The organism is Flavobacterium tibetense (assembly GCF_003293845.1).
Taxonomy (GTDB): domain Bacteria; phylum Bacteroidota; class Bacteroidia; order Flavobacteriales; family Flavobacteriaceae; genus Flavobacterium; species Flavobacterium tibetense.
Genome location: NZ_QLST01000005.1, coordinates 1 through 57,671, shown reverse-complemented (window position 1 = coordinate 57,671; position 57,671 = coordinate 1). Strand labels below are relative to the sequence as shown.

The window sequence follows — 57,671 nt, the reverse complement described above, 5'->3', positions numbered from 1 at the left end:
ATGGAGATGTAACTTCCGAAACGCGAAACCTTTCGGAAGATTTCACTTCAATTGAAGCCAAAACAGGAATCGAAGTAATAGTGACTCAAGAAAATTCACACGGAATTAAAGTTGAAGCAGATTCTAATTTACACGAACACATTATTACAGAAGTAAAAGATGGTAAATTAAAAATCTATTGTGATGCCAACTTAAAAAATGTAGCCGCTAAAAAAGTTTTTGTTCAAATGCCAATAATTGAAAGATTACAAACTTCTAGTGGCGCTTCAATTACTAATAAAAATACCATTAAAGCAACTTCACTCGATGTAGAATCAAGTAGCGGAAGCCAAATAAAAATTGAAGTAATGACTAACGAATTAGCATGCGAAAGCTCAAGCGGAAGTGAAATTATTTTAATAGGCGAAACCAATAAATTAAAAGCGGAAAGCTCTAGTGGAAGTACAATTGCAGCAGCAAAACTCACCACTAATGAAGCGGAAGCAGAAGCTTCAAGCGGAAGTGAAATAAAAATTAATCCAATAGAAAAACTAGTAGCCAAAGCTTCAAGTGGCGCTACTATTTCCTACTCCAGCCAACCAAAAACCATCGAAATAAAAAAGAATTCGGGTGGCGAAGTACGATTGAGATAAGAACTAGCAAAAACATCAGCTCAAACTGATGTTTTTTTTTATATTTGTGTTTTAAGAAATTTTGGAATAAAAATTGCACTAGCCTATAAAAACAAAACACAAATGAAAAAAGCATTACTACTTGTTGCCTTATTATTTACATCTTCAGTTATTTTGGCTCAAGGAAAAGAAAAAATAAAAGGTTCAAAAATTATCACACATGCGATTCATGAATTGGAAAGTTTTGAAAATATCGAAATTGAAGATAATTTAGAAGTCTATTTGGTAAAAGGCGATAAACCATCAATCGAAATTGAAGCTGATGACAATTTACACGATGCTATTAGCTATAATGTAATGGGAAATACATTAAGAATTACTTCTCAAAAAGATGTAGTTAGCGCTAAGAAATTTTCCGTACGAATTAATTATGCCGACAATTTAAAATTAGTAGTAGGAAAACATGAAACCAAAATTTTTGCACTAAATGATTTGCAATTGGAAAACATTACTATTAAAAACTATGACAAATCTAGTTCATTCTTAAATGTAAAAGCGACCGATTTTACTTTAATTTTAAACGACAAAAGTAAAGCCGAACTAAACATAAAAGCACAAAATACAGTATTAGAAATAAGTAAAAGCGCAAAATTGAAATCACTTTTGGTAACTACCGAATTGAAACTGGATATGTATGAAAAAAGTGAAGCGCAAATTGAAGGTGATGTAGCAAATGGAAAATTCCGTTTAGACAACAACGCTAATTTGACAGGAAAAAAATTAACTTGTAAAACGTTAGATATTACCTGTGAACATTACGCAAAAAGCAATGTAAATGTAGTTAATGAAATTACAATTTCCGCATCTGGAAAATCAGAAATCGAATTGTATGGAGAACCTGCAATTATTATGAAAAAATTTAGCAACAACGCTATTTTGTACAAAAAATAAAAAAATCCAGCTTTTGCTGGATTTTTTGTATCATATAAATTTCAAAACTTATTCTTTCGAAGCTAAATAACGCTCGGCATCTAACGCAGCCATACAACCTGTTCCAGCAGCAGTAATTGCTTGACGATATACATGATCAGCGGCATCACCACCAACAAAAACACCTGGAACATTGGTTTTAGCTGTACCAGGAACATTTATAATATAACCCGTTTCGTCCAAATCTAAATAATCTGCGAAAATATCCGTATTCGGTTTATGACCAATAGCTACGAAGAATCCAGTTGCAGGAATTTCAATAGTTTCGCCAGTAGTTCTGTTTTTTGCACGAACACCCGTTACTACTTGTCCGTCTCCTAAAACCTCATCCGTTTCTGTGTGTAATAAAATTTCAATGTTTTCTGTTTTTCTCACACGCTCTTCCATAATTCTGGAAGCTCTAAATTTGTCGCTACGCACTAACATCGTAACTTTTTTACATAATTTAGAAAGGTAATGCGCCTCTTCACAAGCACTATCTCCTGCTCCAACGATTACAACTTCTTGATTTCTGTAGAAAAATCCGTCGCAAACTGCACAAGCCGAAACACCACCACCTAATTTCAAATAATGTTGTTCCGATTCTAATCCTAAATATTTAGCAGAAGCTCCCGTTGAAATAATTACGGTATCTGCATGAATTTCTTTGGTATCATTTATCCAAACTTTGTGAGGCTCGGCAGAAAAATCTACTTTAGTTGCCCAACCGTCACGAACATCAGTTCCAAAACGTTGTGCTTGTGCTTGTAATTGCACCATCATTTCAGGACCAGTAACACCATCTGCATAACCTGGGAAATTTTCAACTTCATTTGTTGTGGTTAATTGACCACCAGGCTGTGTTCCTTGGTATAATACGGGATTCATATTTGCTCTAGCCGCATAAATTGCTGCAGTATAACCTGCTGGACCTGAACCTATAATCAAACATTTTACTTTTTCTATTGTATCAGACATAATCATATTTTTTTAACGAAGAGCAAATGTAAGTTTTTATATAAAAATATACACGTAAAAAGGATTAGTTTTAACTATTTAATCATAATTAATTAAAATGAAAAAACCTTCTCAATTTCTCAAGAAGGTTTTTTGTCGGGGTGGCAGGATTCGAACCTGCGACCTCCTGCTCCCAAAGCAGGCGCGATAACCGGGCTACGCTACACCCCGAAAAGCGTGTGCAAATATACAATTAATTTCATTCTACACAAATTGTAATGATTTTTATTTGATAAAATATTTTTTCTATTTTTCTTAAATCAATCAACTAAAGATTTCAAAATTTAGTTTTCAATCTGTGACACTAGCATCCTTTTCTTACTCGTGTCAACCATCTATATTTTTTTAGCACACATTCTCAAAACTTTCTATCCAAAAACAAAAACAACAAAAAATATTATTCCTATTTTTGCTCCATCAAATTAGACAACACAAATTATGCTTATTATCGGAATAGCTGGAGGAACAGGAAGTGGTAAAACTACTGTAGTACATCAAATTATGAATGAATTACCGGCAACAGAAGTTGGGATAATTTCTCAAGATTCGTACTACAAGGAAACCCATCATTTGTCTTACGAAGAACGCACAAAAATTAACTTTGATCACCCAAGAGCAATTGATTTTGAATTACTTGTAGCACATTTGAAAGATTTAAAAGCTGGAAAAACCATTGAACAACCTGTGTATTCATTCGTAACACACGATAGAACCGACGATAAAATTTTAACGCATCCAAGAAAAGTAATGATTGTAGAAGGAATTTTAATCCTTACCAATCCAGAACTTCGTGAAATGTTTGATATTAAAGTCTACGTACATGCTGACTCTGACGAGCGATTAATCCGAAGACTAAAACGAGATATTGCAGAACGTGGTCGTGATATGGAAGAAGTTTTAAACCGTTACCAAAACACCTTAAAACCAATGCACGAGCAATTTATCGAACCAACAAAAGCTTTTGCCGACATCATTATTCCAAATGACAAATACAATACAGTTGCAATTGATGTCGTTCGTGCGGTAATTAACCAAAGAATTAGTTAAATTTACCAAATGAAAAAAATTAAAGCATTTCTCAATCAGTTTTGGTTCCTAAAAGCATTAGTGAATCGATACGTTTTGGTGCTTTTGTTTTTCGTTATTTGGATGGCATTCCTAGACAATTATTCCTATCTTGAACATCGCGTTTTAGATAAAGAAATTGATCTATTGGAAGAAAACATCAACTATTATAAAAAAGAAATCAAAGAAGACAGCATTCGAATAAAAAAACTCAAAAACGAAGATCACGTAGAGAAATACGCTCGCGAAAAGTACTATATGAAACGCGAAAACGAAGACATCTACATTATTGAGTTTGAAGACCAAAAGAAAGCTGAAACTGAGAAAAAAACTAGTAACAATTAAATAGATAATTCGTGGCTAACAACAATTTATTTTCTGATTTTGAAGCCGTTTCTTCTAAACAATGGAAGCAACAAATTCAATACGAACTAAAAGGGGCTGATTATAACGAAACTTTAGTTTGGGAAAGTCCAGAAGGCATTAAAGTGAAACCTTTTTATCATAATGATGAAACTGAGGCGAATTTGAATGCAATTATTCCAACAAAACCTTTTGCAATCGTTCAAAATATTTTTGTTCACGATGTAAAGAAATCGAATATTCGTGCACTAGAAACTTTACAAAGAGGAGCTGAAAGTATTCGTTTTACATTAGAAAGTGATTCAGTTTCCATTAATGAATTAATGCAAAACCTTCCAACAGAAAATGTGAATTATTATTTCCATTTACCATTTCTATCTGTTGAATTTTCGAATAAAATCAATGATTTTGCTTCAAAAAACAATGCCAATATCTTTATTCAAAATGATCCAATCGGACAATTAGTAAAAGATGGTAATTGGTTTGAAAACCTTGAAAAAGATTTTGAAAAGCTAAATACAATTGCTTCAAAAACAACTGTTCCATTTTTAACTATTTCAAGCGGAATTTATCAAAATGCTGGCGCGAATATCGTGCAACAATTGGCATACACTTTAGCGCAAGCAAATGAATATTTCAATAGAATTCCAGCCATCAACCAACCGATAACGATTGAAATTGCTGTTGGAACGAATTACTTTTTTGAAATCGCAAAACTAAGAGCGTTACGCCTTTTATTCAACACATTAGCAACAGAATACAATCATAATTTCGATTGCCATATCATCGCAACTCCAACCAAACGCAACAAAACTTTATACGATTACAACGTAAACATGTTGCGTACGACTACTGAATGTATGTCGGCCATTTTAGGTGGAGCCGATGCAGTTGCGAATTTAGCTTACGATGCCATTTACCACAAAGACAACGAGTTTGGCGACAGAATTTCGAGAAACCAATTGTTAGTTTTAAAACACGAAAGTTATTTCGACAAAGTGAACAATCCTGCTGATGGTGCGTATTACATTGAAGCTTTAACGGAAGAATTAGCTGAAAAAGCCTTAGAATTATTCAAAGATATCGAGAAAAATGGCGGTTTGATTTCGCAATTAATCGATGGAACAATTCAAAGAAAAATCAACGAAAGTGCTCAAAAAGAACAAGAACTTTTCGATTCAGGGAAAGAAGTTTTATTGGGAACTAACAAGTACCCAAACAAAAACGACCAAATGAAAAACGATTTGGAATTGTATCCTTTCGTAAAACAAAACGCCAGGAAAACGCTAATCACACCGATTATCGAAAAACGTTTGGCTGAAAAATTAGAACAAGAACGATTAGCATCAGAACAATAATAGCATGAAGAAAATACTTTTTTTAATTATTATAAGCGCATTATTTTCTTGTGAAAAATTAACAAAATCTGCTTCTGATCTTATAACTAAGAATGATGAAAGCAAAACTTTTGGCAGATATCATACAATAAAGCAAGAAAACATTAAAGTGTATTTACCCGAAGAATTTGAATTTATTACATTGAAAGATTATAAAAATTTAGTAAATAATTCAAATGACACCTTATTTAAAAAAAGAGAAATTGAAAGATTAGATATTTTAGAGAAAAGCAATCAAAATATTTATTTTTTTGAGCATATTGAATCTGGAAGCATTTTAAATATTTTACCGACGAAATATGTTTTATTCAACAAACAGGATGCAACTTACATGCTTTCAATTGTTAACAGTATCACAAAACAAAATTCACCAGAAGGAACAAATCTAGAAAATATCGCAGCAGAATTTAAAAAAAGTAATAATAAACAAATTTTTAAAGCTATTTATAAATTCAGGATTCCTGGTCATGAAATAGATTATTACAAATATGTATATTTTATTAGTCATAATAGGAAAAGTGCATTATTAAATCTAGAAACTCCGATATTGACTAATTTTGATGAATATATATTCAAAATGAAATTGTAAAATAGTTTTAGAACTATGAGAAAAGATATACAACATTTAACTTTGGAGAAATCCAAAAACTTGAAACCTGAAACGTTAAACTTGGAACAAAAGTTTACAACTGCAGAAGGAATTGAAGTAAAACCAACTTACACTAAAGAAGACATTTCCAATTTAGAACATCTTGGTTTTGGAGCTGGTTTTGCACCAAATTTACGCGGACCTTACGCTACCATGTACGTTCGTCGACCTTGGACTATCCGTCAGTATGCGGGATTTTCAACTGCGGAAGAAAGTAACGCTTTTTACAGAAGAAACTTAGCGGCTGGACAAAAAGGATTATCAGTTGCTTTCGATTTAGCAACACACAGAGGCTACGATTCTGACCACGAACGAGTGGTGGGTGATGTTGGAAAAGCCGGAGTTGCGATTGACTCCGTGGAAGATATGAAAGTACTTTTCGACCAAATTCCGTTAGGTGAAATGTCGGTTTCAATGACTATGAATGGTGCGGTTTTACCTATTATGGCATTTTACATCGTAGCTGCGGAAGAACAAGGCGTTGCTCCTAACCTATTATCAGGAACGATTCAGAATGACATTTTGAAGGAATTCATGGTGCGAAATACCTACATTTATCCACCAACACCTTCGATGAAAATTATTGCGGATATTTTCGAATATACGAGTAAAAACATGCCAAAATTCAACTCGATTTCGATTTCGGGTTACCACATGCAAGAAGCGGGAGCTACTGCTGATATTGAATTAGCATACACTTTAGCAGATGGTTTGGAATACATTCGCACTGGTTTAGCGGCTGGAATGGATATTGATACCTTTGCTCCTCGCCTTTCGTTTTTCTGGGCGATTGGAATGAATCATTTTATGGAAATTGCCAAAATGCGTGCCGGTCGTATGCTTTGGGCAAAATTATTGAAACAATTCAACCCAAAAGACGAAAAATCATTGGCTTTAAGAACGCATTGCCAAACTTCGGGTTGGAGTTTAACCGAGCAAGATCCTTTTAATAACGTGGCTCGAACTGCTATTGAAGCAGCCGCAGCAGCCTTTGGAGGAACGCAATCGTTACACACGAATGCATTAGATGAAGCCATTGCTTTACCAACTGATTTCTCAGCACGAATTGCTCGTAATACCCAAATCTTTTTACAAGAAGAAACCAAAATTTGTAAAACGGTGGATCCTTGGGCAGGAAGTTATTATGTAGAAAGTTTAACGGCTGAAATTGCTGAAAAAGCTTGGGCATTAATTGAAGAAGTAGAAGAATTAGGTGGCATGACCAAAGCCATTGAAGCTGGAATTCCAAAACTAAGAATTGAAGAAGCTGCTGCGCGTAAACAAGCGCGTATCGATAGCAGTCAAGATATTATTGTTGGGGTGAATAAATACCGTTTGGAAAAAGAAGATCCGTTACATATTTTGGATGTAGACAACCAAATGGTGCGCAAACAACAAATTGAACGTTTAGAACAAATTAAAGCGACTCGTGACAACACTAAAGTTGCCGAATGTTTAGCAAAATTAACAGAAAGCGCTAAAAATGGTGGTGAAAATTTACTATCTTTAGCAGTAGAAGCAGCACGAAACAGAGCTACATTAGGCGAAATTAGTGATGCTTTAGAAGTAGTTTTTGGAAGATATAAAGCACAAATTAGAAGTTTTAGCGGCGTGTATAGTAAAGAAATTAAAAACGACGAAAGTTTTGAAAAAGCAAAACAATTAGCCGACGCTTTCGCGAAGAAAGAAGGTCGTCGTCCTCGTATTATGATTGCGAAAATGGGACAAGACGGTCACGATCGTGGAGCAAAAGTAGTAGCTACAGGTTATGCCGATGTAGGTTTTGACGTAGACATTGGTCCGTTATTCCAAACGCCACAAGAAGCAGCCAAACAAGCGGTTGAAAACGACGTACACATTTTAGGCGTTTCTTCTTTAGCGGCGGGACACAAAACCTTAGTACCACAAGTCATTGAAGAACTAAAAAAATACGGAAGAGAAGACATTATGGTAATTGTTGGCGGTGTAATTCCTGCACAAGACTACCAATTCTTATTCGACGCTGGAGCTGTAGCGGTTTTTGGTCCTGGAACTAAAATTAGTGATGCAGCGATTACGATTTTAGAGGTTTTATTGGAGGAGTAAAGTTGTTCATCTAGTATAATTTAAACCTGACAGGTTTTTGAAACCTGTCAGGTTTTCTTTTGGCAAAATAATATTTTTACATACATTTGTAATTATATAAACGCCAAACAATCATGATACAAGCCTTACAACATGGTAACTATTACCACATTTACAATCGTGGAATAAATAGTACAACGTTATTTAAAGAAAAAGACAACTACGAACATTTCCTTAAACTTTTCGAATTACACATTGAACCAATTGCAGAAACTTTTGCATGGTGTTTAATGAAAAATCATTTCCATTTTATAGTACGAATAAAAGAAACTTCTGAAACTAATTTAGAAAAGAAAATTACTCCTTCACAATCTTTTTCAAATCTTTTCAATGCCTATACAAAAGCTTTCAATAAGAAATATAACCGACATGGTGCCTTGTTTGAAAGGCCATTTAGGAGGAAACAAGTTAACTTTGACAACTATTTACAAAACGTAATTGCTTACATACACAATAATCCTGTTCATCACAAAATTTGTTCACACCCAATAGAATATCCTTGGAGTTCTTACATTTCTTGTTTATCTGATAAACCAACGAAAATTAAGAGAACAGAAGTTATTGCATGTTTTGGAGATTTAGAAAATTTCAAATATGTACATCAAGAAAAAGGAAACTATTTCGCAATTGAAAATTTATTGGGAATTTAATTTATGTTAACGATTTAAACCTGACAGGTTTTTGAAACCTGTCAGGTTTAATACCGTATAAAACACCAGCAGAAATGTTGGTGTTTTTTATCTAAATTTCTTTAATTCCGATTTTAATAAAAAAATCAAATGTACCATCATACATAAAGTCCGGCCTTGTTGAATCTTCATTATTCCCGTTCGGAATATAAATAATCATGCCTTGCCTTGCTCTTGTTAATAAAACCCTATAAGAATTAATCAAATATTTTATTCTTTCAGTATTACTACAATTCTTCCAAGTTGTTCCTGTAAATTTTTTATAATTCCATTGATTATTATTATAAAACAAATCACCATCCCAAGCAACACAAGTCCAATCTAATTCTAATCCTTGAATATCAAATTCTGTCGCAACTTCTTCCAAGAAGTATGATGAACGAATATCTTCCTTCTCATTTAAAAACCAAATTGGCGCATCAATTTTAGCTTTTACATTTAATCCAAAAGGTCTTAATCGAATAGCTCCTGACGACGCAATAATTCCTGTTCTTTCTGTCCCTTTTGCTTGTTTTTTGAGCCAGTTTTTTGCTTTTTCTAAATCTCGAGTTATTCTAATTGGATACTCTTTTTTAATAAACTCTTGATAAATATTATTTGCCTTTATAATATCATTATTTATAATTTCTTGAATAAAACTTGATAATTGAGCGCTTCTAAATGAACGCAAGGAAACAGATAAATGAAGTTCATCTTTTCTTACCGCACATTTACTTTTTAAAATTTCCAAGGCATTATTGTCCTTTATATAATTATCATCTTCTATTATTTTTGATGAATAATAAATATCCCAATCTTTGAATTTATCTTCAAAAGGTCTTATCCATTCTTCTAAACCAGCTTCACCAGTATTTATTTCTTGTCCTCCTCCAATCAAACAGACAATTGTACACCAATCTTTATGCCTGTCCATAACTTCAATTAAAAACTCAGGTTCAGATTTATTAAACTCTGAATTCCCTTTATTTCTTTTCATAAAACTCGATGCTTGTTCCTTTGTCCAAGCTCTTTGAGCTTCATCGAATATTGTTACTTTTTCAATTGGCGCTTTGTCGTCTCTTAAAGATGCATCTCTAAAATGATGGATATTTTGTATAAATGATTTAACTTGAGATTTAGCATTATCTTTTGATAAATATTCTCCATTTTCCTTCGAAGTTTTCACTTTGTCTCTTGCCAAAGCTTCTCTTAGAACATCAACCAATGGTCCATTTCCTGATAGAAAAACAGCATGTTCTTCCTCTATATAATTTGAACGAATATTCGCGATATTTAAACCTGCTAATGTTTTTCCTGCTCCTGGAACTCCTGTAATGAAACAAATCGATTTTTTATTATTCCTTTTTGAAAAATCAATTATTTCTGAAATACAATTTGAAGTTACTGATAAATTTTCAGCACCAGAATCACTTCTGGAAATTTCTGAAACATTATGTTTTTTATATAGAGCCGTAGCAGCTTCAATAATTGTTGGAGTTGGCTTGTAAATAGATTCTTCCCAAAACTTTATATCTATCTTCTCAAAAGATTTCAAATTTTGTAAAGTGTTATTAATTATATCCTTAAGATTAGAAGAATTTGCAAAAATAGTCTGATACAAGCAATCCAAACTTTTTGAATATGTATTTATAACTGAAGGAGCTTTATCGGCAATTAAAATTGGAATTAAATTTTTATTATGACTTCCTTCATGAAAATTATTCAAGTCTAATCCATAATCAAAAGCTTGTTCTTTAGCTGATTTATCATAAATATCAGAACCAATTTTAAATTCTAAAACAAAAATACAATTATCAATAATTAGTATATTATCAACTCTTTTTCCCATTCTTGGGATTGTAAACTCAAAATAAATCTTTCCACTAAATGTAGAAATAGATTGTTTTAAAATTTCAATTTGCTTTTTCCACGCATTTGATTGCTGAATAGTCAACTTATTCAAATCGTAATTTCCAGAAATTTTTCCGTAAATTGAATTAACATCCTCTTTGATAAATCCTTCAATAGAATTTGAGTAGTACGACCTATTCATCGAATAAATCTTTAATTTTTACATCAAGAGCTTTGGCTAATTTTTCAACTACTTCAATGGAAACATTTCTTTCTCCTTTTTCTATTGTAGGCAAATATGTTCTGTCAATTTCAGCTAAATTAGCTAATCTTTCTTGCGACAAATTTTTTGCTTTTCGCAATTCTTTTACTTTGAGACCAAATTTCTGCTTAATATTCATAGCCTCAAAGTTTAAAAAATGAAGACTACTAAACAACGGAGTATTGTCTACAAAAATAAAATTAGAATTTACTTCACACCTTCCACCGCCATCACACCTTCCAAAAAATCAATACTTTTCACTTCTTCAAAAAAGTCAATTTCGGTTTCGTGAGGTAAAAAATCGGAGATGATGCGCACGATAAAATCTTGTGGTTTTTTCAAAAATTTAAAGGTGTAATCTTCCATATTTACAACCGTTTTTTCGGCTAAATCGGTTGTTCTTACAAACTTGTCGGAAGTTAAGGAAGACAAACAAGGTAAATTTAATTTTGGCTTTTCGGTAATGATGGGTTTTCCGTTTTCAAACAAGCCGCCTTCGTAACCGTATAGCGAAGCATTGGTAATTTCGATAGGTTTTCCTAAATGCAAATAATCGGGTAAATGGGCTTCTTTTCCTACCACAGCAGCAAAACCCATTAACACACAAATATCGTGTGGTGGCATTTGCATCATCGCCTTAGCCGTACTTTCACGACCAATTCCAGAAACGATTACTTCGTACGTATGATTCAAATTCGGAATTCGAGCTAAAGCGTTTAGTACTTTTTCTCGCTCAATTTCCATTGGGGTTAAGATAATTACTTTCAAAATCTTAGAATTAAATCACAAAATAAAGTAATTTAAAGAAATTAGAGCGTGTATATTTTTTATATTTTTGAAAATAATAAACTTTAAAATAGAATTTGCTTTTTTAAGTTTTAAACCACATAGAAATATAGACATTCGTAGACTTTAAAAGTCGTTTCACTTTGCAATAGGAATCATAGCTATATGTAACAATTAATTGGCTATAACTGCCTTTTTACCTATGTTTCTATGTGGTTAAATTTTATCAATAGGGAAATGAAGTAAAGGTATTTCAAAATGACTAAATTTGTATTTAAGTATGAAAAACAAAGAATCCATTACAATAATTACCGACAAAAAAATTGGCGCAACATTAAGAAAAATGGTTACTCTAACAGATGAAAATCGTAAAATTATTGTTTCAAAACTGAATAAAAATCGAATAAATCGGGAATAAATTTAATAAGCTTTTTCGTTTTCACTAAATTATATCATGTCAAAACTACCAAACATAACTACTAGCATATTTTCCGTAATGTCGCAATTAGCGAACGAGCACGGAGCCATTAATTTATCGCAAGGATTTCCGAATTTTCCTGTTGATTGTCGTTTGTTGGATTCTGTAAAGCAGTTGCTTCATGAAAATGTGCATCAGTACACGCCAATGGCTGGTTTGCCAATACTTTTGGAAAAAATTGCCCAACAAACCCAAAAGCAATACGGCAGAAAAGTAAATCCCAATACAGAAATTTTAATCACTGCTGGTGCCACACAAGGTATTTATACCGCAATTAACGCATGGATTCAAACGGGTGATGAAGTCATTGTACTTGATCCGTGTTACGACAGTTACGAACCTTCAATACTAATGGCTGGAGGAAAAGCTGTTCATGTAGCATTAAACCCTGATTACACGCCCAATTTCAACCAAATTGAAGCTGCTATTTCTTCCAAAACCAAAATGTTAATTATCAATAATCCGCATAATCCAACAGGAAAAATTTGGAACGAACAAGATTTTGAAGCTTTGGAAACCATTTTGGACAAGCATCCACAAATTATCTTGCTTAGCGATGAAGTTTATGAATACATTTCGTTTGCACAACCGCATATTTCTTGCAACAGTCGCGAAAAATTAGTTCACAAAACGGTTGTAGTTTCTTCATTTGGAAAATCGTTACACATTACGGGTTGGAAAATGGGTTATTTAATTGCTCCAGAAAACCTACTCAACGAAATTAAAAAAGTGCATCAATTTTTGGTTTTCAGTGTGAATAGTGTTGCGCAAAATAGTATTGCAGCTTATTTGGACATTGTAAATTTGGAAGAAGTAAAAGCGATGTACCAAAGAAAAAAAGAATATTTCAGTAGTTTGTTGCAAAACAGTAAACTCCAACTTTTACCTTGCGAAGGCACGTATTTTCAAGTGGTAGATTACAGCACCATTTCGAAACAAAACGATGTGGATTTTGCCAAAGAATTAATCACAAAACACGGTGTGGCTGCTATTCCAATTTCGGTCTTCTACGAAAACAAAACCGATTACAAACGCTTGCGATTCTGCTTCGCTAAAACCGATGAAACTTTGGAATTAGCCGCGGAAAAATTGAATCGAATTTAGGGTTATTGTGACACAAAGTTTCGCGAAGTTTTACACAAAGTCTCACGAAGATTTTTATTTTTTTAACTCAAAATTTAATCTTTATCTTCTAATTAAAAATCTGCGAATCTGCGGTAAAACGCGCTTCGTCCACTTGCCAATCAAGTGAAACGCTCTGCGAAACTCTCTCAGCATAATCTAAATCAAAAAAACTCCGTGAAACTCTGTGTAAAACTTTGTGTGACTTTGTGCTATAACTTTTCAAGAACAAGTGCAAGAGCAAAAATCAACTTCGAACTTCAAACTTGAAACAAATAATCCAAAACCAAAAAACCCTTTCAAATCAACCAAATACAACTTTAAAGCATTGTTAACAATTTTACCTTGAAAAAACCATAAATAATTGTATTTTTACCACTTAAAATTTTTATTTATCAAATGGGTAAAATCATTGCAATTGCCAATCAAAAAGGTGGCGTAGGAAAAACAACCACTTCGGTTAACTTGGCTGCTTCTCTTGGTGTTTTAGAAAAAAAAGTATTGCTTATCGATGCAGATCCGCAGGCGAATGCTAGTTCGGGTTTAGGAATTGATGTAGAAAGTGTGGAAATTGGAACCTACCAAATTCTTGAACACAGCAATACTCCAGAAGAAGCCACTATTCCGTGTTCAGCGCCTAATGTTTGGGTAATTCCATCGCATATTGATTTAGTTGCGATTGAAATTGAGCTTGTTGATAAAGAAAATCGCGAATACATGCTCAAACAAGCATTGGAAAGCATCAAAGACAAATACGATTATATCATAATTGATTGCGCGCCATCATTAGGATTATTAACATTGAATGCCTTAACAGCAGCTGATAGCGTAGTGATTCCTATTCAGTGCGAGTATTTTGCATTGGAAGGTTTAGGAAAATTATTGAATACTATAAAAAGTGTGCAAAAAATCCACAATCCAAATTTAGATATTGAAGGATTGTTGTTAACCATGTACGATTCGCGTTTGCGTTTGTCGAACCAAGTGGTGGAAGAAGTTCAAAAACACTTCAATAACATGGTTTTTGAAACGATTATCCAAAGAAATATCAAATTGAGTGAAGCGCCAAGTTTTGGTGAAAGTATCATCAATTATGACGCAACAAGTAAAGGTGCTACCAATTACTTAAGTTTGGCAGAAGAAATTATTAAGAAAAACCAATAATAGGAAAAGATGACAAAAGCGGTAAAAAAACAAGCCTTAGGACGAGGATTATCAGCTTTATTAAAAGATCCAGATAACGATATCAAATCGGTAGAGGATAAAAATGCAGATAAAGTTGTTGGAAGTATTATCGAATTAGATATTGAGGCTATTGAAATTAACCCGTTTCAACCTAGAACCAATTTCAACGAAGAAACTTTACAAGAATTAGCCACTTCGATTAAGGAATTGGGTGTAATTCAACCTATTACTGTTAGAAAATTAGATTTCAATAAATACCAATTGATTTCTGGAGAACGTCGTTTGCGCGCTTCAAAATTAATTGGAATGAAAACTATTCCAGCTTATATCCGATTAGCTAATGATAATGAATCATTGGTTATGGCGTTGGTAGAAAATATCCAACGTCATGATTTAGATCCTATTGAGGTGGCTATTTCGTACCAAAGATTAATTGACGAAATTAAACTTACGCAAGAAGAATTGAGTGAGCGCGTAGGAAAAAAACGTTCTACGATTACCAACTATTTGCGTTTGTTGAAATTAGATCCAATCATTCAAACAGGAATGCGTGACGGATTTATTTCAATGGGTCACGGTAGAGCTTTGATTAATATTGACAACCAAGATGTTCAAAGTGATATTTATCATAAAGTGGTTACCCAAAATCTTTCGGTTAGAGAAACAGAAGCTTTGGTAAAAAACTACCAAGACAGTTTAAAACCAAAAGCAGCCAAACCAAAAGGAAACAACTTCGAAATCAAAGACGACGAAAAGAAAGCATTTGCTAACTATTTCGGAACAAAAGTGGATGTAAAAGTTGCTGGAAATGGAAAAGGAAAAATCACCATTCCATTTCATTCGGAAGAAGATTTCAATCGTATTTTAAAACTAATAAATTCGTAGTGAAAAAACTTCATTACATACTAATCGTTTGTTGTTTTTTGCTAAGTTTTTCTAGTAATGCACAAGAAGAACTTTCAATTGTTACAAAAGATACACTTAGAGCTTTCATCAACCCGAATGCGCCTGCAAAAGCCGCTTTTTATTCTGCTATTTTACCAGGATTAGGACAAGCGTACAACAAAAAGTATTGGAAAATACCTTTAGTATATGCTGGTTTAGGAGCTGGTGTATACTACTATACATGGAATCAAAAAAAATACCATGAATTTAGAGACGAATACAAAAGACGCCTAGACGGAACCTCCGATCCAAATCATCCTATTTACGGTGATGTTGATAACGACCGATTGATTCGAGCGCAACAATTTCACCAAAGAAACAGAGATTTATCAGCCTTAATTACCGCTGGAATTTATATTTTGAATATTATTGATGCTAATGTTGATGCGCATTTATTGCAGTTCAACGTGAATGAAAATTTATCTATTAGTCCAGACATTCATCACAATCCAATTGAAAATAAATTCAATACTGGGTTGCGACTCTCATACGAATTTTAACAACTCTTTAGCTAACAATACTAACATTAGCCATACTAATAACACATGAAAATTGCACTTTTAGGATACGGAAAAATGGGAAAAGTTATTGAGCAAATTGCTCTTGACCGCGGACATGAAATTGTGCTAAAAAAAGATCAAAACAATACGTTTGACGGATTAGAAAATGCCGATGTTGCTATTGATTTCAGTATACCCGATAGTGCGGTAACTAACATTTCCACTTGTTTAGAAAATGGAATTCCAGTGATTTCTGGAACAACAGGTTGGTTAGTTGATTACCAAAACATGGTGGATTTATGCCAAAAAAATAACGGAAGTTTCATTTATGCTTCCAATTTTAGTTTGGGCGTGAATGTATTTTTTGAATTGAATGACTATTTAGCTAAAATGATGGCAAACTTGAAACAATACCAAGTTTCCATGGAAGAAATTCATCATACACAAAAGTTAGATGCTCCAAGCGGAACCGCAATCACATTAGCAGAAGGCATCATAAAAAATACGAATTATACCCAATGGACATTAGAAAGTCCAAAGGCAAACGAAATACAAATTGAAGCCAAAAGAATAGAAAACGTACCTGGAACACACAGCATTTTTTACGACAGCACTGTAGACCAAATCGAAATCAAACACACGGCACATAGTCGTGAAGGTTTTGCTTTAGGAGCAGTTGTAGCCGCAGAATGGTTGGTAGGGAAAAAAGGTGTTTTTTCAATGAAAGACGTCTTAGGAATTTAATTAATTGTTTATAGTTTATTGTTCGTGGTTGCCAACTATCAACAATAAACAACAAACCAAAAACATAAAAGAAAATGGAATTATCATCTTGGTTACTTTTCATCTTACTAGTTCAATTGATTCATGGAATCGGAACTTGGAAATTATATATTGCTGCAGGTAGAAAACCTTGGGGAGCTTTTATTCCAATTTATAACGGCATTGTTTTAATGCAAATCATCAACCGACCAAAATGGTGGGTTTTATTGCTTTTCATTCCCATTATCAACTTGTTCATTTTTCCAATAATCTGGATTGAAACGTTACGAACATTTGGTAAAAAATCAACTGTTGATATGGTTTTGGGCGTGCTAACTTTTGGTTTGTACATCGCTTATGTGAATTACACACAAGAAGTGACTTATCATGCGAATCGTGATTTGCAAGCACCAAACAAAACTATGGACACTGTAGGTTCGTTAGCATTTGCTATTGTAGTGGCGACTTTTGTTCACACGTATTTTATTCAACCGTATACGATTCCAACTTCCTCTTTGGAGAAATCATTATTGGTGGGCGATTTCTTATTCGTTAGTAAATTTAATTATGGAGCAAGAACACCAATGACAACGGTTGCTGCACCAATGGTTCATGATACATTACCACTTGTAAAAACAAAATCATATACCAAATTTCCGCAATTGCCTTATTTCCGTTTGCCGGGTTACCAAAAAATCGAGCGTAATGATATTGTAGTTTTCAACTGGCCAACGGATACGGTTCGTTTTTTTGGAGATAGAACGAGTGTTGGAATAAGGAAACCAATCGATAAAAAATCAAACTATGTAAAACGTTGCGTGGGAATTGCTGGTGATTCCATCAAAATTGTTGACGGAATTGTTTACAACAATAACGCCATTTTGAAAATGGAAGATCGCCAAAAAGTGCAATATTCGTATAAAGTTGCGATTGACGGCAAAACTCCAATCAATTTTGAATATTTAATTGCTGATTTGAATATTACGGATGGTGCTTATCAAATTGCGCCTGATACCATTTTATTCAGAGCATTAACAAATGCTGGAGCTGAGCGTTTGAAAAATGTTCCTGGAATTACTTTAGTACAAAGAAATGTTTCGCAAGAAATCGAGAGAGCTATTTTTCCACATACAAAAGCTTGGAACGTTGATAATTTAGGTCCAATTTACATTCCAGAAGCTGGAAAAACGGTTACTTTAAACAAAGAAACCTTACCGTTTTATAAAATGGTTATAACGGAATATGAAAAAAATAAGTTAGAAGTTTCTGGTGATGTAATTAAAATTAACGGTCAAGAAACCAATTCTTATACGTTCAAGCAAAATTACTATTGGATGATGGGTGACAACCGTCACAATTCGGAAGATTCGCGTTATTGGGGATTTGTTCCTGATGATCACATTGTAGGAAAACCTATTTTCATTTGGATGAGTATTGATGGAATCAACGATGGAATTAAAAACTGGAAAATCAGAGGAAGTCGTTTGTTTACAACTGTTTCTGGTGATGGCGAACCGCAATCCTATTTCAAATATTTCCTTATTTTATTGGGAATTTACTTTGTAGGCGATTATTTTTGGAAGAAAAAGAAAAAAGAGAAAGAACTTAACGACCTATAATTGTAAATGGAAATTCTTTTATATCCTACTTATTTTCCTTCAATTAGTCACTATGTGGCTCTATTGCAAGCTTCATCTATTACTTTTGAAGTGGAAGATAATTTCCAAAAACAAACCAATAGAAACCGAATGTACATTTATAGTCCAAACGGTGTTCAGTTACTTAACATTCCAATAAAACACAGTAACGAAGCACATCAAAAATATAAAGATGTTCGTATTGAAAACGATTTTGGTTGGCAAAAAAATCACTTCAAATCGTTAGAAGCTGCTTATCGTACTTCGCCTTTTTTTGAATATTTTGAAGATGATTTTCGTCCAATATTTGAAAAGAAACACGAATTTTTAATGGACTTAAACTTTGAAATTTTCGAACTTGTTAATTCGGCTTTAGGTGTGCAATTGCCTTTTGAAAAAACAACGGAATATTTTCATGAAGTTCCCAATAAAACCGATTTCAGACCATTGGTAAACGGAAAAAAAGATACTTTCGTAAACGAACCTTACACCCAAGTTTTTGAAGAAAAACACGGATTTTTACCTAATTTAAGTGTTTTGGACGTTTTATTTAACGAAGGAAGACACGCGGTTTCCTACTTAAAAGCGCAACAGCTTTAGTCTCTTTTGAATTCCAAACGTGTCATTAATGGGAAATGATCGCTTAACTTAACTTGATCATTGGTTCGGAAATCTTTTACTTTAATATTATCGTTTACGAAAATATAATCAATTCGCGCTGGATAAAATTTGAAGTTATAGGATTTACCAAAACCTGTTCCAGCTTCTTCAAAAGTATCATTCATGTTGTCTTTGATGTTGCGATATACGTAAGAAAACGCACTGTTATTCATATCGCCACAAACAATTTTTGCATACCTACATGAATCATAATGTGCTTTCATTAGTTCAGATTGCAATTGTTGTTCTTTAAAAGCATTGCTAATCCTTTTGAAAATGAATTTTGACTTATTTTCATCTAAACGTTCGTGAATATCCGTGCTAATTTTAATCGATTGCAAATGCATACTATACACTCGAACGGTGTCTTTTTGGTTCACAATATCCGCAAAAATTACATTATTACTCGAATTGGGAAACGTGATTTCACCCGTATTTACAATCTCAAATTTGGAATAAATCGCTTGTCCGTATTTGTTGCGATTGCCGTGTAAAACGATGTGTTTATATGGAAAATTCCGTAGACGAACGGCATCATTTGGCGAATATTCTTGCAAACATAAAATATCCGGATTATAATCTTGAATAACATCGGTAATTTGTTCGGGAATATTTTTTTCTGGAAGCCATTCGTACAAATTGAACAAACGTACATTGAAACTCATTAGTTTGAATTCGTGTGAAGATTCGGGTAAGTTAGTTTCAGAAAATTTATAAAACTTACTAATAAAAGTAAAGCCAATTAATAAGACAACCGCCGATAAAAACGCTTTTTTCTTCAATTGTAAAACCCAAATCATAAAAAAGATGAAGTTTAAAATGATGAAAAGCGGCATCAAAAGCGTTAAAACACTCAAAAATGGAAATAATTTGGGTGCCAAAAACGGCAAAATATAAGCAAGAATAGTCAGTAAAGCCAAGACTTTATTAAAAAAGAACGCAATTTTACTAATCCATGATTCTTGTTGCATTTACTTTCCTGCTTTGAATAAATATTGTTTTTCTTCTTTGGTCAAACTATCGTAACCCGATTGACTGATTTTATCTAAAATAGCATCAATTTTCTTTTGATGCATGTCTTTTTCTGTATTAGAAAATGAACTTTTGGTTGGATTCGTATTGCGATGTACTTTTTTGAAACTGTGTTTTGGTTTGGGTTTGGACCAGTTTTCAACAACATCTTGCAATTTTGAAATTCCTTTTGATAAATCGGTTCCTTGTTGCAACAATTTAATGTAAAGATAACCAAAAATTGCTCCGCCCAAATGCGCAATATGTCCGCCCGTATTTTGTATTGGTAATTGAATCAAATCAATAGCTAAAATTACTGCCGCAACATGCCACAACTTTACTATTCCAATCAGTGGAATTCGCAAACTCATATTTGGTGCATAAGTGGCTGTTGCAATCAAAACCGCCATAATAGCTCCGCTAGCTCCAACTAACTGTGACGACATTCCCAACAAAAAATACGACAGTAAGTACACAATTCCAGAGAAAATTCCACCTAAAATAAAGAGACCAAATAATTGTCGCCCTGTGAAATAGGTTGTAAACAAACGTCCGGAAAAGTTCAAAACAATCATATTGAATAACAAATGTAAAAACCCACTATGCAAAAACACATACGTAAAAAGTGTCCATGGGTTTTGACTAAAAACAGAAAGATTAGAATGTAACGCTAACCAATTCGGTAATGCAAAATATCCTTTTGTAAACTGATAAAAAAACACCAAGGATAAAATAAAAATACCCACATTCCAGAAGATTAGTTTTTGTACTATTCCTCCAGTTTTGTATTGTAGTTTTAAATCGTTTATAAAATTCATAGTTCAAAAATCAAGTGCAAATTCAAAAATCAAGTGCAAACTTCAACAAAAACTCTGTGAAACTTTGTGTAATAAATCTTCCATAAGCCTTCGACTCCGCTCAGGGTGACAAAGTGGTCATCAGAGATTCAAAGATTATTTCAATTTCTCTATCTGTGTTCCCAAAAAAAATCAAAATCAAATTCAAAAATCAAACTCAAGGACAATTGTTTTCGCTTCGCTCAAATGTTTTGCCTACTTCATAGGAGATTCCTCGTAAACTCGGAAAGACAAAGTAGAAGAAAAAATCCAAATCAAGTCTATTCTCTAACTTCTAATCTCTATCTACTAAAACCCATCACCTATCACCCATCACCTACTACCTATCCCACCTATTATTATCAAACTGGTTTTTCTTCCAATACCACATCATGATAAATCCAAATAAAGCACCGCCTAAGTGAGCAAAATGTGCAATTCCTGTTCCTCCGCCAAAAAGAGAACCGCCGTTTAATCCTAAATACAAATCGATTAGCAATAAACCTGGGACAAAATATTTCGCCTTAATTGGAATTGGAATAAACATTAATGCTAATTCTGCATTTGGGAACATAAATGCAAACGCTACTAATAATCCGTAAACGGCTCCTGATGCGCCAACGGCTTTTCCGATGTAGGATTGAATCATTTGAGTAAAATCACTTGGATTCATCATTTCTTGCCAACGTGTATCAAATTTTTCTTGTGCCAATAAGGAAACAATTTCTGATTTATTAATTCCTTCCGAAACTAAAAAATCCAATCCTTGATGATATCCGTAATAATTAACTGCTGAATGCACCAAAGCAGCACCAATTCCACAAGAAAAGTAGAAAAATAAAAACTTTTTACCGCCCCAAAAATGTTCCAAAGCGCTTCCAAAGGAAACTAATGCAAACATATTAAAGAAAATATGCATCAATCCGCCATGCATAAACATATGCGTAATCGGTTGCCAAAGACGGAATTTATCACTTTCAAAGTAATGCAACGCCAGAATTTCTGTTGCTTCTGGCACTAAAAAGCTTCCTACAAAAAATATTATATTAATGATTAGCAAGTGCTTAACCATGTCTGTCATTGGCATCATATCGTGAATTTTTTATCTATGTCTTCCACACTAATCGTGATGAAAGTAGGTTTATTAAAAGGGGAAACATTGGGTTCTTTACAAGCAAACAAACTGTTTACCAAATTTTCTTGTTCCAATTCGGTCAAATACGTTCCTGTTTTTACAGCTATACTTTTGGCCATAGATTTGGCAACACCATCAAATAAGGAAAAATTATTCTCGGGTAACTCGTTTTGTAATTGGGCAATTAATTCTTCAAAAACTATCCCAACTTCACTTTCTTGAATATGAATGGGAATTCCTGAGATTTGGATGTTGTCATTTCCATTGGTACCAAAAACAAATCCAGTGCTTTCTAACGAAGGTTGCAATTCTTTTACGAATGCCATTTCTTCATGAGAAAAATACAATTCCAAAGGAAATAACAATTGTTGACTCGACGCTTGTTGTACCGTAATATTCGTAAGAAATTGTTCGTACAAAATGCGTTGGTGCGCTTTGTTTTGGTCAATTACTAACATTCCTGATTTTATAGAACTTACGATGTATTTCTTGTGAATTTGATAGGTTCTTGAAAACGTATTTTCATTGGCTGAATCATCAAAAAGTTTACTAGTAACTGGCTCACTTTCGAAAGAAATAGAAGCCACTTCTTCCGTATCTTGACGTAAATCGACATACAAACTTTCCCAACTTGCCGAATTTTCTCGTTTACTAAAACCATCCGAATACGTTTTAAAAGACGCTTTCTTAACTGGTGTTTCCGTTGCAAAAGGATTAAAATTAGCATCCACTTGAATTAAGGGCGAACCAATTTCTTTGTCTTTGTAATCGTAAGGTGTGTCCAAAGTAGCATCGCGTTCAAAATCTAGCACTGGCGCTACGTTGAACTGTCCTAAACTATGTTTTACTGCCGCTCTTAAAATGGCGTAAAGCGCTTGTTCATCGTCAAATTTAACTTCCGTTTTTGTGGGATGAATGTTGATATCGATCGTATGTGGCGGAACGGTTAAATACAAGAAATAACTAGGTTGGTTGCCTTCTCGCAATAAACCATCATAAGCACTCATAATTGCATGATGCAAATAACCGTTTTTGATGAATCGGTCGTTTACGAAGAAAAATTGTTCGCTTCTACTCTTCTTAGCAAATTCGGGTTTACCAATAAATCCGCTAATTTGGATAATTTCAGTCTCTTCACTGATTGGAACTAACTTTTCATTGGTTTTACCACCAAAAACATTAACTATTCTTTGACGATAATTGCTCGATGGTAAATTAAAAACTTCGCTTCCGTTGTGAATTAGCGTAAAATAAATATTGGGATGCGCTAAAGCAATGCGTTGGAATTCATCAAAAATATGACGCATTTCAACGGTATCCGATTTCAGGAAATTGCGACGCGCTGGAATATTAAAAAATAGATTTTTGACCAAAAAAGAAGTTCCTTTAGGCAAAACTGCAACATCTTGCGTTACAAATTTACTTCCTTCGATGATGATGTGTGTACCTAATTCTTCTTGATCTTGTTTGGTTTTTAGTTCTACGTGAGCAATAGCAGCAATTGATGCTAATGCTTCTCCACGAAAACCTTTGGTATGCAAATCGAATAAATCTTCTGCGTGACGAATTTTTGAAGTAGCGTGACGCTCAAAACACAAACGTGCATCAGTAACACTCATTCCTTGTCCGTTATCGATAACCTGAATTAAGGTCTTACCAGCGTCTTTAACGATTAATTTGATATCGGTAGCTTTGGCATCGATGGCATTTTCCATAAGCTCTTTTACCACAGAAGCAGGTCGTTGCACGACTTCTCCTGCAGCAATTTGGTTTGCCACGTGATCCGGTAACAGTTGAATGATACTAGTTGCCATTATTTTCTTTTAAAAATTGAAAAATCAAAATCGATGATAAAGAGAAAAATGAGCAACAAAATACCAACAATTATCAATACTCTTCTATTAGCTTCTTTATTTTGATTTGTTCTAAAATCACCTAAAGCTTTAAAAAATTTTGTTTTCAAACCACTATCTGAACCAACAGTTACACGAAATTCATCAAACTTATGTTTCATTTCATAAGGACTCCCTTCACCTTCGTAAAAACGAGGTTGGTAACTGAATTTTTTATTTTTTCTCTTTCCTAAAAGTCCCATTGCGCTGTGATTTATTCAATAATAAAAGTTTCTAAATAATAAATTCCAATCAACAATAATACCAATAATAGCAATAAGACTTTTATTGATATAGTGGTTCTCGATTTTCTGCTTTTTTTCTGCTCTTTTGTCCAACTAGATACAAACGTATCATCAGTTGAAGAAATAGCAGTTTTAGTTTTTGTTGAAAAACGAGGTTGATACGTAAAGGTTCTATTTTTAGTTTTTGAAAGCAAATTAATTCTATTTAAATCTTTTGAAGAATATTCAAAATTAAGGATTTTTAAACTTTTATACTACAATTTTTTGTTAACAAAAAATCCCGACTAACATCGGGATTTCGGTATAGTTTTCAACAGTTTGAATTATCCTTTTCTATTCAAATCAACCATTTTGATAGCTGCAATAGCTGCTTCAACACCTTTATTTCCATGTTTTCCACCACTTCTATCTATAGATTGTTGCATATTGTTATCTGTTAACACACAGAAAATCGTTGGAATATCATACATTAAATTCAAATCTTTCATGCCTTGCGTAACGCCTTCACAAACAAACTCGAAATGCATCGTTTCGCCTTTGATTACACAACCAATAACGATTATGCAATCTAATTCTAATTTTTCGTGCATTTGTTTGGCACCAAAAATCAATTCAAAACTTCCTGGCACATTCCATCTAATGATGTTTTCTTGTAAAGCACCACAATCGGTCAACGCTTGAACAGCGCCGTTGTACAATCCTTCTGTAACTTGTTCGTTCCATTCTGAAACAACAATCCCAAACCGAAAATCTTTCGCATTTGGGATTGTGTTTTTATCGTATTGTGATAAATTTTTATTTTCTGTAGCCATATTATTCGGTCATCAAGATGTAAGCATCAATATTTGCTGCTTCTCTTGAAGTTTCGTATTTTTCTTTGATTTCTACAAATAATTTATTAGCTTCTTCTTTTTTATTGTTCAATAACGCCAATTGAGCCGCTTTGAATAAAAATCTTGGAGAAGTATAAATATTATCATTTTTAGCTGCTGCTTTTTTGTAATTTGAAATAGCATCATCTACTTTGTTTAACTCAGAATAAGCATCACCTAAAGCTCCTAAAGCTGTAGCTCCAATTACCGCATCACTAGATTTGAATTTCAACAAATGAGTTTCAGCATTTTTAAAATCACTCAAATGCATAAATGACATTCCTGCATAATAGTTAGCTAAATTTCCTGTTTTAGTTCCAGAAAACTCATCAGCAATTCCAACAAAACCTAATTTCCCTTCAGCACCATTCAATGCTAATTTAAATAAAGAATCAGCAGTAACTGGATTAGAAATAGCATCGTTAAAAAACTCTTGCGATTGGAACATAATAGACATTGCTTCTTCCTCTTTAGGCTCTACAATAAACTTATTGTACATTAAATAACCTACAGTAGCAAATGCAATAGCTCCAACAATTCCTAAAATAACTTTTTGGTTTTTAGCTACCCATTCTTCAGTTCTTGAAGCGGTTTGATCTAAAGTATTAAAAACATCTTCTGTGGTGCTTTCGCCTGATGCTACAACTTCATCAAATTCGTTATCAATTGAATCTTCAACTTCTGGTTTTGGGCTTTTGTAACCTCTTTTGTTATATGTTGCCATTTATGTTAAATTTATTAAGAGGTGCAAAAATATAATTTTTATTCAAAATTAAAAGTTCTTTTTACGGTTATTTTTTATTTTACTACTACTTTTGCAAAAAAACATTCCTAAAAAGTGACTTTAAAGCACCTAACATTACTAAACTACAAAAATATTAGCAATCAATCGTTTGATTTTGATAGCAAAATAAATTGTTTTGTTGGGAAAAACGGAGCTGGAAAAACCAATATTTTAGATGCCATTTATCATGTAGCATACGGAAAAAGTTATTTCAATCCACTAGCTTCGCAAAACATCAAACATTTGGAAGAGTTTTTTTTGATTGATGCACTATTTGAGAAAAATGACAAAGAAGAAAAAATTGCTTGTAGTTTAAAAAGAGGGCAAAAAAAAGTCATCAAACGCAATAACAAAGTTTACGAAAAACTATCGGAACACATTGGATTAATTCCATTGGTAATTATTTCGCCATCTGATAGTGACCTCATCATTGAAGGTAGTGAAACCCGAAGAAGCTTTATTGACAGTGTTATTTGTTCGTTGGATCAAATGTATTTGAACCAATTGATTCAGTACCAAAAATTAGTAAGTCAGCGTAATGCGCTTTTGAAATATTTTGCTGCTAATCAAACATTTGATAAAGACAATTTAGCTATTTACGACGAACAATTAATTCCTCTTGGAACACTTATTTTCGAAAAAAGACAGCAATTTTTATCCAATTTTGTACCCATTTTCCAAAAGTACTACACCTTAATTTCAGATGCAGCTGAGAATGTTTCGCTTCACTACCAATCACAATTATTGGAACATGATTTTGCAACCCTTTTGAACGACCAACTCCAAAAAGATAAAATTTTACAATATACCAGTGCTGGAATTCACAAAGACGATTTGATTTTTGAAATTGAAGGTTATCCGATTAAAAAATTTGGTTCGCAAGGCCAACAAAAATCGTTTTTAATTGCGCTGAAATTAGCACAATTTGAATTCATAAAAGAAAAGAGTGGCGAATTACCGATTCTACTTTTCGATGACATTTTTGATAAATTAGACGAAAGTCGCGTGCAAAAAATTGTCGCTATGGTGAATGATGCTGTTTTTGGACAAATTTTTATTTCAGATACACATGCTGAGAGAACAGAAAATATAATAAAATCAACACATCAAAGTTATTCGATATTTCCATTGTGAAGATAAATTGAGAAGATAGAAGATTGAAGTTAGAAGTTAGATTTTCGGATTTTCAGATTTTGGAATTTTGAATTTGGAATTTGTTCTTGAACTTGATTTTTGTATTTGATTTTGACTTTCAATTAAACATTTTAATAATTCCCACTTTAATACTACATTTGAAAAAAATTATTCTGTGATGGAAATTCAAACCAATTTTTCTTTAAAAAACTACAATACTTTTGGTATTTCAGCAACTGCTAAATCCTTTATTTCTGTTACTTCTGAAGACGAATTAAAAACCGTTTTACAACAACAGCAAGACATTTTTATTTTGGGCGGCGGTAGTAACATGTTGTTAACCAGAGACATTGAAAAAACGGTTGTTCATGTAAATTTAAAAGGAATTGCTGTTACCAAAGAAACTGAAGATTACGTTTGGGTTACAGCTCAAGCTGGTGAAAATTGGCATGAATTTGTACTTTGGTGTTTGGAAAGAAATTTTGGCGGATTAGAAAATTTATCACTAATTCCGGGGAATGTTGGCACTACTCCTATTCAAAATATTGGCGCTTACGGTGTTGAAATTAAAGACACTATGGTAAGTTGCGAAGCAATTGCTATTAAAACGCAAGAAAAACGAGTTTTTACCAATGCTGAATGTGCCTTTGAATACCGTGAAAGTATTTTCAAAAAAGAATTGAAAAATCAATACATTATAACAGCTGTAACGTTCCAACTAACAAAAAAGAAGCATCAGCTAAAAACTTCTTACGGCGCAATTGAAGCGGAACTGCAACAGAAAAACATCAGCAATCCAACCATTCAAGAAGTTAGCCGAGCGGTAATTGCCATTCGTCAGAGTAAATTACCTGATCCAAAAGAATTAGGAAATAGTGGAAGTTTCTTCAAAAATCCGATTATTCCAAGAACAACTTACGAAAAAGCCTTGCAAAACTTTCCTGAAATGCCACATTACAAAGTTTCGGAAGAATTGGTAAAAGTGCCAGCAGGTTGGTTAATTGAACAAGCAGGATTTAAAGGAAAACGCTTTGGCGACGCAGGAATTCATAAAAACCAAGCTTTAGTTTTGGTAAATTATGGTAATGCAACTGGTGCTGAAATTGAAGCCGTTTCAAAAGATATTCAAAAAACAGTTTTAGAAAAATTTGGAGTTGCTATTGAAGCGGAAGTGAATATTATTTGATGACGGAAGTTGGTGATGGTTTTAGAAGATAGAAATTAGAAGTTAGAGAATAGACTTGGTTTTGTCATTCCGAGTTTACTAGGAATCTCCTATGAAATAGGTTTTTATTTAAGCGAAGCGAAAACATTTGTCCTTGAGCTTGATTTTTGAATTTGTACTTGATTTTTTTGGGAACACAGATTAAAGAAATTTAAACAATCTTTAAAATCTTATATGAACTTATCAACGTAATCAAAGTAAACTTTAAAAAACTTATATGACTTATATGGTTAATTTTGGTTTCAAGTTTTAAGTTTCAAGTTTCAAGTTTTGGAACGCGGATAAAACGGATTTGACGGATTTTCACTGATTTTAATTTTGAATAATTGTCCGCTAAAGCGGAAGCAGATTGATACGGATTTTTTTTGCAATCGAAAACCGCTACTGTGACTAATTTTGGAATTTGGAATTTGAGCTTGAATTTGAACTTGATTTGAATTTTCTTTTGTAAATTTGCACTTTAATTCTAAAGAGATGAAACTAGCGATACTTACCATGGGACTTTTAGCGCTTGCTGTAGCAGGAATTGCAATCAAAATTTGGTTGAAAAAAGACGGAAAATTTTCAGGAACTTGCGCTAGTCAAAGTCCGTTTTTGAATAAAGATGGTGAAGCTTGTGGCTTTTGCGGAAAAACACCTGATCAATTTAAAGATTGTAACGAACCTTCTCACTCTTAATCGCCAATAAATCCGTATGATTTTTGATATTCTACTCCTTGGATTAGTTGCTGTTGTACTATTTCAACTGATATATTACATTTTTATTTTTGGCAAATTTAGTTTCGCTAAAACAGAGACTCTTCCCAAAAAAAATATTCCTATTTCAGTAATAGTATGCGCCAAAAACGAAGCGGAAAATATCAAAAAATTCATTCCTCTTTTGGTGAACCAAGACTATCCAACTTTCGAATTGGTATTGATAGATGATGCGTCAAGCGATGAAACGCGCGAATTATTCGAAGAGTTTGAAAAACAATATGCCAATGTAAAATTGGTAAAAGTAGATAATAACGAAGCTTTTTGGGGCAATAAAAAATATGCTTTAACCTTAGGAATTAAAGCCGCCAAATACGAATACTTACTTTTTACCGATGCCGATTGTTACCCAACATCAAAACATTGGATAAGCAACATGAGTGCTAATTTCACCATGAAAAAAACCATCGTTTTAGGCTATGGTGCTTATGAGAAAATTAAAAATTCGTTTTTGAATAAAATCATTCGTTTTGAAACTCTTTTGACAGCGACTCAATATTTTGCTTGGGCTAAAATTGGCAAACCTTATATGGGCGTTGGTCGTAATTTAGCTTACAAAAAAGAAGAATTCTTCCGAGTGAGAGGCTTTATGGATCATATGAAAATTCGTTCAGGCGATGATGATTTATTTGTGAACCAAGCCGCTAATGGTAGCAACACAACTATCTGTTTTTCACCTGAAAGTTTCACTTACTCAGAACCAAAAAGAACCTATAAAACTTGGTTCAATCAAAAAAGGCGACACGTTGCCACAGCTAAACATTATAAAGGATTTGACCGTTTTCAATTGGGATTTTTTTATATCATTCAATTCTTGTTTTTTGTTTTAGCTGCTGTACTTTTAGCTTTTCAATACCAATGGATGATAGTAACTGGAATTGTAGTTCTTAGATATATGTTCACGTGGATTTCATTAGGATATGCTGCTGGAAAATTAAAAGAAAAAGATGTGATGTATTGGTACCCAATTATTGAAATTTTTCTTATCTTCACACAATTGAACGTATTCATTACCAATATTTTTGCAAAACCTGTACATTGGAAATAACATCAGAAATTATTCAAAAAAACATTGCTAAAGCAAAATTGGGTGACCAAGTTGCCTTTACTTTTTTATTGGATTTTTTTTGGAACGAAGTATACGGTTTCATGCTCAAACGCACCGAAAACGAAACCGATGCCGAAGATATTGTCATAGAAACCTTTGCAAAAGCTTTTGATAAAATTGCTACTTATAATCCGGAATTTGGATTTAACACTTGGTTAATTGCCATTGCAAAAAATGTGCATATCGATATGCTTCGAAAAAAGAAAACTTCTCTTTTTATTGATATTACCGAAGAAGACGAACACCAAGCATACAGCGTAGTTGACGACTCTAATTCTGCAGAAGACGAATTGATTATCGAACAAAATTTAGCCCAATTACTGCAATACATCAAACAATTGAAACCTGCATATCAGGAAGTGATTCAAATGCGTTACTTTCAAGAAATGACATACCAAGAAATGGCAGAATCTCTGGAAGAGCCGTTGAATAATATTAAAATAAAACTGTTACGTTCCAAAAAACTTCTTTCAGAAATAATTACTTCGAGCGAGAAAAAGAAATCTAAGTAAGAATTTTTATATTTGACCCAAATCCAAATGAGGTCATGAACACTTTTACTACGCAAGAAAAACTAAAACATTTATTCTCTTTACCTGTAATTGTTGCCGCACTAGGCTACTTTGTAGATATTTACGATTTATTACTTTTCGGAATTGTTCGTGTACCCAGTTTAGAAACTTTAGGCGTTGATGTTAATGTAGCGGGTTCGACTATTCTAAACTATCAAATGATTGGATTGCTTTTAGGCGGAATTATTTGGGGAATTTTTGGAGATAAAAAAGGAAGACTTTCTGTTTTATTTGGCTCCATTTTAGTGTATTCATTAGCTAATATTGCTTGTGGTTTTTTACCTCATTTTCCTCAAGAACATATTGTAGAAATTTATGCTGCTTTGCGTTTTATTGCCGGAATTGGACTTGCTGGTGAATTAGGTGCAGGAATCACATTAGTTTCCGAATCTTTACCCAAAGAATTAAGAGCTATTGGAACTTCCATTGTAGCTGGATTTGGTTTATTGGGTGCTGTTGTTGCGCAATTAACTGTTGAATTAGCTGGCGATTGGACTATTGCTTACTTTGTTGGTGGCGGACTTGGGTTGTTACTGCTATTCTTGCGAATTGGTGTTGTAGAATCAGGAATTTATAAAGATATTCAGGAAAAATCAGATGTACAAAAAGGCAATTTTTTATTGTTTTTCAACAATTGGAATCGTTTTGTTAAATACATCAAATGTATCGCAATAGGTTTACCAACATGGTTTTGCATTGGAATTCTCGCTGTTATGGGAAATCAATTTGCACCTGCATTTGGCATTGACTCCATCGATCCAGGAAAGGCTATTATGTGGGCTTATATTGGAATTTCAGCTGGAGATTTCGCTAGTGGTTTTATTTCTCACGCGTTAAAATCACGAAAAAAGGCAATTTTTTACATGATGTTATTTACTATAATTGGTGTTGTTCTAATGTTATTTGGTGGAACAAAATCAGAAAACATGTATTACTTTTATTGTACTTGGCTCGGATTGGGAACTGGCTATTGGGCGATGTTTGTAACGGTTGGCGCAGAACAATTTGGAACCAACATTAGAAGTACCGCAGCAACCACAATTCCAAATATGGTTAGAGGATTGTTACCCGTTATGCTCATTAGTTTTGATTATTTAAAAATCGGAAACGGTGTAATTGTTGCAGCTGCCATTGTTGGTTTCGTTGTATTTGCCATTGGAATTTACGCTACATTAACTGTTCCTGAAACACATAATATTGACTTGGATTTTGTTGAGTAATTATAGAAATACAAAACAAATCCTAAAATTGTATTAACACAATCACTTTTTCTAAACGCTACATTCCAAATTCTAAATTCTAATCGTATCTTTGCTTTTCAAAAAATTGAATTATGAATACGGTTGATGCAAATGTTTTTCCACCAAGGGAACCAAAACCCAAATGGTTGCGCGTAAAGTTGCCAACAGGACAAAAATATACAGAATTAAGAGGCTTAGTCGATAAATACAAATTAAACACGATTTGTACTTCGGGAAGTTGCCCGAATATGGGTGAATGTTGGGGCGAAGGAACCGCAACGTTCATGATTTTGGGTAATATTTGTACACGCTCTTGCGGCTTTTGTGGTGTAAAAACGGGTCGACCAGAATCTGTAGATTGGGATGAACCAGAAAAAGTGGCGCGTTCTATCAAAATTATGAACATCAAACATGCGGTAATAACAAGCGTAGATCGTGATGATTTAAAAGATATGGGTTCGATTATTTGGGCTGAAACGGTGAAAGCCATTCGCCGAATGAATCCTACCACCACTTTAGAAACTTTAATTCCTGATTTTCAAGGAAATACTACCAATATCGATCGTATTATTGCAGTTGCTCCAGAAGTAGTTTCGCATAATATGGAAACCGTAAAACGTTTAACGCGTGAAGTTCGTATTCAAGCGAAATATGAAAAAAGCTTGGAAGTTTTACGCTATTTAAAAGAAAACGGCATCAAAAGAACCAAATCAGGAATCATGCTTGGTTTAGGCGAAACTGAAGAAGAAGTAATTGAAACTTTACACGATTTACGCGATGCCAAAGTAGACATTGTTACCATTGGTCAATACTTACAACCGAGTAAAAAACACCTTCCGGTGAAAGAATTCATTACGCCAGAACAATTTGCTAAATATGAAAAAATTGGCAAAGAACTAGGATTCCGTCATGTGGAAAGTGGTGCTTTGGTGCGTTCTTCTTACCATGCGGAGAAGCATATTCATTAGGCTGGAAATCATAAATTCCAAAAAATAAATCCCAAATTCCAATGAGAAGCTGAAATAAATTCAGCTTGACAAGGATAACTTTTCAACTTTGAACTTGAAACTTGAAACTTGAAACAAAAATAAAACTTGAAACCTGAAACAAAAATAAAAGTAGCTATTAACGGTTTTGGAAGAATTGGAAGAAATTTATTCCGATTGCTTTTGAATCATCCTACTATTGAAGTAGTTGCCATCAACGATATTGCTGACGCGAAAACTATGGCGCATTTGTTGAAATACGATAGCATTCATGGAGTTTTAAAAGCCAATGTCCAAGCAGATGAACATTATATTACTATTGATGGAAAATCATTTTTATATTTCAGAGAAAAAAACATCAAAAATCTTAATTGGAAAGACTTACAAATTGATTTGGTAATAGAAGCTACTGGAAAATTCAAAACTTGGGATTCTGTTCACCAGCACATTGAATCTGGTGCTAAAAAAGTAATTCTTTCCGCGCCACCAGAAGACGACCAAATTAAAACAATAGTTTTAGGCGTTAACGAATCTATTTTAGACAAGAACGACTTGATTGTTTCTAATGCGAGTTGCACTACAAATAACGCAGCACCAATGATTAAAGTCATTCAAGAATTGTGCGAAGTGGAACAAGCCTATATTACAACTATTCACTCCTACACTACCGACCAAAGTTTGCACGACCAACCGCACAAAGACTTAAGAAGAGCTCGTGGAGCAGCACAATCTATAGTTCCCACAACAACTGGAGCCGCTAAAGCATTAACTAAAATTTTTCCTGAATTAGATGGAAAAATTGGCGGTTGTGGTATTCGTGTTCCTGTTCCTGATGGCTCATTGACAGATATCACTTTTAATGTAAAACGCCAAGTTACGATTGAAGAAATTAATACTGCATTTAAAAAAGCTTCAGAAACTTCACTTCATGGCATTTTAGATTATACCGAAGACCCAATAGTTTCTGTTGATATCATTGGTAATACTAATTCTTGTGTTTTTGATGCTCAATTAACATCTGTTATCGATAGAATGGTAAAAGTTGTGGGTTGGTACGACAACGAAATTGGTTACTCTTCTCGCATTATTGATTTAATCCAGTTGCTTTCAAATAAATAATTTATTACATTTATAAATTCAAATTTTGCCACAAAACACTAGTGGTAAATTATTTAGTAAAAATTATTCATTTGAAAAAGTTTTTTTGTCTCATACTACTAACAACAGCATTTATCATTGGTAAAGCCCAACCGCTTTACAAAGAAGTCGCACAAATAAATGATAGTGTAGACTACTATTTAGAAATCGCTATTTTTAATAAAGAAGATAAAAAGTCATACAACAAAGCCATTATTTATACCGAAAAAGCCATAGATTATGCAAAAAATGAAAAATTAGAGCATAAATTGGGCGATTGTTATTTGGTTTTGGGAAGAATTTATTATGACCTTAACAAACTTGACGATGCCATTGAAAATTTCATAAGAAGTATTAATATCTATACCAAAAAAGAAGCGAATTACAACCTAGCATTCGCCTACTATAACTTAGGAAAATGTTATTTGGAAAGTAATAAAATTGAACTTTCTGAAATCTATTTCAAAAAAGCAACCAATATTTATGAAAAGCTAAACTTAAAAGACGCTATTCAACTAATTAATCTCCAAAAAGGGATTATCCAAAAAAATAAAAAACAATATGAAGCCGCTTCCAAACTATTTCAAAATGTAATAGACAACATTGAGACAGAAGCTTTGCTAGATGTTGAAGTAGAAGCGTTCTTGCTTTTAGGTGAAATAGAAACCGAAAAAGGAAATCCATATAAAGCAATAGAATTTCTAGAAAGTGCATTAAAACTAAATGCTTCTGGTAACAATAATACCAATTTACAACAGCGTATTTTAAAAGATTTGATGCAGGCTTACAAAAACATTGATCAATTTAGTAAGTCACAATTTTATGCTGAAAAATATATTCAAATTAGCGATTCAATAGGAAACTTTTTTAACACTAGTTTGTATGAAAATGCATATGATAAAATTCAGTTTGACAAACAATTACAAACCATTCAACAACTTGATGAAGAAAAGAAAAGCCAGCAAAAAACACTACGTTTTTCTAAACTTATTAGTATTTTAAGTATTGCTTTAATTTCTATTTTGTCATTACTAAGTTTATCCCTTTTCAAAAACAATAAAATCAGAATTAATACCAACAAGCTTCTTAAAGAGAAAAACAAAGAATTAATAAAGGAAAAAGAAAAAGCCGAACTTGCCTCTAAAACACGTTCTGAATTTTTAGCGACGGTAAGTCACGAACTACGAACACCTTTAAACGCAATTAACGGAATAACCTATTTGCTGTTACAAGAAAATCCAAAAGAAAGTCAGATGAATTATCTGAAATCTCTAGAATTTTCTGGTAATTATCTTTTAAACTTTATTAATGATATTCTAGAAATCAACCGATTGGAATCCGATAAAGTTCAAATTGAAAAAATTAGTTTCAATATCAATGAATTGGTGGAAAACCTTAGTACCTCATTCAATGAGTTTACCAATGAAAACAATGTAACTTTTCATGTATCAATAGACAAATCTATCAAAAACTTAATCGTTGGAGATATTACAAAACTCTCTCAAGTGTTGATTAATTTAATAAACAATGCTATCAAATTCAGTAAAAATGGTGATGTTTGGTTAAATATTAAAAACACCCATCAAACGGAAAATCAAATCACATTGTTTTTTGAAGTTAAAGATAATGGTATTGGTATTCCTTTTGAGAAACAAGAAAGCATTTTCGAGAGTTTTAGTCAAGGTTCTGTAGAAATCAATCGAACGTATGGCGGAACAGGTTTAGGACTTTCTATTGTGAAAAAATTAATTGAACTTTTAGATTCTACTATCAAACTTCAGAGTGAACCTAACAAAGGAACTGCTTTTACGTTTGAAATTACGTTTGACAAAGGAAACTCGTTAGAAAACACTTCTTCTGAAGAAGTCACCACAAGAGTTGACGGTAAAACATTCAAAAATAAAAACGTTTTATTAGTTGAAGACAATAAAATCAACCAAATGATTACTTGTAAAATGCTCGAAAGAAAAGCTATCAATTGTACTATTATTGACAACGGCGAAGAAGCTATAGAGCATTTAAAAACGAATACGTATGATTTAGTATTAATGGATGTTCATTTACCAGGCATCAACGGAACAGAAGCTACTGCTATCATACGAACTTTTGATACAAAAACACCAATCATTGCCTTAACCGCAATTTCCTTAAACGAAAACAGAGAAATGTTACTTTCTTACGGAATGAATGAAGTTATCACGAAACCTTTTGTTCCTGAAGACTTCTATACTGTTTTGGCTTCTTATTTAACTAAAACTGAAGAATAACGTTTTTAATTAAATTACGAACAAAAGGCTCCGCTTTTTTAGCTGCTTCCAAAACTTCTTCGTGATTGACTTCTTCAATATTTTCTTCGTCACCCATGTCGGTAATTACGGAAATCCCTAAGCAATCCATATTCATGTGTTTGGCAACAATTACTTCTGGAACAGTTGACATACCAACGCAATCTCCACCAACGGCTTTTACCATTTTATACTCGGCTAAAGTTTCAAATGTGGGTCCTTGTAAACCTAAATAAACACCAACTTTCAAATCCAACTTCATTTCTTTGGCAATAGCTTTCGCTTTTTCCATCATTGCTACAGAATACGGCTCACTCATATTTACGAATCTTGGCCCAAAACGCTCATCATTAACACCACGTAATGGATGTTCAGGAAACATATTGATATGATCTTTGATTAACATCACATCGCCCACTTGAAACGATGGATTTACTCCACCAGAAGCATTGGAAACAATTAATTTTGAAACGCCTAAATATTTCATCACACGAACAGGAAATGTAACTTGCTTCATGTCATAACCTTCATAATAATGAAAGCGACCTTGCATAGCAACTACTTTTTTGTCGCCAATAGTACCAAAAAGCAAAGCGCCTTTATGTCCCACAACAGTAGAAACAGGGAAATTTGGAATTTCTGAATAAGGTAAAGTGAATGCCACAGTAATTTCTTCCACAAAACTCCCTAATCCTGAACCTAAAATCACACCATATTCGGGTGAAAAATTGGTTTTATTCTGAATGAACGCTATGGTTTCTTGAACTTTTTCCCACATAATTTAAAAGGGTTGCATTAAAATCATCTTGCTGTGAAAGTAGTTCGGTTTTTATGGGTAAATAATACAATTGCTTGTTTGGAATTTTCCCTTTCAATCGCATGAAATCTTTCTCAGTGGTAATGATTAATTGGTTATTGGCACTATTTTTTATTTTCAAAATATCAGCTTCCGAAAAATCGTGATGATCTGGAAAAACCAAAGTCGTATCTTGTTCTTTCTTTAAATGATTGAAAAACAAACTCGGATTGGCAATGCCGGCGAGAATTACTTTTGGACTTTCTAAAGCATTTACTTCTAATTTACCATTTTCGTTATACACAAAATCATCATAAACAATTGTACTGAAATAAACCGCTAAATTGGTTTTTAAACGTTTTCTGATATTTTCTTGTGCAAGTTCGGACAAATCAAGCGGACATTTGGTGACAATTATCAGGTTTGCTCTTTTTTTTCCAAAAGCGGGTTCGCGTAGGTTTCCAAATGGCAAAATATAATCATCTACGAATAAATCATTGAACGTGGTAAGTAAAATATAAAATCCTGCTTTCACTTTTCGGTGTTGGAAGGCGTCGTCTAACAAAATCACATCTGGATTTATTTTTTCTTGCAATTGAGCAATTCCGTTTCTTCTATCAGCATCAACAGCTACGGCAACATTTGGAAATTTAGAATAAAACTGAAAAGGTTCGTCTCCAAGAATTGCTGCATTAGTAGCAGCATCAGCCAAAACAAAACCTTTTGAAGTTCGTTTGTAACCTCTACTCAATGTGGCAATTTTATAATTTAAGAGTAATCTAATCAAATACTCAATATGCGGCGTTTTTCCTGTTCCACCAACACTTAAATTTCCAACAGCAATAATTGGTATTTCATACGACTGACTTTTAAATAGCCCAATGTCATAGCACCAATTCCTTAAAAAAGTAATGAGCCAATACAAAATGCTGATGGGAAAAAGTATTTTTCTTAAAAAAATCATAGTACGAAAGTAAGGTTTTTTTATCTTTGAAAGAAATAATAAGTTTATGAAACTTGCTGCACTACTTCCGATTCTTGAAGAGATGGCTCCATTGGCTTATGCCGAAGATTTTGATAACGTGGGACTATTGGTTGGAGACAAAAACCAAGAAATTTCAGGAATTCTCGTTTGTCATGATGCTTTGGAACAAGTAATTGAGGAAGCTATTGCCAAAAAATGCAATTTAGTCGTTTGCTTTCATCCTATTTTATTCAGTGGTTTGAAGAAAATTACGGGCAAAAATTATGTGGAACGTGCTATCATCAAAGCAATTAAAAATGAGATTGCCATTTATGCGGTTCATACAGCTTTGGACAATCATCAAAACGGAGTCAACAAGATTTTTTGTCAGGCATTGGGATTAATCAATACCAAAATTCTTATTCCAAAAGAAAATTTCATAAAAAAACTAGTAACCTATACCATTCCCGAAAATGCAGAAAAATTAAGAAATGGCTTATTTGATGCTGGAGCAGGAAAAATTGGGAATTATGAAGATTGTAGTTTCAATTCGCAAGGTATTGGAACGTATATGGGCAATGAAAATTCCAATCCAGAAATTGGGGAACGCTTCGAATTTGTAGAAAACACTGAAATTAAGATTGAAGTTACTTTTGAAAAGCATTTGGAAACGAAAATTTTAAAAGCACTTTTTACTCATCATGTGTACGAAGAAGTAGCGTATGAAATTTACCAATTGACCAACAAACATCAAAATATTGGTTTAGGAATGGTTGGTGAATTACCAAATAGTCTTTCTGAAACTGAATTTTTAACTTTAGTGAAAGAAAAAATACAAACAGGCGGCATCAGACATTCGGCTTTTTTGAACAAACCGATTCAGAAAGTGGCTGTTTTGGGTGGTTCGGGAAGTTTTGCTATACATGCAGCAATTGCTAGTGGTGCCGACGCTTTTTTGACCGCAGATTTAAAATATCACCAATTTTACGAAGCCGAAAACCGATTGCTTTTGGCAGATGTGGGACACTTTGAAAGTGAAAGATTTACAAAAAATTATATTGTTGATTATCTTAAAGAAAAAATCACTAATTTTGCAATCATTTTATCAGAAGAAAATACAAACCCGGTTCAATACTTTTAATATGGCAAATACAAAAGAGCTAAGCGTAGAAGACAAGTTAAAAGCAATATATGCTTTACAATTAATCGATTCTAAAATTGACGAAATCAGAAATGTAAGAGGAGAATTACCTTTAGAGGTAGAAGATTTAGAAGACGAAGTTGCAGGACTTTCCACTCGTTTAGAAAAATTGAAGACTGATTTAGAAGTAATCGAGACTCAAATTAAAGACAAGAAAAACGCAATTGACGATCACAAAGCGAGTATCAAAAAGTATACTGAGCAACAAAAAAATGTGCGTAACAATAGAGAATTTAACTCTTTAACCAAAGAAATTGAGTTCCAAGAATTAGAAATTCAGTTGGCTGAAAAGCACATCAAAGAAATGAAAGCTTCTATTGAGCACAAAAAAGAGGTTGTGGCGCAAACTAAAGAGCGTTTAGAAGCGAAACAAACGCATTTAAAACACAAAAAAGCAGAATTGAGCGACATTATGTCGGAAACAGAAAAAGAAGAAAATTTCTTAACTGAAAAATCTGCTGAATACCGTGGAAAAATTGAAGCGCGTTTATTAGAAGCTTACGACAGAATTCGTACTAGCGTAAGAAACGGCTTAGCAGTTGTTTCTATTGAGCGTGGTGCTTCGGCTGGTTCTTTCTTTACCATTCCACCACAAACACAAATGGAAATTGCCGCTCGTAAAAAAATCTTAACGGATGAACACAGTGGACGAATTTTAGTAGATAGCGTTTTAGCTGATGAAGTTAAAGAAGAAATGGACAACATTTTTGCTACTATTTAATTCTCAATTTAAATACCAATTAAAAGCTCTTGAAAAAGGGCTTTTTTGTTTTTATTACACAGAGATTCACATCACAGATTTTTTTGCTCGCAAAGACGCTAAGTCACAAAGATGAAAAACTCTGTGTAAAACTTCGTAAAACTTTGTGCTACAACTTTACAAGAACAAGAACAAGTTCAAAAATCAACTTCAAACTTCAAACCTGTGAAACTTCTATATCATACCATTAGCCTTCGACTCCGCTCAGGGTGACAATTCTGTAAATCAAATTTTAAAGGTTATTTCAATTTCTTCAATCTGTGTTCCAAAAAACTTAAAACTTGAAACAAAAAATTAACCATATAAGTCAGATAAGTTTATTCAATTTGGATTGCATTGAAAAGCTCATGAAAGTTTTTGCTCGCAAAGACGCTAAGTCACAAAGATGTAAAACTCTGTGAAACTTTGCGTAAACTTTGTGAGACTTTGTGTTACAACTTGAAACCTGAAACTTGAAACTTCTCCCCTAACATTTTCATTATTTCCTTTTCGTTAAAAAAGTTATCTTTGCAGTATGGAAGCAGATAAATTAGTTCGTATTAATAAATTTTTATCCGAGTCGGGATTTTGTTCGCGTAGAGAGGCTGATCGTTTGATTGAGCAAGGAAGAGTTACGATTAACGGAAACGTTCCAGAAATGGGCACGAAAATTGGTCCAGAAGATGAAGTCCGTGTGAATGGTAAATTGATTCAGGAGAAGAAAGACGAAAAAATTTATTTAGCGTTCAACAAGCCTGTAGGTATTGAATGTACTACAAATTTAGATGTGAGAGACAATATTGTGGATTACATCAATTATCCAGAACGAATATTTCCTATTGGACGGTTAGACAAAGCCAGTGAAGGTTTGATTTTCATGACCAATGATGGTGATATTGTAAACAAAATTCTAAGAGCGAGAAACAACCACGAGAAAGAATATATTGTTACCGTAAACAAACCAATTACCGATAGATTCATTCAGCGTATGGCTAATGGTATTCCAATTTTGGAAACGATTACCAAAAAATGCAAAGTAGAACAAGTGAGCAAATACGTTTTCCGAATTGTGTTAACACAAGGTTTGAATCGTCAAATTCGTAGAATGTGTGAATATTTGGATTACGAAGTAACCGCTTTAAAACGTACCCGAATTATCAATATTTCTTTAGATGTTCCTGTTGGGAAATACCGCGCTTTAACTCTAGCCGAAATAAAAGAACTCAACACTTTAATTGAACCCTCAAGCAAAACCGAAGAAGCGAGTTTACCAAGTAATAAAGGGAAGTTTACTGGGAAAAGGAATTATGGGGAGAGGAATAGGTAGGAAATCAAAACTTTAAATTACTCCAAAAAAGAGTGTTATATTTTACTTTTTCAAATGAATGTTCTTCCTCTTTGTTTTTTATTTGGTTTGGATTTAGAATATTAAAATTCTTCCAATTTGAATTTACTGTAATTTCAAATTCTTGTTTTTCAGCTGCATTGTTATAAACATTTCCAGATAAAACACTTGTGGATTGTGTAATGAAATAGTACTCACCAATCTTTGTAAAATCTGTATGCATGGATTCGTTTTTATATTCTTTTGAGGTGAATTGTAATAACGAATTTTTAAGATTAAATCCTTCTTTAAACTGTTCTGGGAAATCAGTTACAGACCAATTTTCGAAAATCTTTACAATGGCGAAATCTTTTTTATTCACATACAAATATCCAGAATAATTACTTAAAAAAACTCGTCTTGTAAAAGTGGAATGATTTCTTGGTGATGAAAAACTAATAACAAAAACTTCTTCGTTGTTGTACATCTTAGTTTCTTCAATTTGAAAAATAAATTTCTTAAACTTTCCTTTTTTCAAAAAAGGCGCATATTTTATAGGACAATTATACATTAAACCATGATATTCTCTTAAACTTTCAGACAGAAAATCACCTTTCTTATTCCATCTTAACTCTTTTATATTTTTTGTACTTCTATTGATATGATTTAAATAACCTAAATCATATTGTTCGGCAATAAAATCAAAATCGAGATAAGTAACATTTGAAACTTTGGCTTGAATATTGGTTTTCATCTCAGAACTAAATGGATTATCAGGATAATTTCTTTCAAAAGATTCTATCACATTTTGCATAACCTGATAAGCTGTTCTTTTTGCATAAACAACTACTTCATTTAATTCTGTTTTCTTAAGCTCATCATCATTAGGCTCTGATAGATTAGCCGTTTGTATATCTTTAGCTTTAAAAACTTTATTCTCTTCATCTGAATCTATTATAGTAGAAGGTGTAACGCTTCTAAAATAGAGATAACCATCATGCAACTCATTCAATTTACTTTCCACAAAGGTAATTGGGCTAAAAAGTCTGTTCCATGCTAAAATTTGCATTCCGCTTTGGTTTGAAGAAATAAAAATGTGTGGAGAAGTATTTTTCTCTTTTAAGAAATACTCAAATGAGTGCTTTTTAATTGGTGTTTCATGCCATTTATTTTGAAGAAATATAGAATCTTCAGCTGTTACCGCGGCTAAACTGTACACTTTGTTTTTTAGTTCTTTTTTAATATAAGAACCCATTGGTACAAATTCTTTTAATATAGGCTCATTAATTGAACTCATATTATTTACGAAATGTGCATTGGCTCCCCAACAAATTATTTTAGCTTCAGGATTTTGTTTTAAGTAAGCTAATAAATTATCCGCCATTTGCTTGTCACGAATATTGTCGTATGAAGTTGTGTTGAAAGTACTTAAAATCTCTTCTTTTAAAATAGCATCATAACCTAACTCTAAAAGACTTTTTATAATTTGATTCCAATAAAATTTTTCGTCAGAATCTTTTTGTTGACTAATTTTAGTTTTAAATAATGTTAATTCGGTTTTAAATTGATCATAAGAAATATCTTCTTCATCAAACATACCAGAATTAGTCATAGATTCTAAAAGCAACTCAAAATCTTCTTGTTTAAATTTTATTTTATGATTGATTTTTTTAGCATATTCGAATAAATCTTTAGCTAATAATACATTTCCATTATTACCCGTAATCTGATAATCAAAACCGAATATTTTTAAATCTTTCTTATTCTGATTATAAAACTCGATAAAACTTTGAAATTCGTTTCTTTTTGCCCAAATAGAAAACAAAGAATTTGACAGTGCTTCCTTTACATTTTGCCCTTCACTAATACTTTTTTGAGCTTTCCACACATCATAAATTCCAGATTCAAAAGCGATAGTAGTAAAACCCATTTCTTGATGCAAATATTGAACGATTTTGGTTTTCATTTCAAATACATTTCCATCAAAATGCGTATTTTCTCCAAGCATAACTACTTGAACACCTTTTAATTCTTCTTTTAAAAAACTAAAATCAGTGATTTCGGGATTTTGTGAAAGAGTTATTATTTTAGGATTGAATTCTTGTGCAGATGATGTTAGATAGAATAAACTATAAAGTACTATTGCTATATTTCTCAATTTGGTTATTATTTGATAGTATTAAAAAATATAACGCAAAAACAATTCACTTATTACATTATGTTAACCTCCATCACATAATCATCCATCACATATCCATTTCCGATATCGATTACTTCTTCTTTGGTAATGGTGAAACCTAGTTTTTGGTAGAATTTTTGAGCGTTGTTGTATTTGTTTACATTCAAGAAAATAGCGGTTTGTTGGTTTTCTTGTGCTTTGGTTTTTACTACATCGAAAAGTTGCTTGCCAATTCCTGTTCCTTGTGTTTCGGGTAACACGTAAATTTTATGGATTTTCGTTTTATTGGGTTCGCAGTTAATTTCGTAGGAAACAAAACCAACAAATTCTTGATATTCGTTTTGGGCTAGATAAAAAACTTGTCCGTTTTCTAATTGTTTTTGTAAAGCTTCCAAATTATAAAATCTATCGAGCATATAATGAAGTTGCTCTTTGGAAAGTATAGTTGCATAAGCTACTGGCCAAATTTTCTTGGCTAAATCCGCTACGATTTGGAGTTGCTCATTGGAAGTTACTTGTATTACCTGCATGGTTTTGACAAAAGTAAAATTTATCATGCTGAATTGATTTCAGTTTCAAAAAAACTATCAATTGATAAATGCTGAAACAAATTCAGCATGACAAATTATGTTATTTACGCTTGACCCGTTGGACCGAAATTCAAAGGAATATTTGGACTTTCTCCTTCGGTGATTTCGCCGTGTTGTGCTTCAAAACGTCTGATATTTTCAGCCATTGCTTTTAGTAAGCGTTTGGCGTGTTGTGGCGTTAAGATAATTCTTGATTTCACTTTAGCTTTTGGAACACCAGGCATGATAGCAACAAAATCCAAAACAAATTCAGAATTGGAATGGTTGATGATAGCTAAATTCGAATAAATGCCTTCTGCTGTTTTTTCGTCTAATTCAATATTAATTTGACCTTGTGGGTTGTTATTATTTTCCATAATTTATTATTTTAAACATATAAGTCACATCAGATTTATTTGTGTTTATATGTATGATTACGTTCATTTATGTAGTGTATAAATCTTATACAAGAATAAGCAATATTTTGAACAAAAAAAAACCTAACAGCGAACTGTTAGGTTTTAGTATGGTATTTTGTTCACTAATTAGTAGTTGAACTCTTCTTTTGCAGCCATTAATTCTTGATACTCATCTTGAGAACCTACGATAGTATTGTCGTATTCTCTCATACCAGTACCTGCTGGAATTCTGTGACCTACAATAACGTTTTCTTTCAATCCTTCTAATGTATCGATTTTACCTGCTACTGCAGCTTCATTTAATACTTTAGTAGTTTCCTGGAACGATGCCGCAGAAATGAATGATTTCGTTTGTAACGATGCTCTTGTAATACCTTGTAAGATTGGTGTTCCTGTTGCAGGAACTACATCACGTGCTACTACTAAGTTTTTATCGTTACGTTTTAACAACGAATTTTCATCTCTTAATTGACGTGCCGAAATAATTTGACCTGGTTTCAGGTTTTCAGAATCTCCTGCTTCGTCAACCATCTTCATTCCGTATAATTTATCGTTTTCAATGATAAAGTCTTTTGTGTGAATCAATTGATCCTCTAAGAATAAAGTATCTCCTGGATCCACTACTCTAACTTTACGCATCATTTGACGAATAACTACTTCAAAGTGTTTGTCGTTAATTTTTACCCCTTGTAAACGGTAAACCTCTTGAATTTCATTAACCAAATACTGTTGAACAGCTGATGGCCCTTTAATTCTTAAGATATCTTCTGGTGTAATTGCACCTTCAGATAATGGTGTTCCCGCTCTTACGAAGTCGTTTTCTTGAACTAAGATTTGGTTAGAAAGTTTTACTAAGTATTTCTTTACTTCACCAAATTTAGATTCTACTGCGATTTCGCGGTTACCTCTCTTGATTTTTCCGAATGTTACTACACCGTCAATTTCAGTAACTACAGCTGGGTTTGATGGGTTACGAGCTTCTAATAACTCAGTAATTCTTGGTAAACCTCCAGTAATATCTCCTGCTTTAGAAGAACGACGTGGAATTTTTACTAAAATTTTACCTGCTTTAATTTTCTCGCCATCGTTCACCATTAAGTGAGCTCCAACTGGTAAGTTATACGAACGAATCAATTCACCGTCTTTACCATAAATATGTAAAGTTGGGATTAATTTTTTATTACGTGATTCAGAAATTACTTTTTCTTGGAAACCAGTTTGTTCGTCAATTTCAACCAAGAATGATTCTCCTTGTTTGATATCTTCGTACTCCACTTTACCAGTAAATTCAGAAATAATAACTCCATTATAAGGATCCCATTTACAGATAGTTGTTCCTTTTTCAACTGAATCACCATCTTTAACAAAGATGCTAGAACCGTAAGGAATATTGTGTGTGTTTAATACAATTCCTGTATTTACGTCTACTAATTTCAATTCTGTTGAACGAGAAATAACGATATCTACTTGATTACCTTCACCATCTTCACCTTTAACTGTTTTAAGATCTTCTATTTCTAAACGACCTTTGAAACGTGTTACGATACTTGATTCTTCTGATAAACCTCCAGCAACCCCTCCAACGTGGAACGTACGAAGTGTTAACTGTGTTCCTGGCTCTCCAATTGACTGTGCAGCAATTACACCAACAGCTTCTCCTTTTTGAGTCATTTTACCAGTAGCTAAGTTTCTACCGTAACATTTAGCACAAATTCCTTTTTCAGCCTCACAAGTAAGTGGAGAACGAACTTCTACACTTTCAATTGGAGTACCTTCAAGACGTTTGATATCTGCTTCTTTAACTTGTTCACCTGCATGAATAAGAACTTCAGAAGTTAAAGGATTAATTACATCTTGTAATACAACTCGACCTAAAATTCTTTCTCCTAAAGTTTCAACGATTTCCTCGTTTTTCTTTAAAGCAGAAACTTCAATTCCACGTAACGTACCACAATCCACAGAACTTACAATAACATCTTGCGATACATCATGTAATCTTCTAGTTAAGTAACCCGCATCGGCTGTTTTAAGAGCGGTATCCGCTAAACCTTTACGAGCACCGTGCGTAGAAATAAAGTACTCTAAAATTGAAAGACCTTCTTTAAAGTTAGATAAAATTGGGTTTTCAATAATTTCACCACCTGCAGATGTTGATTTTTTAGGCTTAGCCATCAAACCACGCATACCTGTTAACTGACGAATCTGTTCTTTCGAACCCCTTGCTCCTGAATCAAGCATCATGTACACCGAATTGAAACCTTGTTGGTCTTCTCTAATGTTTTTCATTGCTAATTCAGTAAGTAAAGCATTTGCAGAAGTCCAAATATCAATTACCTGATTGTAACGCTCGTTGTTCGTGATTAATCCCATGTTATAGTTCATGGTAATTGCATCTACTTGTTGACGTGCATCTTCAATTAATTGTCCTTTTTGTTCTGGAATTCTAATATCTCCTAATGAGAATGACAATCCACCTTTGAAAGCGAATTTGTATCCCATATCTTTCATATTATCTAAGAACGCTGCAGTTGTAGGTACATCTGTTACACCAAGAATTCTACCAATAATATCACGTAATGATTTCTTAGTTAATACTTCATTGATGAAACCAGCTTGTTCTGGAACTACCTCGTTAAACAATACTCTACCAGCTGTAGTTTGGATAATTTGGTATACCAATTCTCCATTTTCATTGAAATCTTTAGCTCTAACTTTAATTCGAGCATTCAAATCCAATTTACCTTCGTTGCTAGCAATATTTACTTCTTCAGCTGAGTAAAAAGTTTGACCTTCGCCAGCGATTTTCACTTCTGGAGTAGACAAACGCTCTTTGGTCATATAATATAGACCTAATACCATGTCTTGAGAAGGAACCGTAATTGGTGCACCATTCGCAGGATTCAAAATATTGTGAGAAGCTAACATTAATAATTGTGCTTCTAAAATTGCTTCAGGTCCTAATGGTAAGTGAACCGCCATCTGGTCACCATCAAAATCGGCATTAAACGCCGTACATGTTAATGGGTGTAACTGAATTGCTTTTCCTTCAATTAATTTAGGCTGAAACGCTTGGATACCCAAACGGTGCAAAGTAGGAGCACGGTTTAGTAATACTGGATGTCCTTTGATTACATTCTCTAGGATATCCCATACTACTGGCTCTTTTTTGTCGATAATTTTCTTAGCTGACTTAACTGTTTTTACAATTCCTCTTTCGATTAACTTACGAATAACGAATGGTTTGTATAGTTCAGCTGCCATATCTTTTGGTAAACCACACTCAAACATTTTCAATTCTGGTCCAACAACAATTACAGAACGAGCAGAATAGTCCACACGTTTTCCTAGTAAGTTTTGACGGAAACGACCTTGTTTACCTTTTAATGAATCTGATAATGATTTCAACGGACGGTTAGATTCTGTTTTAACAGCAGAAGCTTTGCGCGTGTTATCAAATAATGAATCTACCGCTTCTTGTAACATACGTTTTTCGTTACGTAAGATTACTTCTGGAGCTTTGATTTCCATTAATCGTTTCAAACGATTGTTACGGATAATTACTCTACGGTATAAATCATTCAAATCTGAAGTTGCGAAACGACCTCCATCTAGTGGTACTAACGGACGTAATTCTGGTGGAATAACCGGAATTGCTTTCAAGATCATCCAAGAAGGATTGTTCTCTCTGTTTTTGTTAGCATCACGGAATGATTCTACAACTTGCAAACGCTTAAGCGCTTCCATTTTACGTTGCTTAGACGTTTCTGTACTAGCTGCGTGACGCAATTGGTATGATAATTCATCTAAGTCGATACGTTGTAATAAATCCATAATACATTCAGCACCCATTTTAGCGATGAATTTATTTGGATCTTGATCATCTAAATATTGGTTTTCCATTGGAAGTGTATCTAAAATATTTAAATACTCTTCTTCTGTTAAAAAGTCCAAACGGTTTAAAGACTCACCATCTACACCTTGAGCAATACCTGGTTGAATAACCACATAACGCTCGTAATAGATAATCATATCTAATTTTTTAGAAGGCAATCCTAGTAAGTAACCAATTTTATTTGGTAACGAACGGAAGTACCAAATATGAGCAATAGGCACAACCAAATTGATGTGTCCAACTCTATCTCTACGTACTTTTTTCTCCGTAACTTCTACACCACATCGGTCACAAACGATTCCTTTGTAGCGAATTCTTTTATACTTTCCACAAGCACACTCATAATCCTTTACAGGACCAAAAATACGCTCACAGAAAAGACCGTCTCTTTCTGGTTTGTGCGTACGATAGTTAATGGTTTCCGGTTTTAAAACCTCACCTCTAGATTCTGCCAAGATTGACTCTGGAGAAGCTAATCCTATCGTAATTCTGTTAAATCTCTTAACGGTGCTTTTATCTTTTAATTTTGTCATGATATTACTACTATCAATTATATAAAAAACGTTTTAATCAGTATACAGTTTTCAGTCCCAGTTTTCAGTCGCAAAACTGATTACTGCGACTGAGACTGTTAGCTGCTTATTATTCTTCTAATCTGATGTCTAATCCAAGACCTTTCAATTCGTGCATTAATACGTTGAATGATTCTGGTAAACCTGGTTCTGGCATAGTTTCTCCCTTAACGATAGCTTCGTAAGTTTTAGCTCTACCAATTACATCATCGGATTTAACCGTTAAGATTTCTCTTAAGGTACTTGAAGCTCCATAAGCCTCAAGAGCCCAAACCTCCATCTCTCCGAAACGCTGACCTCCAAATTGAGCTTTACCTCCTAATGGCTGTTGCGTAATCAATGAGTACGGTCCAATTGAACGTGCGTGCATTTTATCGTCAATCATATGTCCTAATTTCAACATGTAGATAACACCTACAGTTGCTGCTTGGTGGAAACGTTCACCTGTTCCTCCATCATATAAATACGTATGACCGAATCTTGGAATTCCAGCTTCATCAGTAAATCCATTGATTTGATCTAATGTAGCACCATCAAAAATTGGAGTGGCAAATTTCTTACTTAATTTTTGACCTGCCCAACCTAAAACGGTTTCATAAATCTGACCAATGTTCATACGAGAAGGTACACCAAGTGGATTCAATACAATATCAACAGGAGTTCCATCTTCTAAGAATGGCATATCCTCTTGACGCACAATTCTTGCTACAATACCTTTGTTACCGTGACGACCTGCCATCTTATCACCCACTTTCAATTTACGTTTCTTAGCGATGTAAACTTTAGCTAATTTTAAGATTCCAGCTGGTAATTCATCACCAACAGTAATAGTAAATTTCTCTCTTCTTAACCAACCTTGTAAATCATTTAATTTGATTTTGTAGTTGTGAATTAAGTCGTTTACTAATTTATTTGTAGCGTCATCAGTAGCCCATTGCCCTTTTGTTAAGTGAGCAAAGTCTTCTACTGCATTTAACATTTTTTGCGTGTATTTTTTACCTTTTGGCAATACTTCTTCACCCAAATCATTCATTACACCTTGAGATGTTTTACCATTTAAAATAGTAAACAACTTTTCAACAAGAATGTCTTTCAACTCATTGTATTTTACTTCAAACTCTAATTCAAGTTTGTCGATATCTTCCTTGTCTTTTGAACGTTTACGTTTGTCTTTAACTGCTTTAGCAAATAATTTTTTGTCTAAAACAACACCATGTAATGACGGAGAAGCTTTTAAAGAAGCGTCTTTTACATCACCGGCTTTATCACCAAAGATAGCGCGTAATAATTTTTCTTCTGGTGTTGGATCTGATTCTCCTTTTGGAGTAATCTTACCAATTAAAATGTCGCCAGGTTTAACCTCTGCACCAATTCTAATCATACCATTTTCATCCAAATCCTTAGTTGCTTCTTCAGAAACGTTTGGAATATCATTAGTTAACTCTTCGTTACCTAACTTAGTATCTCTAACTTCTAAAGAATAATCATCGATGTGAATTGAAGTAAAAATATCATCACGAACTACTTTTTCAGAAATTACAATCGCATCCTCGAAGTTATACCCTTTCCAAGGCATGAAGGCAACTTTAAGGTTTCTACCAATTGCCAACTCTCCATTTTGCGTTGCGTATCCTTCACAAAGTACTTGTCCTTTTGTAACTCTATCCCCATTTCTTACGATAGGTTTTAAGTTAATACAGGTACTTTGATTCGTTTTTCTAAATTTGATTAACTGATATGTTTTCTCATCTGTATCGAAACTTACCATACGCTCTTCATCAGTTCTATCATATTTGATAGTGATTTTATCAGCATCTACGTAAGTAACAACTCCAGAACCTTCAGCATTAATTAACACTCTTGAGTCAGAAGCTACTTGTCTTTCTAAACCAGTTCCCACAATTGGAGATTCAGGTCTTAATAAAGGTACAGCTTGACGCATCATGTTTGATCCCATCAAGGCACGGTTCGCATCATCGTGCTCTAAGAAAGGAATTAACGAAGCTGAAATAGAAGCAATTTGATTTGGCGCAACATCAGTATAATGAACAACTGTTGGATCAACTACTGGGAAATCACCCTCTTCACGAGCAATAACTTTATCAGCAGTAATTTTACCTTTAGCATCCATCTCGATGTTTGCTTGCGCAATCATTTTTCCTTCTTCTTCTTCAGCACTTAAGTAAATAGGTTCTGAAACAATATCAACAACTCCATTTTCAACCTTACGGTAAGGAGTTTCGATGAATCCCATGCTATTTACTTTAGCATAAACTCCAAGTGACGATATCAAACCAATGTTTGGTCCCTCAGGAGTTTCAATTGGACATAAACGTCCGTAATGTGTATAGTGAACGTCACGCACCTCGAAACCGGCTCTTTCACGAGAAAGACCACCTGGTCCAAGAGCAGACAATCTTCTCTTGTGTGTAATCTCGGCTAATGGATTGGTTTGATCCATAAACTGAGATAATTGGTTAGTTCCAAAGAATGAGTTGATAACTGATGATAATGTTTTAGCATTAATCAAATCAATAGGTGTAAACACCTCGTTATCTCTTACATTCATTCGCTCACGGATGGTTCTAGCCATACGAGAAAGACCTACTCCAAATTGTGCTGACAATTGCTCTCCAACCGTTCTAACACGACGGTTTGATAAGTGATCAATATCATCAATCTCTGCTTTAGAGTTAACTAATTCGATCAAATATTTCACAATTGTTATGATATCTTCTTTAGTTAAGACTTGTTTGTCTTTAGAAGTATCTAAACCAAGTTTTTTGTTAATTCTATAGCGACCAACTTCACCTAAGTTATAACGTTGGTCTGAAAAGAATAATTTATCTATGATACCACGAGCAGTTTCTTCATCAGGCGGTTCTGCATTACGCAACTGACGGTAAATGTGCTCTACGGCTTCTTTTTCTGAATTGGTAGGGTCTTTTTGTAATGTGTTGTGAATAATTGTGTAATCTGCAGCATTACTATCTTCTTTATGAAGTAGAATCGCTTTTACATCAGCTTCAATAATTTCTTCAACATTATCTTTGTCTAGAATCGTATCACGATCTAAGATAATTTCATTACGTTCAATTGAAACTACTTCACCAGTGTCTTCATCAACGAAGTCTTCGTGCCATGTATTCAATACACGAGCAGCCAATCTACGACCAATATATTTTTTAATTCCTGTTTTAGAAACTTTAATTTCTTCAGCTAAGTCGAAAATTTCAAGAATATCTTTATCTCTTTCGAAACCAATAGCTCTAAATAAAGTTGTTACAGGAAGTTTTTTCTTTCTATCGATATAAGCGTACATAACACTATTGATATCGGTAGCAAATTCAATCCAAGATCCTTTAAAAGGAATAACTCTCGCCGAATAAAGTTTAGTTCCATTTGCATGGAATGACTGCCCAAAGAAAACTCCTGGTGAACGGTGCAACTGAGAAACTACTACACGTTCCGCACCATTGATAACAAAAGTACCACTAGGCGTCATGTAAGGAATAGTTCCTAAGTAAACATCTTGAACAATTGTTTCAAAATCTTCATGTTCAGGGTCAGTACAATATAGTTTCAAACGTGCTTTTAAAGGCACACTATATGTTAGCCCTCTATCAATACACTCTTCAATTGTATAACGAGGTGGGTCAATAAAATAATCTAGGAATTCTAATACGAACTGATTTCTCGTGTCCGTGATAGGGAAATTTTCCATGAAGGTATTGTACAGCCCTTCGTTGCCTCTTTCATCAGATTTGGTTTCCAATTGGAAAAAATCTTTAAACGATTTCACTTGAATATCTAGAAAATCTGGATATTGTGGAATGTTTTTTGTCGAAGCAAAATTTAATCTTTCAGTCTGATTAGTTATCATCAATGGACAAAATTTTGATTTAAAAAAAGTAATTTTTGTGTATAAAACACTGCTATTGTAATACTTCCTTTTTTTGCGATCAATACATCTTTAAAAATAAACCAGGAAAGTTAGCTTATTTTCTTTCTTCGTTATTGATTGCTTTATAACGCATAAAAAACACAATAATTTAATATACGCAAAATGGTTTAGGTCTTTGAGAGCACTCTCAAGACCTAAACCTAGCTTATTTATGAGTATAAATTATTTTAACTCAACTACAGCTCCTGCTTCTTCTAAAGCTTTCTTAAGACCTTCAGCCTCATCTTTAGAAACTCCTTCTTTAACATTTGTTGGAGCAGCATCAACTAAATCTTTAGCTTCTTTAAGACCTAAACCAGTTAATTCTTTAACCGCTTTAACAACTCCTAATTTAGAAGCACCAGCCTCTTTTAAAACTACTGTAAACTCAGTTTGCTCAGCAGCGCCAGCACCTTCACCACCACCAGCAGCAACTACTACAGCTGCAGCAGCAGGCTCGATACCATACTCATCTTTTAATATTGTTGCTAATTCGTTAACTTCTTTTACTGTTAAGTTAACTAATTGTTCTGCGAATTGTTTCAAATCTGCCATTTTTTCTATCTTTTAAAATGTTTTGTAAAAATATAATTTATTAAGTGCGTACTTATTATTCTGCTGAATCTTCCTTACCTGGTTGATTCTGAAGAGCTGCAATAACTCTTTGTGCAGGAGATTGTAATAATCCAATAATTTGAGCGATAACTTCTTCTTTAGACTTGATAGCTACTAAGCCGTCTAATTGGTTGTCACCAATGTAAATTTCTTGGTTAATATAAGCTCCTTTTAAAAGTGGTTTGTCACTTTTCTTACGGAATTCTTTAATGATTTTAGCTGGACCATTAGCAGTCTCAGAAATCATTAGAGCAGTATTACCTTTTAAAACTGAAGGTAAATCACCGTAATCATTAACAGAAGCTTCCATTGCTTTTTCTAACAATGTGTTCTTAACAACTTCTAATTTGATACCTGCTTTAAAACAAGCTCTTCTTAAATTTGAAGTAGTATCTGCATCTAATCCTGAAGTGTCTGCTAAATAAACAACGTTCACATCCGCTAAGCGTGCAGTTAAATCTTCAATAGCGATTGATTTTTCTTCTCTAGTCATACTAAAAATTTTTAACTACCAATTATACCGCTTTAGGATCTAAAGCAATAGCAGGACTCATTGTACTTGATAAGTGAATAGACTTAATATAAGTACCTTTAGCTGCAGTTGGTTTTAATTTGATTAATGTTTGAATAATTTCGTGTGCATTATCGTAAATTTTATCAGCTTCAAAAGAAACTTTTCCGATTCCTGCATGAACGATACCAGTTTTATCAACTTTAAAGTCAATTTTACCAGCTTTTACTTCTTGAACAGCTTTAGCAACATCCATAGTTACAGTCCCTGTTTTAGGATTTGGCATTAAACCTCTTGGTCCTAAAACACGTCCTAATGGACCTAATTTACCCATAACAGCTGGCATAGTGATGATAACATCAATATCAGTCCAACCATCTTTGATTTTTTGAAGGTAATCATCTAAACCTACGTGGTCTGCACCAGCAGCTTTAGCTTCAGCTTCTTTATCAGGAGTAACAAGAGCTAAAACTCTTACATCTTTTCCAGTTCCATGAGGTAATGTTACAACCCCTCTTACCATTTGATTCGCTTTACGAGGATCAACTCCAAGTTTTACAGCGATATCAACAGACTCATCAAATTTAGCAGAAGCAACAGATTTAATTAACGCAGATGCGTCTTTTAAACTGTATAATTTGTTCTTTTCAATTTTAGATGCAGCCTCTTTTTGCTTTTTAGTCAATTTTGCCATGTCTAATTCTTTTAACGATTAAAAAGGAGCATCTCCTGTTACTGTAATACCCATAGATCTTGCAGTTCCAGCAATCATACTCATAGCTTTTTCTAATGTAAAAGCGTTTAAGTCTGCCATTTTGTCTTCTGCAATAGCTTTGATTTGATCCCAAGTAACACTAGCTACTTTCTTACGATTTGGTTGGCCAGAACCAGACTTAATTTTAGCCGCATCCAATAACTGAATTGCAGCTGGTGGCGTTTTAACAACAAAGTCAAAAGACTTGTCTTTGTACACAGTAATTTGTACTGGTAACACTTTGCCAGGTTTATCTTGTGTTCTTGCATTAAACTGCTTACAGAACTCCATGATGTTAACTCCAGCAGCCCCCAAAGCAGGTCCAACCGGTGGCGATGGATTCGCAGCACCTCCCTTAACTTGTAGTTTAACTACTTTACTAATTTCTTTTGCCATTTTCTTTTAAAAATTTAGCACATCTAACAATTGGAAGCGAAGATGTGAGTGTATATGTAACAAAAATTATACTTTTTCTACTTGCATAAAACTTAACTCTAATGGTGTTTTTCTTCCAAAAATTTTCACCATAACTTCAAGTTTACGCTTTTCCTCGTTAACCTTTTCAATTGTTCCATTGAAACCATTGAAAGGACCATCGATTACTTTTACTGTTTCGCCAATAGTATACGGAATTGCAACATTATCAACTTTAACTGATAATTCATCTACTTTTCCTAACATCCTATTAACTTCTGACTGACGTAGCGGCACAGGCTCGCCACCTTTTGTTTCACCTAAAAAACCGATTACTCCAGGTATCGACTTAATAATGTGAGGTATTTCACCTGCAAGATTAGCTTCAATCATGATATAACCTGGAAAGTAAACTCTTTCCTTAGCTATTTTTTTACCATCTCGTACTTGAACCACCTTTTCAGTTGGCACTAAAACTTGAGAGATAAAATCTGACATCCCTAAACGAGCAGCCTCAGTTTCAATATAGGTTTTAACTTTATTTTCTTGTCCACTAACCGCTCTTACAACGTACCATTTTTTAACATTGTTTTCTGCCATAATAAATTATTTTAGAATGTTAAAAAATCCTTCTAGAGCTTTTACAAACAATTGGTCTACACCATACGTCAAAAGCGCGAATATAATCGAAAACACTGCAACGATAATAGTTAAACGTTGTACTTCAGCCCATTCTGGCCAAGTCACATTGCTTTTCAGTTCTTGAAACGCTTCAGATATATAATTAACGAATTTTGTCATTACTTTATAATTTGCACGGGCGGAGGGATTCGAACCCCCATCAATGGTTTTGGAGACCACTATACTAGCCCTTGTACTACGCCCGTTTGTTTAAGCCAGTTGACGCAAAAGCATCAACTGGCTTTAAAATATTATTTAAACTTATAATTAGTCTAAAATTTCAGTTACCTGACCAGCACCTACTGTTCTACCACCTTCACGGATAGCAAAACGTAAACCTACTGATAAAGCGATTGGGCTTAATAATTGAACATCAATTGTTAAGTTATCACCAGGCATAACCATTTCTACACCAGCTGGTAAAGAAATTGTACCCGTTACGTCAGTTGTACGTACATAGAACTGAGGACGGTAGTTATTGTGGAATGGAGTGTGACGTCCACCTTCTTCTTTTTTCAAGATATACACCTCAGCTTTGAAATGAGCGTGTGGCTTAACAGATCCTGGCTTAATAATAACCATTCCTCTTTTGATATCTTCTTTAGCAATACCTCTTAATAACAAACCTACATTATCTCCAGCTTCACCTCTATCAAGGATTTTACGGAACATCTCAACTCCTGTAATAGTAGAAGTTAATTTTTCAGCTCCCATACCAATAATTTCTACTGGATCACCTGTATTAGCAACACCTGTTTCGATACGACCTGTAGCAACAGTTCCACGACCAGTAATTGTAAATACGTCTTCAACTGGCATCAAGAATGGTTTTTCAACGTCACGAACTGGTAATTCAATCCAGCTATCAACAGCTTCCATTAAATTCATTACAGTTTCAACCCATTTTGGTTCACCGTTTAATGCTCCTAAAGCAGATCCTTGGATAACTGGTCCATTATCACCATCATATTGATAGAAAGATAATAAATCTCTGATTTCCATTTCAACAAGCTCTAATAACTCAGCATCATCAACCATATCCACTTTGTTCATGAATACAACCATTCTAGGCACACCTACTTGACGACCTAAAAGGATGTGCTCTCTTGTTTGTGGCATAGGACCATCTGTAGCAGCAACTACTAAGATAGCACCGTCCATTTGAGCAGCACCTGTAACCATGTTCTTCACGTAATCCGCGTGACCTGGACAGTCAACGTGTGCATAGTGACGATTTGCTGTTGAATACTCAACGTGTGATGTATTAATTGTAATACCTCTTTCTTTTTCTTCTGGAGCGTTATCAATCTGATCGAAAGATTTTGCTTCTGAAAGACCTGCGTCAGCCAATACTTTAGTAATAGCTGCAGTCAAAGTTGTTTTACCGTGATCTACGTGTCCGATAGTACCGATATTTAAGTGCGGTTTCGAACGATCGAATGTTTCCTTTGCCATGACTTAATAATTTAATCTTAGTTTATATATTAGTGTTCAAAATTATACACATTTAAGAGCCAATGACGGGAATTGAACCCGTGACCTCTTCCTTACCAAGGAAGCACTCTACCCCTGAGCTACACCGGCTTTTGTGAGTTCAGAAGTTAAAATTAAAAAATAGAAAAATCTAAATTCTAAATCTTAAATTCTTAATTGTGGGGAGAGCAGGATTCGAACCTGCGAAGACGTAGTCAGCGGATTTACAGTCCGCCCTCGTTGGCCGCTTGAGTATCTCCCCAAACCTTTTATTTTCAATTACTTAAAGAACTTGAGCCGATGGAGGGACTCGAACCCACGACCTGCTGATTACAAATCAGCTGCTCTAGCCAGC

At 33.7% G+C, this 57,671-nt stretch carries 54 protein-coding genes and 4 tRNA genes (1 of these 58 running past the window's edge); 28 read left to right on the top strand and 30 right to left on the bottom strand.

All coding sequences use genetic code 11. The annotated features are described in order from the left end of the window. On the top strand, window positions 1-632 hold the 3' portion of the coding sequence (locus DPN68_RS05120) for a head GIN domain-containing protein (protein WP_113988575.1). The gene continues 109 nt to the left of window position 1, outside the view; 632 of the gene's 741 nt are visible here — the last part of the coding sequence; its start codon lies beyond the left edge, outside the window; the stop codon is at window positions 630-632. A gap of 102 nt (window positions 633-734) precedes the next feature. Further along, window positions 735-1,562, top strand: coding sequence for a GIN domain-containing protein (locus DPN68_RS05115; protein ID WP_113988574.1), 828 nt, complete (start codon window positions 735-737; stop codon window positions 1,560-1,562). A gap of 48 nt (window positions 1,563-1,610) precedes the next feature. Here DPN68_RS05115 and trxB read toward each other — a convergent pair whose 3' ends face one another. Both trxB and DPN68_RS05105 read right to left on the bottom strand, forming a co-directional pair. Beyond that, window positions 1,611-2,558 (bottom strand): thioredoxin-disulfide reductase, encoded by a 948-nt coding sequence (gene trxB, locus DPN68_RS05110; protein ID WP_113988573.1) that lies wholly within the window; start codon window positions 2,556-2,558, stop codon window positions 1,611-1,613. A gap of 135 nt (window positions 2,559-2,693) precedes the next feature. Beyond that, window positions 2,694-2,768: transfer RNA gene (locus tag DPN68_RS05105), tRNA-Pro, on the bottom strand. Between the two features lie 267 nt (window positions 2,769-3,035). On the opposite strand from DPN68_RS05105, the gene udk reads away from it, so the two are divergent. The 6 genes from udk to DPN68_RS05075 all read left to right on the top strand — a co-directional run bounded on the left by udk (window position 3,036) and on the right by DPN68_RS05075 (window position 8,845). Further along, entirely contained in the window at window positions 3,036-3,644 is a 609-nt protein-coding gene (gene udk / locus DPN68_RS05100) for a uridine kinase (protein ID WP_113988572.1), read from the top strand. A gap of 9 nt (window positions 3,645-3,653) precedes the next feature. After that, complete coding sequence (locus DPN68_RS05095; RefSeq protein ID WP_113988571.1) at window positions 3,654-4,007, top strand: FtsB family cell division protein; 354 nt, start codon at window positions 3,654-3,656, stop codon at window positions 4,005-4,007. Between the two features lie 11 nt (window positions 4,008-4,018). Continuing rightward, window positions 4,019-5,383, top strand: coding sequence for a methylmalonyl-CoA mutase subunit beta (locus DPN68_RS05090; RefSeq protein ID WP_113988570.1), 1,365 nt, complete (start codon window positions 4,019-4,021; stop codon window positions 5,381-5,383). 4 nt (window positions 5,384-5,387) lie between these two features. Continuing rightward, the gene (locus DPN68_RS05085; protein ID WP_113988569.1) at window positions 5,388-6,011 is read left to right on the top strand and encodes a hypothetical protein; all 624 of its coding nucleotides are present in this window, start codon (window positions 5,388-5,390) and stop codon (window positions 6,009-6,011) included. A gap of 15 nt (window positions 6,012-6,026) precedes the next feature. After that, a complete protein-coding gene (scpA, locus tag DPN68_RS05080) occupies window positions 6,027-8,156 on the top strand; it encodes a methylmalonyl-CoA mutase (protein ID WP_113988568.1) in 2,130 nt (709 codons plus the stop codon). 113 nt (window positions 8,157-8,269) lie between these two features. Next, a complete protein-coding gene (locus DPN68_RS05075) occupies window positions 8,270-8,845 on the top strand; it encodes a transposase (RefSeq protein ID WP_113988567.1) in 576 nt (191 codons plus the stop codon). Between the two features lie 91 nt (window positions 8,846-8,936). On the opposite strand, the gene DPN68_RS05070 is transcribed toward DPN68_RS05075, so the two are convergent. The 3 genes from DPN68_RS05070 to DPN68_RS05060 form a co-directional block, all read right to left on the bottom strand. Next, window positions 8,937-10,826, bottom strand: a complete 1,890-nt coding sequence (locus DPN68_RS05070; RefSeq protein WP_239987021.1) for a DUF2075 domain-containing protein — start codon at window positions 10,824-10,826, stop codon at window positions 8,937-8,939. Between the two features lie 82 nt (window positions 10,827-10,908). Further along, a complete protein-coding gene (locus tag DPN68_RS05065) occupies window positions 10,909-11,115 on the bottom strand; it encodes a helix-turn-helix domain-containing protein (protein ID WP_113988565.1) in 207 nt (68 codons plus the stop codon). A 68-nt stretch (window positions 11,116-11,183) separates the two neighbouring features. Further along, on the bottom strand, window positions 11,184-11,744 hold the full coding sequence (locus DPN68_RS05060; protein ID WP_239987016.1) for a hypothetical protein: 561 nt from the start codon (window positions 11,742-11,744) through the stop codon (window positions 11,184-11,186). Between the two features lie 298 nt (window positions 11,745-12,042). Between DPN68_RS05060 and DPN68_RS13160 the strand changes: the two genes are divergently transcribed. From DPN68_RS13160 to DPN68_RS05025, 8 genes are all read left to right on the top strand, one after another. Beyond that, a complete protein-coding gene (locus tag DPN68_RS13160; RefSeq protein WP_157958499.1) occupies window positions 12,043-12,180 on the top strand; it encodes a hypothetical protein in 138 nt (45 codons plus the stop codon). A gap of 36 nt (window positions 12,181-12,216) precedes the next feature. After that, window positions 12,217-13,344, top strand: coding sequence for a methionine aminotransferase (locus tag DPN68_RS05055; RefSeq protein ID WP_113988563.1), 1,128 nt, complete (start codon window positions 12,217-12,219; stop codon window positions 13,342-13,344). Window positions 13,345-13,761: 417 nt separating this feature from the next. Next, on the top strand, window positions 13,762-14,526 hold the full coding sequence (locus DPN68_RS05050) for a ParA family protein (RefSeq protein WP_113988562.1): 765 nt from the start codon (window positions 13,762-13,764) through the stop codon (window positions 14,524-14,526). 9 nt (window positions 14,527-14,535) lie between these two features. Beyond that, window positions 14,536-15,432 (top strand): ParB/RepB/Spo0J family partition protein, encoded by an 897-nt coding sequence (locus DPN68_RS05045; RefSeq protein ID WP_113988561.1) that lies wholly within the window; start codon window positions 14,536-14,538, stop codon window positions 15,430-15,432. Continuing rightward, window positions 15,432-15,992 (top strand): DUF5683 domain-containing protein, encoded by a 561-nt coding sequence (locus DPN68_RS05040; RefSeq protein ID WP_113988560.1) that lies wholly within the window; start codon window positions 15,432-15,434, stop codon window positions 15,990-15,992. Before DPN68_RS05045 ends, DPN68_RS05040 begins: the two co-directional genes overlap by 1 nt. Window positions 15,993-16,037: 45 nt before the next feature. Then, on the top strand, window positions 16,038-16,736 hold the full coding sequence (gene dapB, locus DPN68_RS05035) for a 4-hydroxy-tetrahydrodipicolinate reductase (protein WP_113988559.1): 699 nt from the start codon (window positions 16,038-16,040) through the stop codon (window positions 16,734-16,736). A 74-nt stretch (window positions 16,737-16,810) separates the two neighbouring features. Next, a complete protein-coding gene (gene lepB / locus DPN68_RS05030) occupies window positions 16,811-18,373 on the top strand; it encodes a signal peptidase I (RefSeq protein ID WP_113988558.1) in 1,563 nt (520 codons plus the stop codon). A gap of 6 nt (window positions 18,374-18,379) precedes the next feature. Next, complete coding sequence (locus DPN68_RS05025; RefSeq protein WP_113988557.1) at window positions 18,380-18,991, top strand: WbqC family protein; 612 nt, start codon at window positions 18,380-18,382, stop codon at window positions 18,989-18,991. Here the strand turns inward: DPN68_RS05025 and DPN68_RS05020 are convergent. The 8 genes from DPN68_RS05020 to DPN68_RS04985 all read right to left on the bottom strand — a co-directional run bounded on the left by DPN68_RS05020 (window position 18,988) and on the right by DPN68_RS04985 (window position 25,766). Continuing rightward, window positions 18,988-20,022, bottom strand: coding sequence for an endonuclease/exonuclease/phosphatase family protein (locus DPN68_RS05020; RefSeq protein ID WP_113988556.1), 1,035 nt, complete (start codon window positions 20,020-20,022; stop codon window positions 18,988-18,990). The two genes, DPN68_RS05025 and DPN68_RS05020, sit on opposite strands and share 4 nt — an antisense overlap. Next, window positions 20,023-20,880 carry a rhomboid family protein gene (locus tag DPN68_RS05015; RefSeq protein WP_113988555.1) on the bottom strand — a complete coding sequence of 286 codons (858 nt, stop codon included), beginning with the start codon at window positions 20,878-20,880 and terminating at the stop codon, window positions 20,023-20,025. Window positions 20,881-21,238: 358 nt separating this feature from the next. Further along, entirely contained in the window at window positions 21,239-21,988 is a 750-nt protein-coding gene (locus DPN68_RS05010; RefSeq protein ID WP_113988554.1) for a rhomboid family intramembrane serine protease, read from the bottom strand. Further along, complete coding sequence (gene mutL, locus DPN68_RS05005; RefSeq protein WP_113988553.1) at window positions 21,985-23,847, bottom strand: DNA mismatch repair endonuclease MutL; 1,863 nt, start codon at window positions 23,845-23,847, stop codon at window positions 21,985-21,987. Before mutL ends, DPN68_RS05010 begins: the two co-directional genes overlap by 4 nt. Beyond that, window positions 23,847-24,128 (bottom strand): riboflavin synthase subunit beta, encoded by a 282-nt coding sequence (locus tag DPN68_RS05000; protein WP_113988552.1) that lies wholly within the window; start codon window positions 24,126-24,128, stop codon window positions 23,847-23,849. The genes mutL and DPN68_RS05000 overlap by 1 nt, the downstream gene beginning before the upstream one ends. 11 nt (window positions 24,129-24,139) lie before the next feature. Further along, window positions 24,140-24,364, bottom strand: a complete 225-nt coding sequence (locus DPN68_RS04995) for a hypothetical protein (RefSeq protein WP_113988551.1) — start codon at window positions 24,362-24,364, stop codon at window positions 24,140-24,142. 129 nt (window positions 24,365-24,493) lie between these two features. Further along, window positions 24,494-24,982 carry a 6,7-dimethyl-8-ribityllumazine synthase gene (gene ribH / locus DPN68_RS04990; RefSeq protein ID WP_113988550.1) on the bottom strand — a complete coding sequence of 163 codons (489 nt, stop codon included), beginning with the start codon at window positions 24,980-24,982 and terminating at the stop codon, window positions 24,494-24,496. A 1-nt stretch (window position 24,983) separates the two neighbouring features. Beyond that, window positions 24,984-25,766 carry a tetratricopeptide repeat protein gene (locus tag DPN68_RS04985; RefSeq protein ID WP_113988549.1) on the bottom strand — a complete coding sequence of 261 codons (783 nt, stop codon included), beginning with the start codon at window positions 25,764-25,766 and terminating at the stop codon, window positions 24,984-24,986. Window positions 25,767-25,880: 114 nt separating this feature from the next. On the opposite strand from DPN68_RS04985, the gene recF reads away from it, so the two are divergent. The 9 genes from recF (at window position 25,881) to DPN68_RS04935 (ending at window position 36,252) form a co-directional block, all read left to right on the top strand. Further along, the gene (gene recF / locus DPN68_RS04980; RefSeq protein WP_113988548.1) at window positions 25,881-26,960 is read left to right on the top strand and encodes a DNA replication/repair protein RecF; all 1,080 of its coding nucleotides are present in this window, start codon (window positions 25,881-25,883) and stop codon (window positions 26,958-26,960) included. A 175-nt stretch (window positions 26,961-27,135) separates the two neighbouring features. Then, window positions 27,136-28,146, top strand: a complete 1,011-nt coding sequence (murB, locus tag DPN68_RS04975; RefSeq protein ID WP_262510101.1) for a UDP-N-acetylmuramate dehydrogenase — start codon at window positions 27,136-27,138, stop codon at window positions 28,144-28,146. Window positions 28,147-28,659: 513 nt separating this feature from the next. After that, window positions 28,660-28,863 (top strand): membrane or secreted protein, encoded by a 204-nt coding sequence (locus DPN68_RS04965; protein ID WP_113988545.1) that lies wholly within the window; start codon window positions 28,660-28,662, stop codon window positions 28,861-28,863. Window positions 28,864-28,879: 16 nt separating this feature from the next. Continuing rightward, window positions 28,880-29,989 carry a glycosyltransferase gene (locus tag DPN68_RS04960; protein WP_113988544.1) on the top strand — a complete coding sequence of 370 codons (1,110 nt, stop codon included), beginning with the start codon at window positions 28,880-28,882 and terminating at the stop codon, window positions 29,987-29,989. Further along, complete coding sequence (locus tag DPN68_RS04955; RefSeq protein WP_162298399.1) at window positions 29,980-30,561, top strand: RNA polymerase sigma factor; 582 nt, start codon at window positions 29,980-29,982, stop codon at window positions 30,559-30,561. Before DPN68_RS04960 ends, DPN68_RS04955 begins: the two co-directional genes overlap by 10 nt. Window positions 30,562-30,596: 35 nt before the next feature. Beyond that, complete coding sequence (locus DPN68_RS04950; RefSeq protein ID WP_113988543.1) at window positions 30,597-31,841, top strand: MFS transporter; 1,245 nt, start codon at window positions 30,597-30,599, stop codon at window positions 31,839-31,841. Between the two features lie 113 nt (window positions 31,842-31,954). After that, the gene (gene lipA, locus DPN68_RS04945) at window positions 31,955-32,830 is read left to right on the top strand and encodes a lipoyl synthase (protein WP_113988542.1); all 876 of its coding nucleotides are present in this window, start codon (window positions 31,955-31,957) and stop codon (window positions 32,828-32,830) included. A 126-nt stretch (window positions 32,831-32,956) separates the two neighbouring features. Then, complete coding sequence (gene gap, locus DPN68_RS04940; protein ID WP_162298398.1) at window positions 32,957-33,967, top strand: type I glyceraldehyde-3-phosphate dehydrogenase; 1,011 nt, start codon at window positions 32,957-32,959, stop codon at window positions 33,965-33,967. A 71-nt stretch (window positions 33,968-34,038) separates the two neighbouring features. Beyond that, window positions 34,039-36,252: a tetratricopeptide repeat-containing hybrid sensor histidine kinase/response regulator gene (locus DPN68_RS04935; protein ID WP_133256568.1), complete on the top strand. Its 2,214-nt coding sequence runs from the start codon at window positions 34,039-34,041 to the stop codon at window positions 36,250-36,252. On the opposite strand, the gene DPN68_RS04930 is transcribed toward DPN68_RS04935, so the two are convergent. Continuing rightward, window positions 36,236-37,048: a purine-nucleoside phosphorylase gene (locus DPN68_RS04930; protein WP_113988540.1), complete on the bottom strand. Its 813-nt coding sequence runs from the start codon at window positions 37,046-37,048 to the stop codon at window positions 36,236-36,238. The two genes, DPN68_RS04935 and DPN68_RS04930, sit on opposite strands and share 17 nt — an antisense overlap. Then, window positions 37,005-38,030 (bottom strand): tetraacyldisaccharide 4'-kinase, encoded by a 1,026-nt coding sequence (lpxK, locus tag DPN68_RS04925; protein WP_113988539.1) that lies wholly within the window; start codon window positions 38,028-38,030, stop codon window positions 37,005-37,007. The genes DPN68_RS04930 and lpxK overlap by 44 nt, the downstream gene beginning before the upstream one ends. A 46-nt stretch (window positions 38,031-38,076) precedes the next feature. Between lpxK and DPN68_RS04920 the strand changes: the two genes are divergently transcribed. The 3 genes from DPN68_RS04920 to rluF all read left to right on the top strand — a co-directional run bounded on the left by DPN68_RS04920 (window position 38,077) and on the right by rluF (window position 41,297). Continuing rightward, window positions 38,077-39,171, top strand: coding sequence for a Nif3-like dinuclear metal center hexameric protein (locus tag DPN68_RS04920; protein ID WP_113988538.1), 1,095 nt, complete (start codon window positions 38,077-38,079; stop codon window positions 39,169-39,171). Between the two features lies 1 nt (window position 39,172). Beyond that, window positions 39,173-39,952: a zinc ribbon domain-containing protein gene (locus tag DPN68_RS04915; RefSeq protein ID WP_113988537.1), complete on the top strand. Its 780-nt coding sequence runs from the start codon at window positions 39,173-39,175 to the stop codon at window positions 39,950-39,952. 553 nt (window positions 39,953-40,505) lie between these two features. Then, on the top strand, window positions 40,506-41,297 hold the full coding sequence (rluF, locus tag DPN68_RS04910) for a 23S rRNA pseudouridine(2604) synthase RluF (RefSeq protein ID WP_113988536.1): 792 nt from the start codon (window positions 40,506-40,508) through the stop codon (window positions 41,295-41,297). Between the two features lie 4 nt (window positions 41,298-41,301). Here rluF and DPN68_RS04905 read toward each other — a convergent pair whose 3' ends face one another. The 15 genes from DPN68_RS04905 to DPN68_RS04835 form a co-directional block, all read right to left on the bottom strand. Beyond that, entirely contained in the window at window positions 41,302-43,452 is a 2,151-nt protein-coding gene (locus DPN68_RS04905; RefSeq protein WP_113988535.1) for an erythromycin esterase family protein, read from the bottom strand. Between the two features lie 53 nt (window positions 43,453-43,505). Continuing rightward, entirely contained in the window at window positions 43,506-44,030 is a 525-nt protein-coding gene (locus DPN68_RS04900; protein ID WP_239987013.1) for a GNAT family N-acetyltransferase, read from the bottom strand. A gap of 77 nt (window positions 44,031-44,107) precedes the next feature. Further along, entirely contained in the window at window positions 44,108-44,419 is a 312-nt protein-coding gene (locus DPN68_RS04895; protein ID WP_113988534.1) for a DUF3467 domain-containing protein, read from the bottom strand. Between the two features lie 168 nt (window positions 44,420-44,587). Continuing rightward, complete coding sequence (gene rpoC, locus DPN68_RS04890; protein WP_113988533.1) at window positions 44,588-48,886, bottom strand: DNA-directed RNA polymerase subunit beta'; 4,299 nt, start codon at window positions 48,884-48,886, stop codon at window positions 44,588-44,590. A gap of 109 nt (window positions 48,887-48,995) precedes the next feature. Further along, the gene (rpoB, locus tag DPN68_RS04885) at window positions 48,996-52,808 is read right to left on the bottom strand and encodes a DNA-directed RNA polymerase subunit beta (protein WP_113988532.1); all 3,813 of its coding nucleotides are present in this window, start codon (window positions 52,806-52,808) and stop codon (window positions 48,996-48,998) included. 243 nt (window positions 52,809-53,051) lie between these two features. After that, window positions 53,052-53,423, bottom strand: a complete 372-nt coding sequence (rplL, locus tag DPN68_RS04880) for a 50S ribosomal protein L7/L12 (RefSeq protein WP_113988531.1) — start codon at window positions 53,421-53,423, stop codon at window positions 53,052-53,054. Between the two features lie 55 nt (window positions 53,424-53,478). Continuing rightward, window positions 53,479-53,976 carry a 50S ribosomal protein L10 gene (gene rplJ / locus DPN68_RS04875; RefSeq protein ID WP_113988530.1) on the bottom strand — a complete coding sequence of 166 codons (498 nt, stop codon included), beginning with the start codon at window positions 53,974-53,976 and terminating at the stop codon, window positions 53,479-53,481. 22 nt (window positions 53,977-53,998) lie between these two features. Then, window positions 53,999-54,688, bottom strand: a complete 690-nt coding sequence (rplA, locus tag DPN68_RS04870) for a 50S ribosomal protein L1 (RefSeq protein WP_113988529.1) — start codon at window positions 54,686-54,688, stop codon at window positions 53,999-54,001. An 18-nt stretch (window positions 54,689-54,706) separates the two neighbouring features. Continuing rightward, complete coding sequence (rplK, locus tag DPN68_RS04865) at window positions 54,707-55,144, bottom strand: 50S ribosomal protein L11 (protein WP_113988528.1); 438 nt, start codon at window positions 55,142-55,144, stop codon at window positions 54,707-54,709. Between the two features lie 66 nt (window positions 55,145-55,210). Next, the gene (nusG, locus tag DPN68_RS04860) at window positions 55,211-55,762 is read right to left on the bottom strand and encodes a transcription termination/antitermination protein NusG (protein ID WP_113988527.1); all 552 of its coding nucleotides are present in this window, start codon (window positions 55,760-55,762) and stop codon (window positions 55,211-55,213) included. A 6-nt stretch (window positions 55,763-55,768) separates the two neighbouring features. Beyond that, window positions 55,769-55,963: a preprotein translocase subunit SecE gene (gene secE / locus DPN68_RS04855; RefSeq protein WP_113988526.1), complete on the bottom strand. Its 195-nt coding sequence runs from the start codon at window positions 55,961-55,963 to the stop codon at window positions 55,769-55,771. Window positions 55,964-55,977: 14 nt separating this feature from the next. Beyond that, window positions 55,978-56,049: transfer RNA gene (locus tag DPN68_RS04850), tRNA-Trp, on the bottom strand. A gap of 61 nt (window positions 56,050-56,110) precedes the next feature. Continuing rightward, the gene (gene tuf, locus DPN68_RS04845) at window positions 56,111-57,298 is read right to left on the bottom strand and encodes an elongation factor Tu (protein WP_113988525.1); all 1,188 of its coding nucleotides are present in this window, start codon (window positions 57,296-57,298) and stop codon (window positions 56,111-56,113) included. 57 nt (window positions 57,299-57,355) lie between these two features. Beyond that, window positions 57,356-57,427 (bottom strand) — tRNA-Thr (locus tag DPN68_RS04840). A gap of 69 nt (window positions 57,428-57,496) precedes the next feature. Continuing rightward, window positions 57,497-57,578: transfer RNA gene (locus tag DPN68_RS04835), tRNA-Tyr, on the bottom strand. Window positions 57,579-57,671: the final 93 nt, after the last annotated feature.

Bases quoted from the DNA above. Each gene is read 5' to 3' on its own strand.
- dapB (WP_113988559.1), top strand. From the start codon at position 16,038: ATGAAAATTGCACTTTTAGGATACGGAAAAATGGGAAAAGTTATTGAG.
- DPN68_RS05015 (WP_113988555.1), bottom strand. From the start codon at position 20,880: ATGAATTTTATAAACGATTTAAAACTACAATACAAAACTGGAGGAATA.
- DPN68_RS05000 (WP_113988552.1), bottom strand. From the start codon at position 24,128: ATGGGACTTTTAGGAAAGAGAAAAAATAAAAAATTCAGTTACCAACCT.
- scpA (WP_113988568.1), top strand. From the start codon at position 6,027: ATGAGAAAAGATATACAACATTTAACTTTGGAGAAATCCAAAAACTTG.
- secE (WP_113988526.1), bottom strand. From the start codon at position 55,963: ATGACAAAATTCGTTAATTATATATCTGAAGCGTTTCAAGAACTGAAA.
- rluF (WP_113988536.1), top strand. From the start codon at position 40,506: ATGGAAGCAGATAAATTAGTTCGTATTAATAAATTTTTATCCGAGTCG.
- DPN68_RS05115 (WP_113988574.1), top strand. From the start codon at position 735: ATGAAAAAAGCATTACTACTTGTTGCCTTATTATTTACATCTTCAGTT.
- rplJ (WP_113988530.1), bottom strand. From the start codon at position 53,976: ATGACTAGAGAAGAAAAATCAATCGCTATTGAAGATTTAACTGCACGC.
- rplA (WP_113988529.1), bottom strand. From the start codon at position 54,688: ATGGCAAAATTGACTAAAAAGCAAAAAGAGGCTGCATCTAAAATTGAA.
- trxB (WP_113988573.1), bottom strand. From the start codon at position 2,558: ATGTCTGATACAATAGAAAAAGTAAAATGTTTGATTATAGGTTCAGGT.
- DPN68_RS05045 (WP_113988561.1), top strand. From the start codon at position 14,536: ATGACAAAAGCGGTAAAAAAACAAGCCTTAGGACGAGGATTATCAGCT.
- DPN68_RS05050 (WP_113988562.1), top strand. From the start codon at position 13,762: ATGGGTAAAATCATTGCAATTGCCAATCAAAAAGGTGGCGTAGGAAAA.
- lpxK (WP_113988539.1), bottom strand. From the start codon at position 38,030: ATGATTTTTTTAAGAAAAATACTTTTTCCCATCAGCATTTTGTATTGG.
- tuf (WP_113988525.1), bottom strand. From the start codon at position 57,298: ATGGCAAAGGAAACATTCGATCGTTCGAAACCGCACTTAAATATCGGT.
- DPN68_RS04930 (WP_113988540.1), bottom strand. From the start codon at position 37,048: ATGTGGGAAAAAGTTCAAGAAACCATAGCGTTCATTCAGAATAAAACC.
- DPN68_RS04985 (WP_113988549.1), bottom strand. From the start codon at position 25,766: ATGGCAACATATAACAAAAGAGGTTACAAAAGCCCAAAACCAGAAGTT.
- DPN68_RS05095 (WP_113988571.1), top strand. From the start codon at position 3,654: ATGAAAAAAATTAAAGCATTTCTCAATCAGTTTTGGTTCCTAAAAGCA.
- DPN68_RS05020 (WP_113988556.1), bottom strand. From the start codon at position 20,022: ATGCAACAAGAATCATGGATTAGTAAAATTGCGTTCTTTTTTAATAAA.
- lipA (WP_113988542.1), top strand. From the start codon at position 31,955: ATGAATACGGTTGATGCAAATGTTTTTCCACCAAGGGAACCAAAACCC.
- udk (WP_113988572.1), top strand. From the start codon at position 3,036: ATGCTTATTATCGGAATAGCTGGAGGAACAGGAAGTGGTAAAACTACT.
- lepB (WP_113988558.1), top strand. From the start codon at position 16,811: ATGGAATTATCATCTTGGTTACTTTTCATCTTACTAGTTCAATTGATT.
- DPN68_RS13160 (WP_157958499.1), top strand. From the start codon at position 12,043: ATGAAAAACAAAGAATCCATTACAATAATTACCGACAAAAAAATTGGC.
- DPN68_RS05025 (WP_113988557.1), top strand. From the start codon at position 18,380: ATGGAAATTCTTTTATATCCTACTTATTTTCCTTCAATTAGTCACTAT.
- rplL (WP_113988531.1), bottom strand. From the start codon at position 53,423: ATGGCAGATTTGAAACAATTCGCAGAACAATTAGTTAACTTAACAGTA.
- DPN68_RS04900 (WP_239987013.1), bottom strand. From the start codon at position 44,030: ATGATAAATTTTACTTTTGTCAAAACCATGCAGGTAATACAAGTAACT.
- rpoB (WP_113988532.1), bottom strand. From the start codon at position 52,808: ATGATAACTAATCAGACTGAAAGATTAAATTTTGCTTCGACAAAAAAC.
- DPN68_RS05055 (WP_113988563.1), top strand. From the start codon at position 12,217: ATGTCAAAACTACCAAACATAACTACTAGCATATTTTCCGTAATGTCG.
- DPN68_RS05010 (WP_113988554.1), bottom strand. From the start codon at position 21,988: ATGATGCCAATGACAGACATGGTTAAGCACTTGCTAATCATTAATATA.
- DPN68_RS05085 (WP_113988569.1), top strand. From the start codon at position 5,388: ATGAAGAAAATACTTTTTTTAATTATTATAAGCGCATTATTTTCTTGT.
- DPN68_RS05075 (WP_113988567.1), top strand. From the start codon at position 8,270: ATGATACAAGCCTTACAACATGGTAACTATTACCACATTTACAATCGT.
- DPN68_RS04950 (WP_113988543.1), top strand. From the start codon at position 30,597: ATGAACACTTTTACTACGCAAGAAAAACTAAAACATTTATTCTCTTTA.
- nusG (WP_113988527.1), bottom strand. From the start codon at position 55,762: ATGGCAGAAAACAATGTTAAAAAATGGTACGTTGTAAGAGCGGTTAGT.
- DPN68_RS04895 (WP_113988534.1), bottom strand. From the start codon at position 44,419: ATGGAAAATAATAACAACCCACAAGGTCAAATTAATATTGAATTAGAC.
- rplK (WP_113988528.1), bottom strand. From the start codon at position 55,144: ATGGCAAAAGAAATTAGTAAAGTAGTTAAACTACAAGTTAAGGGAGGT.
- mutL (WP_113988553.1), bottom strand. From the start codon at position 23,847: ATGGCAACTAGTATCATTCAACTGTTACCGGATCACGTGGCAAACCAA.
- DPN68_RS04915 (WP_113988537.1), top strand. From the start codon at position 39,173: ATGGCAAATACAAAAGAGCTAAGCGTAGAAGACAAGTTAAAAGCAATA.
- DPN68_RS04960 (WP_113988544.1), top strand. From the start codon at position 28,880: ATGATTTTTGATATTCTACTCCTTGGATTAGTTGCTGTTGTACTATTT.
- DPN68_RS04920 (WP_113988538.1), top strand. From the start codon at position 38,077: ATGAAACTTGCTGCACTACTTCCGATTCTTGAAGAGATGGCTCCATTG.
- DPN68_RS04965 (WP_113988545.1), top strand. From the start codon at position 28,660: ATGAAACTAGCGATACTTACCATGGGACTTTTAGCGCTTGCTGTAGCA.
- DPN68_RS05065 (WP_113988565.1), bottom strand. From the start codon at position 11,115: ATGAATATTAAGCAGAAATTTGGTCTCAAAGTAAAAGAATTGCGAAAA.
- rpoC (WP_113988533.1), bottom strand. From the start codon at position 48,886: ATGACAAAATTAAAAGATAAAAGCACCGTTAAGAGATTTAACAGAATT.
- ribH (WP_113988550.1), bottom strand. From the start codon at position 24,982: ATGGCTACAGAAAATAAAAATTTATCACAATACGATAAAAACACAATC.